This window comes from Serratia sp. TSA_130.1, from assembly GCF_052691795.1.
The window spans coordinates 957,784-1,011,555 of record NZ_JBQZFS010000002.1; the positions used below are offsets into that span (position 1 = coordinate 957,784).

General features: G+C 58.2%; 64 protein-coding genes, 1 tRNA gene and 3 pseudogenes (1 of these 68 only partly in view). 43 read left to right on the forward strand and 25 right to left on the reverse strand.

Annotation, left to right across the window (positions count from 1 at the left end):
* Positions 1-261: 261 nt before the first annotated feature.
* From lysC to ACUTQY_RS11455, 13 genes and pseudogenes are all read right to left on the reverse strand, one after another.
* Positions 262-531: an Rz1-like lysis system protein LysC gene (gene lysC / locus ACUTQY_RS11395; RefSeq protein ID WP_443003812.1), complete on the reverse strand. Its 270-nt coding sequence runs from the start codon at positions 529-531 to the stop codon at positions 262-264.
* Positions 419-802, reverse strand: a complete 384-nt coding sequence (locus ACUTQY_RS11400; RefSeq protein WP_197815119.1) for a DUF2570 family protein — start codon at positions 800-802, stop codon at positions 419-421. Before ACUTQY_RS11400 ends, lysC begins: the two co-directional genes overlap by 113 nt.
* Complete coding sequence (locus tag ACUTQY_RS11405; RefSeq protein WP_197827787.1) at positions 799-1,233, reverse strand: glycoside hydrolase family protein; 435 nt, start codon at positions 1,231-1,233, stop codon at positions 799-801. Before ACUTQY_RS11405 ends, ACUTQY_RS11400 begins: the two co-directional genes overlap by 4 nt.
* Positions 1,220-1,537 (reverse strand): phage holin family protein, encoded by a 318-nt coding sequence (locus ACUTQY_RS11410; RefSeq protein WP_060441685.1) that lies wholly within the window; start codon positions 1,535-1,537, stop codon positions 1,220-1,222. Before ACUTQY_RS11410 ends, ACUTQY_RS11405 begins: the two co-directional genes overlap by 14 nt.
* A 156-nt stretch (positions 1,538-1,693) precedes the next feature.
* Positions 1,694-1,818: pseudogene (locus ACUTQY_RS11415) on the reverse strand.
* 266 nt (positions 1,819-2,084) lie between these two features.
* Positions 2,085-2,897, reverse strand: coding sequence for an antitermination protein Q (locus ACUTQY_RS11420; protein ID WP_445583287.1), 813 nt, complete (start codon positions 2,895-2,897; stop codon positions 2,085-2,087).
* Positions 2,894-3,250, reverse strand: coding sequence for a RusA family crossover junction endodeoxyribonuclease (locus tag ACUTQY_RS11425; RefSeq protein WP_445583286.1), 357 nt, complete (start codon positions 3,248-3,250; stop codon positions 2,894-2,896). Before ACUTQY_RS11425 ends, ACUTQY_RS11420 begins: the two co-directional genes overlap by 4 nt.
* Positions 3,247-4,221 (reverse strand): DUF968 domain-containing protein, encoded by a 975-nt coding sequence (locus tag ACUTQY_RS11430; protein ID WP_445583285.1) that lies wholly within the window; start codon positions 4,219-4,221, stop codon positions 3,247-3,249. Before ACUTQY_RS11430 ends, ACUTQY_RS11425 begins: the two co-directional genes overlap by 4 nt.
* A complete protein-coding gene (locus ACUTQY_RS11435; RefSeq protein ID WP_445583284.1) occupies positions 4,218-4,937 on the reverse strand; it encodes a replication protein P in 720 nt (239 codons plus the stop codon). The genes ACUTQY_RS11430 and ACUTQY_RS11435 overlap by 4 nt, the downstream gene beginning before the upstream one ends.
* On the reverse strand, positions 4,934-5,848 hold the full coding sequence (locus ACUTQY_RS11440; RefSeq protein WP_445583283.1) for a helix-turn-helix domain-containing protein: 915 nt from the start codon (positions 5,846-5,848) through the stop codon (positions 4,934-4,936). The genes ACUTQY_RS11435 and ACUTQY_RS11440 overlap by 4 nt, the downstream gene beginning before the upstream one ends.
* On the reverse strand, positions 5,845-6,027 hold the full coding sequence (locus ACUTQY_RS11445; protein WP_445583282.1) for a DUF4222 domain-containing protein: 183 nt from the start codon (positions 6,025-6,027) through the stop codon (positions 5,845-5,847). Before ACUTQY_RS11445 ends, ACUTQY_RS11440 begins: the two co-directional genes overlap by 4 nt.
* Positions 6,028-6,160: 133 nt before the next feature.
* On the reverse strand, positions 6,161-6,454 hold the full coding sequence (locus tag ACUTQY_RS11450; protein ID WP_060387652.1) for a CII family transcriptional regulator: 294 nt from the start codon (positions 6,452-6,454) through the stop codon (positions 6,161-6,163).
* A 17-nt stretch (positions 6,455-6,471) separates the two neighbouring features.
* The gene (locus tag ACUTQY_RS11455; RefSeq protein ID WP_072010281.1) at positions 6,472-6,720 is read right to left on the reverse strand and encodes a helix-turn-helix domain-containing protein; all 249 of its coding nucleotides are present in this window, start codon (positions 6,718-6,720) and stop codon (positions 6,472-6,474) included.
* Between the two features lie 98 nt (positions 6,721-6,818).
* Between ACUTQY_RS11455 and ACUTQY_RS11460 the strand changes: the two genes are divergently transcribed.
* The 22 genes and pseudogenes from ACUTQY_RS11460 to ACUTQY_RS11565 all read left to right on the forward strand — a co-directional run bounded on the left by ACUTQY_RS11460 (position 6,819) and on the right by ACUTQY_RS11565 (position 18,038).
* Positions 6,819-7,559 (forward strand): XRE family transcriptional regulator, encoded by a 741-nt coding sequence (locus ACUTQY_RS11460; RefSeq protein WP_046688405.1) that lies wholly within the window; start codon positions 6,819-6,821, stop codon positions 7,557-7,559.
* Between the two features lie 422 nt (positions 7,560-7,981).
* Positions 7,982-8,131, forward strand: coding sequence for a hypothetical protein (locus ACUTQY_RS11465; RefSeq protein WP_197827796.1), 150 nt, complete (start codon positions 7,982-7,984; stop codon positions 8,129-8,131).
* 70 nt (positions 8,132-8,201) lie between these two features.
* Positions 8,202-8,684, forward strand: a complete 483-nt coding sequence (locus tag ACUTQY_RS11470; protein WP_445583281.1) for a hypothetical protein — start codon at positions 8,202-8,204, stop codon at positions 8,682-8,684.
* 485 nt (positions 8,685-9,169) lie between these two features.
* Positions 9,170-9,382 carry a hypothetical protein gene (locus ACUTQY_RS11475; RefSeq protein ID WP_208093560.1) on the forward strand — a complete coding sequence of 71 codons (213 nt, stop codon included), beginning with the start codon at positions 9,170-9,172 and terminating at the stop codon, positions 9,380-9,382.
* On the forward strand, positions 9,376-9,519 hold the full coding sequence (locus ACUTQY_RS11480; protein ID WP_154582428.1) for a hypothetical protein: 144 nt from the start codon (positions 9,376-9,378) through the stop codon (positions 9,517-9,519). Before ACUTQY_RS11475 ends, ACUTQY_RS11480 begins: the two co-directional genes overlap by 7 nt.
* A 2-nt stretch (positions 9,520-9,521) precedes the next feature.
* On the forward strand, positions 9,522-10,307 hold the full coding sequence (locus tag ACUTQY_RS11485; RefSeq protein WP_445583280.1) for a ParB/RepB/Spo0J family partition protein: 786 nt from the start codon (positions 9,522-9,524) through the stop codon (positions 10,305-10,307).
* Positions 10,304-11,119: a hypothetical protein gene (locus ACUTQY_RS11490; protein WP_445583279.1), complete on the forward strand. Its 816-nt coding sequence runs from the start codon at positions 10,304-10,306 to the stop codon at positions 11,117-11,119. Before ACUTQY_RS11485 ends, ACUTQY_RS11490 begins: the two co-directional genes overlap by 4 nt.
* On the forward strand, positions 11,116-11,649 hold the full coding sequence (locus ACUTQY_RS11495; RefSeq protein WP_445583278.1) for a hypothetical protein: 534 nt from the start codon (positions 11,116-11,118) through the stop codon (positions 11,647-11,649). Before ACUTQY_RS11490 ends, ACUTQY_RS11495 begins: the two co-directional genes overlap by 4 nt.
* On the forward strand, positions 11,646-12,152 hold the full coding sequence (locus ACUTQY_RS11500; RefSeq protein WP_445583277.1) for an HNH endonuclease signature motif containing protein: 507 nt from the start codon (positions 11,646-11,648) through the stop codon (positions 12,150-12,152). The genes ACUTQY_RS11495 and ACUTQY_RS11500 overlap by 4 nt, the downstream gene beginning before the upstream one ends.
* Positions 12,149-12,772, forward strand: coding sequence for a hypothetical protein (locus tag ACUTQY_RS11505; protein WP_445583276.1), 624 nt, complete (start codon positions 12,149-12,151; stop codon positions 12,770-12,772). Before ACUTQY_RS11500 ends, ACUTQY_RS11505 begins: the two co-directional genes overlap by 4 nt.
* A gap of 309 nt (positions 12,773-13,081) precedes the next feature.
* A complete protein-coding gene (locus tag ACUTQY_RS11510) occupies positions 13,082-13,297 on the forward strand; it encodes a hypothetical protein (RefSeq protein WP_445583275.1) in 216 nt (71 codons plus the stop codon).
* A complete protein-coding gene (locus tag ACUTQY_RS11515) occupies positions 13,287-13,754 on the forward strand; it encodes a hypothetical protein (RefSeq protein WP_445583274.1) in 468 nt (155 codons plus the stop codon). Before ACUTQY_RS11510 ends, ACUTQY_RS11515 begins: the two co-directional genes overlap by 11 nt.
* The gene (locus ACUTQY_RS11520) at positions 13,751-14,098 is read left to right on the forward strand and encodes a DUF551 domain-containing protein (RefSeq protein ID WP_445583273.1); all 348 of its coding nucleotides are present in this window, start codon (positions 13,751-13,753) and stop codon (positions 14,096-14,098) included. Before ACUTQY_RS11515 ends, ACUTQY_RS11520 begins: the two co-directional genes overlap by 4 nt.
* A complete protein-coding gene (locus tag ACUTQY_RS11525; RefSeq protein WP_445583272.1) occupies positions 14,095-14,277 on the forward strand; it encodes a hypothetical protein in 183 nt (60 codons plus the stop codon). The genes ACUTQY_RS11520 and ACUTQY_RS11525 overlap by 4 nt, the downstream gene beginning before the upstream one ends.
* Positions 14,274-14,882, forward strand: a complete 609-nt coding sequence (locus tag ACUTQY_RS11530; RefSeq protein ID WP_445583271.1) for a hypothetical protein — start codon at positions 14,274-14,276, stop codon at positions 14,880-14,882. The genes ACUTQY_RS11525 and ACUTQY_RS11530 overlap by 4 nt, the downstream gene beginning before the upstream one ends.
* The gene (locus ACUTQY_RS11535; RefSeq protein ID WP_419686116.1) at positions 14,860-15,078 is read left to right on the forward strand and encodes a hypothetical protein; all 219 of its coding nucleotides are present in this window, start codon (positions 14,860-14,862) and stop codon (positions 15,076-15,078) included. Before ACUTQY_RS11530 ends, ACUTQY_RS11535 begins: the two co-directional genes overlap by 23 nt.
* A 13-nt stretch (positions 15,079-15,091) precedes the next feature.
* Positions 15,092-15,301 (forward strand): ParE family toxin-like protein, encoded by a 210-nt coding sequence (locus ACUTQY_RS11540; protein ID WP_072265808.1) that lies wholly within the window; start codon positions 15,092-15,094, stop codon positions 15,299-15,301.
* A gap of 2 nt (positions 15,302-15,303) precedes the next feature.
* Positions 15,304-15,681 carry a hypothetical protein gene (locus tag ACUTQY_RS11545; protein ID WP_197804080.1) on the forward strand — a complete coding sequence of 126 codons (378 nt, stop codon included), beginning with the start codon at positions 15,304-15,306 and terminating at the stop codon, positions 15,679-15,681.
* 14 nt (positions 15,682-15,695) lie between these two features.
* Positions 15,696-15,884, forward strand: coding sequence for an ANR family transcriptional regulator (locus ACUTQY_RS11550; RefSeq protein ID WP_445583270.1), 189 nt, complete (start codon positions 15,696-15,698; stop codon positions 15,882-15,884).
* A complete protein-coding gene (locus ACUTQY_RS11555) occupies positions 15,881-16,426 on the forward strand; it encodes a phage N-6-adenine-methyltransferase (RefSeq protein ID WP_445583269.1) in 546 nt (181 codons plus the stop codon). The genes ACUTQY_RS11550 and ACUTQY_RS11555 overlap by 4 nt, the downstream gene beginning before the upstream one ends.
* A gap of 209 nt (positions 16,427-16,635) precedes the next feature.
* A pseudogene (locus ACUTQY_RS11560) lies at positions 16,636-16,800 on the forward strand (helix-turn-helix domain-containing protein); the annotation flags it as partial.
* 77 nt (positions 16,801-16,877) lie between these two features.
* Positions 16,878-18,038 (forward strand): tyrosine-type recombinase/integrase, encoded by a 1,161-nt coding sequence (locus tag ACUTQY_RS11565; RefSeq protein ID WP_445583268.1) that lies wholly within the window; start codon positions 16,878-16,880, stop codon positions 18,036-18,038.
* A gap of 21 nt (positions 18,039-18,059) precedes the next feature.
* On the opposite strand, the gene ACUTQY_RS11570 is transcribed toward ACUTQY_RS11565, so the two are convergent.
* The 3 genes from ACUTQY_RS11570 to ACUTQY_RS11580 form a co-directional block, all read right to left on the reverse strand.
* Positions 18,060-18,136: transfer RNA gene (locus tag ACUTQY_RS11570), tRNA-Arg, on the reverse strand.
* 96 nt (positions 18,137-18,232) lie between these two features.
* Complete coding sequence (locus ACUTQY_RS11575; RefSeq protein ID WP_046688391.1) at positions 18,233-18,541, reverse strand: hypothetical protein; 309 nt, start codon at positions 18,539-18,541, stop codon at positions 18,233-18,235.
* The gene (locus ACUTQY_RS11580; protein WP_046688390.1) at positions 18,538-18,747 is read right to left on the reverse strand and encodes a hypothetical protein; all 210 of its coding nucleotides are present in this window, start codon (positions 18,745-18,747) and stop codon (positions 18,538-18,540) included. The genes ACUTQY_RS11575 and ACUTQY_RS11580 overlap by 4 nt, the downstream gene beginning before the upstream one ends.
* 205 nt (positions 18,748-18,952) lie before the next feature.
* Here ACUTQY_RS11580 and folD point away from each other — a divergent pair, with 205 nt between their 5' ends.
* Positions 18,953-19,819 carry a bifunctional methylenetetrahydrofolate dehydrogenase/methenyltetrahydrofolate cyclohydrolase FolD gene (gene folD / locus ACUTQY_RS11585; RefSeq protein ID WP_004940177.1) on the forward strand — a complete coding sequence of 289 codons (867 nt, stop codon included), beginning with the start codon at positions 18,953-18,955 and terminating at the stop codon, positions 19,817-19,819.
* 10 nt (positions 19,820-19,829) lie between these two features.
* Positions 19,830-20,042: a ribosome-associated protein YbcJ gene (ybcJ, locus tag ACUTQY_RS11590; protein WP_033642141.1), complete on the forward strand. Its 213-nt coding sequence runs from the start codon at positions 19,830-19,832 to the stop codon at positions 20,040-20,042.
* A 58-nt stretch (positions 20,043-20,100) separates the two neighbouring features.
* Here ybcJ and cysS read toward each other — a convergent pair whose 3' ends face one another.
* Positions 20,101-21,486, reverse strand: coding sequence for a cysteine--tRNA ligase (gene cysS / locus ACUTQY_RS11595; protein ID WP_033642140.1), 1,386 nt, complete (start codon positions 21,484-21,486; stop codon positions 20,101-20,103).
* Between the two features lie 309 nt (positions 21,487-21,795).
* On the opposite strand from cysS, the gene ppiB reads away from it, so the two are divergent.
* The 4 genes from ppiB (at position 21,796) to purK (ending at position 24,761) form a co-directional block, all read left to right on the forward strand.
* Positions 21,796-22,290: a peptidylprolyl isomerase B gene (gene ppiB, locus ACUTQY_RS11600; RefSeq protein WP_016928800.1), complete on the forward strand. Its 495-nt coding sequence runs from the start codon at positions 21,796-21,798 to the stop codon at positions 22,288-22,290.
* Between the two features lie 10 nt (positions 22,291-22,300).
* The gene (locus ACUTQY_RS11605) at positions 22,301-23,023 is read left to right on the forward strand and encodes a UDP-2,3-diacylglucosamine diphosphatase (RefSeq protein ID WP_033642139.1); all 723 of its coding nucleotides are present in this window, start codon (positions 22,301-22,303) and stop codon (positions 23,021-23,023) included.
* Between the two features lie 149 nt (positions 23,024-23,172).
* Positions 23,173-23,697 carry a 5-(carboxyamino)imidazole ribonucleotide mutase gene (gene purE, locus ACUTQY_RS11610; protein WP_046688389.1) on the forward strand — a complete coding sequence of 175 codons (525 nt, stop codon included), beginning with the start codon at positions 23,173-23,175 and terminating at the stop codon, positions 23,695-23,697.
* Complete coding sequence (gene purK / locus ACUTQY_RS11615; RefSeq protein WP_016928803.1) at positions 23,694-24,761, forward strand: 5-(carboxyamino)imidazole ribonucleotide synthase; 1,068 nt, start codon at positions 23,694-23,696, stop codon at positions 24,759-24,761. Before purE ends, purK begins: the two co-directional genes overlap by 4 nt.
* A gap of 64 nt (positions 24,762-24,825) precedes the next feature.
* On the opposite strand, the gene ACUTQY_RS11620 is transcribed toward purK, so the two are convergent.
* From ACUTQY_RS11620 to ybbA, 3 genes and pseudogenes are all read right to left on the reverse strand, one after another.
* Positions 24,826-26,232, reverse strand: a complete 1,407-nt coding sequence (locus tag ACUTQY_RS11620; RefSeq protein WP_033642138.1) for a sugar porter family MFS transporter — start codon at positions 26,230-26,232, stop codon at positions 24,826-24,828.
* Between the two features lie 375 nt (positions 26,233-26,607).
* Positions 26,608-28,881 (reverse strand): annotated as a pseudogene (ybbP, locus tag ACUTQY_RS11625) (putative ABC transporter permease subunit YbbP); the annotation flags it as partial.
* Entirely contained in the window at positions 28,878-29,564 is a 687-nt protein-coding gene (gene ybbA, locus ACUTQY_RS11630; RefSeq protein WP_004940192.1) for a putative ABC transporter ATP-binding protein YbbA, read from the reverse strand. The gene ybbA and the pseudogene ybbP, both read right to left, overlap by 4 nt.
* On the opposite strand from ybbA, the gene tesA reads away from it, so the two are divergent.
* The 3 genes from tesA (at position 29,535) to ACUTQY_RS11645 (ending at position 31,908) form a co-directional block, all read left to right on the forward strand.
* Positions 29,535-30,173 (forward strand): multifunctional acyl-CoA thioesterase I/protease I/lysophospholipase L1, encoded by a 639-nt coding sequence (gene tesA / locus ACUTQY_RS11635; RefSeq protein ID WP_167337859.1) that lies wholly within the window; start codon positions 29,535-29,537, stop codon positions 30,171-30,173. The two genes, ybbA and tesA, sit on opposite strands and share 30 nt — an antisense overlap.
* A gap of 26 nt (positions 30,174-30,199) precedes the next feature.
* Positions 30,200-30,976 (forward strand): SDR family oxidoreductase, encoded by a 777-nt coding sequence (locus ACUTQY_RS11640; RefSeq protein ID WP_016928808.1) that lies wholly within the window; start codon positions 30,200-30,202, stop codon positions 30,974-30,976.
* 77 nt (positions 30,977-31,053) lie between these two features.
* Positions 31,054-31,908 carry a co-chaperone YbbN gene (locus tag ACUTQY_RS11645; protein WP_033642135.1) on the forward strand — a complete coding sequence of 285 codons (855 nt, stop codon included), beginning with the start codon at positions 31,054-31,056 and terminating at the stop codon, positions 31,906-31,908.
* A 112-nt stretch (positions 31,909-32,020) separates the two neighbouring features.
* Here ACUTQY_RS11645 and cfa read toward each other — a convergent pair whose 3' ends face one another.
* Positions 32,021-33,172, reverse strand: coding sequence for a cyclopropane fatty acyl phospholipid synthase (gene cfa, locus ACUTQY_RS11650; protein WP_033642134.1), 1,152 nt, complete (start codon positions 33,170-33,172; stop codon positions 32,021-32,023).
* Positions 33,173-33,491: 319 nt separating this feature from the next.
* Here cfa and ACUTQY_RS11655 point away from each other — a divergent pair, with 319 nt between their 5' ends.
* Positions 33,492-34,397 carry an SPFH domain-containing protein gene (locus ACUTQY_RS11655; RefSeq protein ID WP_004940203.1) on the forward strand — a complete coding sequence of 302 codons (906 nt, stop codon included), beginning with the start codon at positions 33,492-33,494 and terminating at the stop codon, positions 34,395-34,397.
* Positions 34,398-34,399: 2 nt separating this feature from the next.
* Complete coding sequence (locus ACUTQY_RS11660) at positions 34,400-34,861, forward strand: NfeD family protein (protein WP_033642133.1); 462 nt, start codon at positions 34,400-34,402, stop codon at positions 34,859-34,861.
* On the opposite strand, the gene cueR is transcribed toward ACUTQY_RS11660, so the two are convergent.
* Complete coding sequence (cueR, locus tag ACUTQY_RS11665; protein WP_025301807.1) at positions 34,858-35,259, reverse strand: Cu(I)-responsive transcriptional regulator; 402 nt, start codon at positions 35,257-35,259, stop codon at positions 34,858-34,860. The two genes, ACUTQY_RS11660 and cueR, sit on opposite strands and share 4 nt — an antisense overlap.
* 107 nt (positions 35,260-35,366) lie before the next feature.
* Between cueR and copA the strand changes: the two genes are divergently transcribed.
* The 3 genes from copA (at position 35,367) to ybaK (ending at position 39,726) form a co-directional block, all read left to right on the forward strand.
* Positions 35,367-38,078, forward strand: a complete 2,712-nt coding sequence (gene copA, locus ACUTQY_RS11670) for a copper-exporting P-type ATPase CopA (RefSeq protein ID WP_342188265.1) — start codon at positions 35,367-35,369, stop codon at positions 38,076-38,078.
* Positions 38,079-38,211: 133 nt separating this feature from the next.
* A complete protein-coding gene (locus ACUTQY_RS11675; protein ID WP_033641125.1) occupies positions 38,212-39,018 on the forward strand; it encodes a TraB/GumN family protein in 807 nt (268 codons plus the stop codon).
* 228 nt (positions 39,019-39,246) lie between these two features.
* Positions 39,247-39,726 carry a Cys-tRNA(Pro)/Cys-tRNA(Cys) deacylase YbaK gene (gene ybaK, locus ACUTQY_RS11680; RefSeq protein ID WP_004940240.1) on the forward strand — a complete coding sequence of 160 codons (480 nt, stop codon included), beginning with the start codon at positions 39,247-39,249 and terminating at the stop codon, positions 39,724-39,726.
* A 10-nt stretch (positions 39,727-39,736) separates the two neighbouring features.
* Here the strand turns inward: ybaK and dacB are convergent, their stop codons facing one another.
* Positions 39,737-41,203, reverse strand: coding sequence for a D-alanyl-D-alanine carboxypeptidase/D-alanyl-D-alanine endopeptidase (gene dacB, locus ACUTQY_RS11685; RefSeq protein ID WP_046688386.1), 1,467 nt, complete (start codon positions 41,201-41,203; stop codon positions 39,737-39,739).
* Positions 41,204-41,557: 354 nt separating this feature from the next.
* Here dacB and ACUTQY_RS11690 point away from each other — a divergent pair, with 354 nt between their 5' ends.
* From ACUTQY_RS11690 to ACUTQY_RS11715, 6 genes are all read left to right on the forward strand, one after another.
* Positions 41,558-41,842 (forward strand): 2Fe-2S iron-sulfur cluster-binding protein, encoded by a 285-nt coding sequence (locus ACUTQY_RS11690; RefSeq protein ID WP_071845084.1) that lies wholly within the window; start codon positions 41,558-41,560, stop codon positions 41,840-41,842.
* Between the two features lie 13 nt (positions 41,843-41,855).
* Positions 41,856-42,791 carry a diiron oxygenase gene (locus ACUTQY_RS11695; RefSeq protein WP_033651120.1) on the forward strand — a complete coding sequence of 312 codons (936 nt, stop codon included), beginning with the start codon at positions 41,856-41,858 and terminating at the stop codon, positions 42,789-42,791.
* 68 nt (positions 42,792-42,859) lie between these two features.
* Positions 42,860-48,568 (forward strand): amino acid adenylation domain-containing protein, encoded by a 5,709-nt coding sequence (locus ACUTQY_RS11700; protein ID WP_342188267.1) that lies wholly within the window; start codon positions 42,860-42,862, stop codon positions 48,566-48,568.
* Positions 48,555-49,367, forward strand: coding sequence for a cyclase family protein (locus tag ACUTQY_RS11705; protein ID WP_046688383.1), 813 nt, complete (start codon positions 48,555-48,557; stop codon positions 49,365-49,367). Before ACUTQY_RS11700 ends, ACUTQY_RS11705 begins: the two co-directional genes overlap by 14 nt.
* The gene (locus ACUTQY_RS11710; RefSeq protein ID WP_046688382.1) at positions 49,364-50,101 is read left to right on the forward strand and encodes a tryptophan 2,3-dioxygenase family protein; all 738 of its coding nucleotides are present in this window, start codon (positions 49,364-49,366) and stop codon (positions 50,099-50,101) included. Before ACUTQY_RS11705 ends, ACUTQY_RS11710 begins: the two co-directional genes overlap by 4 nt.
* Before the next feature lie 63 nt (positions 50,102-50,164).
* Positions 50,165-50,932 (forward strand): thioesterase II family protein, encoded by a 768-nt coding sequence (locus ACUTQY_RS11715; RefSeq protein ID WP_046688381.1) that lies wholly within the window; start codon positions 50,165-50,167, stop codon positions 50,930-50,932.
* A 3-nt stretch (positions 50,933-50,935) separates the two neighbouring features.
* On the opposite strand, the gene ACUTQY_RS11720 is transcribed toward ACUTQY_RS11715, so the two are convergent.
* The gene (locus tag ACUTQY_RS11720; RefSeq protein WP_033642123.1) at positions 50,936-52,099 is read right to left on the reverse strand and encodes a multidrug effflux MFS transporter; all 1,164 of its coding nucleotides are present in this window, start codon (positions 52,097-52,099) and stop codon (positions 50,936-50,938) included.
* Positions 52,100-52,198: 99 nt separating this feature from the next.
* Here ACUTQY_RS11720 and ACUTQY_RS11725 point away from each other — a divergent pair, with 99 nt between their 5' ends.
* Positions 52,199-52,966, forward strand: a complete 768-nt coding sequence (locus ACUTQY_RS11725) for an AraC family transcriptional regulator (protein ID WP_047572418.1) — start codon at positions 52,199-52,201, stop codon at positions 52,964-52,966.
* 108 nt (positions 52,967-53,074) lie between these two features.
* Here the strand turns inward: ACUTQY_RS11725 and ushA are convergent, their stop codons facing one another.
* Positions 53,075-53,772: the 3' end of a bifunctional UDP-sugar hydrolase/5'-nucleotidase UshA gene (ushA, locus tag ACUTQY_RS11730; protein ID WP_033651116.1), read on the reverse strand. Its footprint extends 955 nt past the window's final position; 698 of the gene's 1,653 nt are visible here — the last part of the coding sequence; the start codon falls outside the window, past its right edge; it ends in the stop codon at positions 53,075-53,077.

The window sequence follows — 53,772 nt, forward strand, 5'->3', positions numbered from 1 at the left end:
TTATCCTTGGATACAGCAGAAGAACCGCATTTAGGGCAACACTTCATAATTCCTCCTACCATTGAAAGTATGAGGATTATAACTCAGCATTATCGGTGACACTCAGTGAATGCCACCTGTAATGCTATGCCTCAGTCGGGACAGTTTTAATCTTCATGCTGATGCATTTCATCAGCAGCCAATCCCATTTTGTTAGACACGCGATGACCAGCACCGGGGTGATCCAACGACGAATTTTGATTTCACAGACCAAATTGCATGTCATTTTTCTCTCCCAATGCTTTCCCGCCATTGGTTCATCGTGGCCACCTGACCGGCGCAGATTGATAACGCTGTTTGCAGCGCCAGCGCATGACTGCCAATGTCGCCCCAAGTGTCGCCTTGTAACGCTGGCACCTCGCAAGGCTTGAATACGGACTCAGGGGGAAACAGAACGAGCGGCGCCGGTGGCGGCGGTGTCCGTTCCGCGCAGGAGGTCAAGAACAGCACCAGGAGCAGTGTGGCGGGCGCACTCATCATTTTTAATGGCATCCTGATATTTCCTCTGGTAGTTTTCGCCCTGCTGGCGCAGCTGCTGCTCTCTCCGTTGCTGTTCGGCCATCATTGCGCGATTACGGGCGTCATCCGCGCGCAGTGTGGTGATCAGTCCTGCCTGTTGCGCCAGCGTCTTTTCCTGCTGCTTAACCTGCTCACCGGCCCGCACTGCGTTACTGTGGAAGTAAAACGCCAGCCTGCCGGCAACAATTAGCGCCACCAGTAACAGGCCGATCGCCATCATGCGGAAGCTGAATGAGGTGTTCATGACAAAAACATCTCGCGCTCTGCCGCACGACGCTTCACCAGTCCAGGCATAACCTCACCTGCCGCCTTGCGCCATTTTGGGAACTCATCCGCTGCGCCTTGCACGTCGCCGATGTTGAATTTCTTCACCAGCGTGGATTGCGCGAAGTTCGGGCCGCCGATGTTGAACGCCAGCGAGACCATCGCGTCAAACTGTTTCTGCGTCATCGGGCGTTTAATCGCGCCGTTGACCGTGAGCTCAAACACGGCCAAATCCTCGGAGAAGAACGCTTCTGCCTGTTCCTGGGTAATTCGGTCGCCTTGCATAACGCCTTTTGTGTGGCCCCAGCCAATCGTCCATGGTTTGCCGCCTGTGCCTGGGTCTGGGTATGCCTTCAGGCGAAGCTGCTCAAAACCCTTGATGAAATTGCGTCCGTTGTTACTGGTTTTCATAGCCATCACCTGCTTTGTTCAAGAATCGACGCTCCAGCGCCTTAATCAGCGACGCACCTGACCAACCGGCCATGCCACACACGCCACCCATCACTTCTGACGGCCAGTCGTAATGCAGGGCAATCATCACCATGGTTAACCCGGCGAAGATAGAAACGAAGAGCTGCAGAAACAGCGTGCGCCAACTGAAGGCCTCGCCGTTCAGCACCTTGAATGAGTAGCTCGCAATAGCACCCAGTAGGGTCATACCGAACGCAATCAGCATTGATAGGATGTTGGGTTCGTTCTTCCAGGGCATTTTCATAACCTCCCCCTTCCGGGGCTCTTTCCCGGCTTCGGGTTATGGGTAGGGTTCAGCCACCAGCCGTAAACGCTGCCGGTAAGAGGGTATGCCGTGTGTGTCGTCCGTTGGCTGGGGCTGAAATGCAAAAGCCCCGCACGATGGCGAGGCTTGAATGTTGTGTGGTGGCGGGAATCGAACCCGCACTCAGGTTCAGCATTAGCATCATGCCTGCCCTGCCGGCGAACCGGTTGATGCCTTACTCTACCCATCTAACCCGCAAGCGGGAATTGAGTTACACCACAACGGTAAGAGCACTGCATTATTCAACAGCTATCAGGCAAATTAGGTTTCTCAGGCCCGCCCGATACTGCTCACGCTCCCGCGCTGTCTATGACCCAGCGCTTGCAATCCTCTTACCTGTTGTGATCAAAAAGCCCGCACAGAGGCGGGCCTTAATTGATTGGTCATGTGACAAGCGGAAATATCACATCATGGGAATTAAACTAGTCCATTTTCGCCAAAATGTCAACACTTTGCTTTTAACGTGACGCTATTTTTCTTGATTTAGTTAAACCGTGACCGCCGCCAGCATAGAATCCGCAATGCTTTCCTCTTTGTGACACTGCGTGACAAGCTGCTCATAGAACGGCTTGTAGTCCCGGCGCCAGGTGGTTTCCGCTATCTCTAAGCCCTCCAGCGCCAGCGCCTTTCTAACCTGCTCAGCGGGCAGGCGCGCATACCCTCTACCGCTGCACTTGTCGCAGTCCTTCATCACCGGGATCCCTGTCTTATCGCTCAGCTTCTTGTCCAACACCTTGCCGCGTCCGTTACATCTGCAGGCGTTGCTGATCACCTTCTTTCCCTTGCAGGTCGGGCAAAGCACCTTCACAACCTCCCTCACCGATTTCACTTCCTCCCAGTACGACGGAAATACACCCTTAGTGATTTTCGCCCACTTCGGCGGCTTACCGTCTGGATACTGGACTTTGTTGGTGAACACCTCAGCGTCAATAAATCCCTCCCCCTTGCAGCATTCGCACATCCTTACGCTGGCCGCGCTGCGGGAGTAATCCTGGAATGCGAACGCCACCATGACGCCGATCGCTCTGTGCTGAATCTCTTCACTGTGTTTGCGGATGGCCTTGTGTGCGCTGGCGGCTTTTATCGCGTATTCCTTCAACCGTTCCAGCGCACGCTCAGGTGAGCTGATGCCCTGTTTTGCCAAAAACAAATCCAGACCGAACTCTGCCTGCGCCTGGCACATCCCGAATGCCGCCATCACGTCAGTACCGGTCAAGGAGTCCGAAGCCGTCGCGCGCGGTGAGTCGCTAAAGGTCGGTGATTTCGGTGCAAAGTATTTCGGAATCGACTCTAATCTCATGCTATTTCCCCTATAATTATTTGGCCTACTTCGCCCCAAATCTTTGTTACTCGACCATCCCAAATGCGGCAGTCGTCTTCAAAAATGGCATCCAGCAACGCCTTCTCCAGATTGTCCTTGTCCGGCTTCTGCTGATGCGGTTTTCCGGCCATCTCTGCGCGTTTCTTCTTGCTCCAGCCATCTGGCATGGGTAAAACAAACGTCACGTGATAGCCGCTCTCAGGCAGCGAGATTCGATTCAATTTCACCTCGTCGCAGAATGCCCGGTAGCGCAGAACTGGCGGGCGCTTGGCCCACCGGTCTCTTTGTGTCATTCGTGGTTTAGGGATTGGTGTGATCTGGTAAATCTTCATGCGATCGCCCCGATGCCAATGGAGTAATCCAGGAACTGCGCCAGCAAATCGGTTTGGCTACCATGTTCCGCTTCCCAGGCCGCTGGGTCGTCATGCAGTTTGCGGTGACAGGTACGGCACAGCGGGATTGTCAGGTAGTCGCTGGGCTTGGTTCCCATCCCTCCCAGGCCGTGGCCAATGATGTGATGAGGGTCATCTGCGCGGGCACCGCAGCCGCAGCAAGGCCGAGTCTTAACCCAGCGCGTATATTTGCTGTCCTCTACGCGAGTGAGCTTTGGCCGCAGCATGAAGGCCTTTTGTGGCGCTGGGTCTACGGTGAAACACTTAACCGCCTGCTTGGAAATAATCGCAGTGACCGCCGGCTGACAGTCCATGTCGGATTCTTTGCGGGTGCCGGTGATCACCTTTGGCTCCGGTAAGTCGGTGACGGTGCGAGCGACATCATCGGGGATCAGGTCGAACACGCCGGACAGCATGGCCCACAGCATCAGCTCTGGGATTGTCAGCTGCCCCTCAGACTTCAGGCGATGTTTGGCCGTGGCTACCACCCAGCGCGCCGTGTTGCGTGCAGCGATTTTTTCAATCTTCGGTGATACACCCAGGCTTTGTTTGTAGCACTGCGGGCAGATGCGAACAGCTGAATGCCCTACGCGCTCAGTGTCCAAAATAGTCGCCGGCCGATCGTGTTTGCTGTACTGGCATTTGGTGAACTGCGTCGCCCAGGCCTCAATCGCGTTAACGCCACCGCAGGCGTTCGTCACGCGCTCATGCTGGAAGAAATCCTGCAGGCGCGGGTCATTTGCGATCTCATGCTCAACCGCCGGCAGAATGCCTTCAGGCGAGCTCTTGAACTCGTCCGGCAACGTGGAAACCATCACGCGACCTGTCATGTACGGCACCAGCTTTTCGTCTACCGGGATCAGGGCAATTCCCAGATCGTGCTGCACAGCTGCTTTTACTATCGCTCTCATGTCGGTTGTCCCTGTTTTTTTGCGCGAATGCGAGCCAGCAGCTCTTCACCTTTGCGCTGAAATTTGCCGTCTTTGTCCATCAGCTCTGAAGGGGCTGGGATATGCTGCTTGTAGGCGATTTGTGGCGCTGGGGTAGGCACGCGCTCGCCCTTAGCCAGTCGTTTAGCCCAGCGGTTGAGGTGCTGTTGAATTGACTTGCGTATCTCACTTTCGGTGTGGTTGTACTGGAGCATCTGGTGACGAACGTCGATCACAATCCAGTACATGACCGGAGCCGACCAGTTGAAATCTTCTGGGCGGACGTGACCGCGATTAGCGCTGTAGCGTTTGAACTCCGCCTCAACCTCATCAACCGATGGCAGGCCGGCATTCAAAGCTGCGCCTGTCTTGCACCAGCCAATGAACTTCCCACAGCTCGGCCAGAAGTCGCTTTCCTGCTGCCGCGCCATGCGCATGCCTGCTTGCAACTGTTCGACTGAGGTGATCCCGTTTTCTGCGAATGCCAGGATCCACTGACGCTTTGCTGCAGCGACTTCTGCTGGCGTGCTCAACGCTGTCTGTTTTGCCGCAGGAAAGACTTGCATGAGGTTGGTGAACAGCAGATCAACCAATTTTTCCGCATTCCCATTGACTACCCGCGCCTGTGGCTCCGCTGGCATCATCCGCGCCAGGGCTCCACTATCGCGATTTTGAATGGCACTCATGAATTTATTCATAGCGTGTTACCCCAGGCTTCGGCAGTGTTCCAGTGTCCACCAGACGCGCCGGCAGGATTGGCGCTAAGCTTCAGCGTCAGATCATCCCACTTCTCGCGCAGCTTTGACGGGCTCAGGATGTTCTTGCACCAGAATGGATCCCGGTTTGCCTTCGCGAACAGCTCACAGATCTGCTTGTGTGTGCGTCCGTCCTGAGAGCACATCAGGCGGATTTCGTTTGCCCAGTCTGTCCAGTTAGGTTCCTTCGGTCTGGCGACTTCCCCATCGCTTTCGGCAGCTTGCTCATACAGCTTCACGATGCGAGATCGGATCCACTCCGCGCACTTCAGGTCTTCAGCACTACCCCAGATTTTTTTCTTGGCACTGAACACAGCAGCTTCAGGATGCCGAGATAAAAACTTTTCCTCGTCTGATTCGTCGGGTTGCGGAGCGACCTGACAAGAAGATTTATTGTCTTTAGGTTCTAGTGATAGGTTCTGGTGCCACGTGCTGCCACAGGGGGTGCCAGCAGGTGACACAGGGGCTGTGCTTTCTGACGCCACACCTGTGCTTTCTCCTGACCTACCTGTGTTTTTTGACGGCACAGGGGCTATGCTTTTTCCTGCCATAGGGGCTGTGTTTTCTGACGACACAGGGTTACCCAAGGTCAACTGGTAAATATTTGACGTGTTGCCCTTCCCGTTATTGCTACCAAGGCGGTTCTCTTTGGATAGCAACCCCATAGTTATCAATGCCGTGATATGTGCCTTTACCGCGCTCTTGCTGCACTCGCAATGATCGGCAATGTGTTGGTACGACGGCCAGCATTCGCCGTCATCGTTGGCGTTGTCAGCCATTTTGATGAGCACCAGCTTGCGCAGTGGGTTACCCACCTTAATTTTCATGGCCGTTGCCATCAGGATCATGCTCATACATCCACCCGCTTAAATTTCTCTTTGAACCTCTCAAGGGGCTGCATGCACTCATGCGGATAACCCTCTCGCGTGAAAATGACCTGGCGATCAACTCGATCCCAGCGGATGACGTGAACCTGCACGCCCCGCCAGTCCGTGTAATACCGGTCGAGCTCAGTGCTTTGCGAGCCGGACATTTTTCAACCCTTGACGAGATGCCGACATATCGATAACAATCAGGCTGTTCATTGCAGAACTCCCAGTTAGAAAAGTGATTGCCGACCAGCTGCAACTGCTCGGCTTTCTTCTTGCTCCAGGCCATAAAGCCCCCTATTCCGTCTTTGGTTCCCGGATGTGCTCCAGCATCGCCATTAGCCCGCGCGCCAGATCAGCGACTTCCTCGCCCCTGAACGTCAGCATGGTTTCCGAACGCTTAAAGCCAGTAGCGGCCAGCAGCAGGCTCGCTTTCTCCACCAGCCCCCCTTTGCTCTGCCAGCGGCTCACCTGCGATTTATCAACGCCGATCGCGCCGGCCAGGCTTGTCACCCCGATAGCTGCAATGCGGCTCATGATGTCACTCTGAATCGCTTGAGCTTCGTTGCGTGTTGTTGCGACTGATTCCATTTACAATTTCCGTTGTCTTACAGTGATTGGTTGATGATTGGCGGCTGGCTTTCGCTGGCTCGCGCATAACGTTTTGGGTAAAGAATTTGCAGTTCAGTGATCTCGCCGGAGTAGAATCGAGATAGCTTTTCAGCCAACTCAGGCGATGCTGTATGCACGCCACGTTCTACACGGCTCAGGTAACCAGGGTCACAATTGACCGCATGGGCTACGTCAGTGATCTTGAGCTCTTTCTTTACACGCATATTTCTAAGTGGTGTTTGCATAGCGGCCCCTTTTAATTGCGCTACACGCATATTAATGCGCATTTCATTTTTGCGCAAGACGCTTTGCGTGTGACGCACATGAATGAAAAAATGACGGCATGGAAACCGAAAAGAAGCTACCTAAAGAAATCGACCCTACTGTAGGTCGTAACATCCGGCACCTTCGCGTTAAGAAGGGGCTAAATCTTGCTGACCTTGCGAATGCTGTTGATAGCGACGTAGGGAACATCTCTCGCCTGGAGCGGGCTAAGCAGGGTTATAGTGACGAGATGATCAGGAAGATTGCTGACTTCTTTGAGCGCCCTGTTAGCGACCTTTTTAGGCCAGATTTGCCTTTCGAAAACTTATCTCCTGAGTCTGATGCTCAGCCAACCAGGCTTAAAGCCTCAGTGTGGGAGGATGGAGCTCAGGACAGCGAGGAATTTGTGGAAATCCCACTAATTGACGTTCATTTTGCTGCTGGCGATGGCAGTGTCGAAATTGTGGAAAAAGAAGAGTTTGCCTTAATCTTCAGGCGTTACTATCTACACAAGTTGGGGGTGTCTATTTCTGCGGCCAAACTTGTCCGGGTGATCGGCAACAGTATGGAGCCGAGATTGTCTGACGGTGATGTAGTAGGCATTAACACCGACGACACACGCATCCGGGATGGTAAGGCCTATGGCATCCGTCATGGTGACCTGCTTAGAGTAAAATATCTTATTGAGCAGCCAGACGGCGGTGTCGTAATCCGCTCAATGAACCGAGAAGAGTTTAAAGACGAAGTTCTTACCCTCCAACAAAGAAAAGAACAACTAGTTGTTCTTGGTAGGGTTTTTTGGTCTTCATCCACCTGGTAAACCACATATAAGCAATCAAACCGGCTCAGGCCGGTTTTTTTGTGCCTAAAAACCACTCCCTCACGCAAATTATTTAACCAGAAATTTCAATCATATGCGTAAAAACTCAATTTCATGCTTATTTTTGCGCTTGACGCATTTGCGTTATACGCATAAATTAAATCCATCGACAGCAACAACGTCACCCCAAACCACCGGGACGCTCTTTAACAATCAGAACCGCATGACAGGCTGAACGCAGCGCCCTGGCAAATTGAAATGGCGCCGGTACGGATACCAGGCAGGTAGGTGAAGCGCCCGCGGGCGATAGCTTACGCAGAGGATTACGCAGCGAGAGGCTGATAAGTCATGCACAGAAGTGGATTTACCCTGCCGCTGCCAGTGTGGGGCGGCAGGCATAAAACCACTGAAGGAGATAGCAAGTGATTGAAGTAGACGAGTTTGACTTAGCAACAGTTCGCGATTTTATCGGCCAGTCCTGGTCTGATTTTGTCGCCTTCAATGCAGAAAGAGCCGACGACGGCGAGGAAGAAGCTGACCGAATTTTCAAAGCAATCGGCGGCGAAGATTAAGGGAAGTGAACTTATCAAGCGTCCTTCGGGGCGCTTCATTAAGACCACTACAGCAGAGGGTTACACGACGATGGAAACAACCTGGAAGAAACCAACAGAGACGCCAGACATTAAGCGTGGCGATGACATTAAGGTGTGGGGGCTGGTTGATTTTTACCAGTATTCGCAAAAGTGGGGAGGCCTCGGTGCTGACGGTAAGGCCGAATGCAGCCTAACCCTTGAAAAAGTTGAACGCCGCGTTATCGAAATGCGGTATGCGCTTACCGCCGCTACAGAAGATGAGCTGGCTGAATTTCAAGAGAGCGGGGAATTTCCTGAAGGCGCTCCAGGCTGGCTTGATAATTGGGTCAGTGAAGACGGTGATTTCGTTGGCATAAACGGATTCTACCGCGATTACTTCGAAGATGGCGGTATGTACTACGACTATCTGAAGCCAGACGAAAGCGGCAGATTAGTGATTAAGCACGCCTACGGGCGGGACGAACCGAGCGCCGTTTTTCTAGCATGGGCCGACTTCATGCGCCCTTCCGTTCCCGACTCACTACCCGAGTAACACTCACCGCGCCCTACGGGGCGCACTGAGGCAATCATGACATTCAACGAAAAAGTCTGGCTGGGCGTGGTTGTCATCTGCGTCGCGTTTTGGTCGGCAGTCGGTTTTATCATCGCCGGTTGATGCCGGCGTATTAGGCTGACCACTCGCCCGATTCCTTAAATTCTGGAAGCGGTGAAGGATCCTACCTCATGAGTGGTCAGCCCAATACCTCACCTATCTGGTGGCGTATCGTTTCGGTTCCTAATTTATATCTACACAGTATAAATCCCCGGTTCGATGCGCCACCAGGTGCGTGAGAAATCACAAGCCTGCTCAGTACCACTTCCCTTGTCACATCCTTTGCCCCGCTCGCCGGGGCTCTTTTTTTCACATCACCAAAGGCGCTGCCCTGCTCCAGTGTGCTGGAACCGTAGGGAAACCGAGCGCGTGCATCAACTCAGGCAGCGCCTTTGCCCATGTGAATTTCATTGAGAGGACATGTTATGCAAACCACCACCCAACGCTGTGAACACTGCGGCCAGACGCGCGACGTAGCCAAACAGTCCGTAAGCATTCAGCGCTACGAAGACGGCAGATATAAGGCCGTGAGAATCCTCGTCTGTTCCGATACCTGCGCGCCGGTGTACGTCATTCGCCAGAACATCAGAACACTGCAGCGCCGCCTGCACACTCAGCAGCGGAGGCCAACATGGTAAGCCTCAACGCCCGTATTCAGCACAAGTACGACCTGACCGGGGGCGATTTCGCCCCTAAGCGCCACCACGGAAAACACCTCTTCTACCTTCTCATTTTTACCCTGTGCCTGCTGACTGCCGGCGCGGTCTGGAGCTAAGCATGGCTAAAAACTCAACGGAGGCCTACGGCGCCAGCGGTAAAACCAACGTGCTCAATTTTGAGCCCGAAAGGCTGCACCTGGTAACCGACACAGCACACCCGCTCTACGATGAGCGCATTCACTTGCCGCTGGATGAGTCGATGATCTTGAACATCATGGACCAAGGCGTTCTCGAGCCAATCATCGTTTGGAAAGACCCTGAAACCGGCCTGTCCTGCGTGGTAGATGGACGCCAGCGTGTTCGACACACCGTAGAAGCTAACAAGCGACTGGCAGCTGCAGGCAAGGATCTGCTGTTCGTTCCTGCCGTAACAAAACGCGGCTCAGCTGTTCGCATGGCGCAGGCAATGATCAGCGCTAACGAAATTCGGCGTTCCGATACCCCGCTGGGCCGAGCCAAGAAGATGGCCGATGCGTTGGAACGCGGCCACGATGAAGAAGATTTGTCACTGATGTTTGGCGTCGGCGTGCAGACGATCCGCGCCACACTGGCCCTGCTAGATGCCACTCAGGCCGTTAAAGATGCGATTGAATCTGGCGACATTACCGTTACCCAGGCGCGCCAGCTGGCGAACCTCACACCCGACGAACAGCGCGAAAAAGTGAAAGAGGTTGAAGCGGCAACGGCCGGCACCACCGGCCACGAAAAGGCACGGCGCCAGCGCCAGGTCATTGGCGATGCCAAACCCCGCATGAAGTCCAGAAAAGAAATCACGAAAGCCCTTGAGGATGCGAGCGGTGATTACGCTCAGGCGCTCCGCTGGGTGCTGGGAGACGAAGCATGACAACCATCAAGCGCTTTACCCCTGACTACAAAATGCATGCGGTTCGCTTTGAGGCTTTCGCACGTGAAGCGGAGCACGGCGAGCTTGTTCGGTTTGATGTCCACCAGCAGGTAGTGAGCGCCCTGAAGGCTGAGCGCGATGCGTTGGCAGATCGGGTTGAGCGCCTTAGCGGCATGCTCACCGAATCCAGAGTTGCGACAAAGTCGGCAGAAGAACGAGCCGATGCGCTGGCTGTGGAGAATGCGGCGCTGACGCGCGAGCGCTCTGAACTGAGTGCTATCGGCGAACTAATCCGCACTCAAGATAACCGCATAACGGACCAGCCATTTTTTGCAGTCATGGCTAAGCGGGAAATCGTCGGGTCTGAAGACCACGACTGCGACCGTATTTGCTGGGTTGAAAACCAGAGTGGCAATTATGTCGAAGCCACAGAGACACAGCATCGGCGCTTGGAGGCTATCTATCAGGCCAAATATGAAGTTAGAGATGGCTGGGGAAGATACGCCATGAAAGAGATTGATGTGTTTGTAACTGGCTGTTTTACCGAGCAAGGCTGCAAAGACTACATCAATAAAAATGGTCACAACCTCAATAAGCCATTCATTTATGCCTTTGGAAGCTATCGCAACGATGAATATCAGGCAGTGCGGAAATTCATCATGCAGATGCCAGAAACTCCAGCCACTGACGCAGCACTTGCAGCTATCCGGAATAAAGCTACCGTGCGAGCCCTTAATCATCTGCGTGACTGCCAGCTCATCAGCGCTACGGTCGCGGAACTTAAAGCTGACGAGCTGCGGGAGGTCAAATGAAGGTCACCGAAACCAAAGTTTTGAGCATCGAAATCACTGAGGTTGAACGCCTCGACCCTATCCGTGTTATGGCTGAGAACTACGAGCCAGGGAAAGGCCGTATCACTATCACCTGCTTCGGCAAGGCATGGACTTCTTTCTGGCCTGCAATGGGTGGGGATACTGTTCAGCAGTTTTTAATCCGCGTATCGAATGACTACCTGATCGGCTGCCTTTCGCCAATGATGCGCAGTGAAGTGGATGACGACAACGAAGCGAACCTGGAGTTTGTGAAGGCCGAAATCTGCAAGCTGCGCCGCTCTGGTGAAATCGACAACGCAAAAGCGCGGGACATGTGGGAATCAGCAGAGTGCAGTGATGACGTTAAGGCTGATTGCTGCTCCTGGAGTAATGGCTCCGTTCTTCTTGATCTGCTGGGTGATGACCCCTACTACGCCAAATGGCCAACCGTCCCTAACCACGAATACCAATACCTTGAGCGCATCCTGGATGCCGTGCGTGAAGCGTTGAAGCAATTGGAGGCCAAATGAAAGAGCGCCCAGTGATTTTCAACGGCGAGATGGTTAGCGCCATTCATCCAAAAATGCAGGATTGGAACGAATCTAGAAAAATACCCATCGATGATGAATTGGTGAAGAGAATGTTCCATTCAGGCATGACCGCAAAAGAAATAGCGCCACATTTCAACTGCAGTAAACATCCAATAAATCAGGCAATGAAAAGACTAGGCCTTCGTCGAGAGGCGAAGAGACGACCAGGGGTAGGAAGTGGTTCAGGAAACCCTGCGTGGAAAGGCGGAAGAAGAACCAGAAGTGATGGATACATAGCCATATGGACTGAAGATGGAGAGCGACTTGAGCATCAGGTCGTTATGGAAAAGCACATTGGAAGAAAGCTCGTCTCAGGTGAGGTAGTCCACCACCGAGATAGGAATAAGAAAAACAATGAGATAACCAATCTTGAGCTAATGACTCAATCAGAACACGCAAAGATTCACGCCATGGAAATGCATTCAGCGAGGTATGAGAAATGAAAGAAAGACCAGTAATCTTTAATTCCGAAATGGTGAGAGCGATTTTATCCGGCCGCAAGACCCAGACGCGGCGAGCAATCAGCGATCGGCACTTGCACCTGATCGACGTGGCTTCGCAGGTTGGCGAATGCTATCCGCTGGAGTCTGGAATCGACCATGCCAACAGCCAGAGCTATTACCGCGAGTATTGCCCTTTCGGCCAGGCAGGCGATCGGCTGTGGGTACGCGAGACGTTCGGCGATTGCGGTAATCGACTCGTATATCGCGCCGACACTGAAGATGGAGCGGCAAGCCAGGTTAAGTGCTGGGTTCCTTCAATTCATATGCCGCGCGAAGCCTGCCGCATCCTGCTGGAAATCACCGCAGTGCGCGTTGAGCGGCTGAACGATATTAGCGAAGAGGATGCAGAGGCGGAAGGAATCGACATGGAGGCACTTTATGACTCTCAGGACTGTTACGACTGCATTGCAGACCACAATATGACCGGAAGGCCAACGGTAAAAGGCGCATTCAAGTACCTATGGGAATCCATCTACGGCGTTGATAGCTGGAGCGCTAATCCCTGGGTGTGGGTTATCAAGTTCAAACAGGTCAGCGCTAGGGAGGTGGAGCGTGGCTAAGCGTAAGAGCAACAGAGCGGCGCGGAGATTGTTGTGCATGCCGGTATGGCTGAGCAACAGAAAGCAGATGTCAGGCTGGCCATCGACAATCCGCACAGTCTACTTCGCCGACAAAGGCAAGAGATCTGCACGCCAGAACAGAAAGGCCAAAGAGATTGCTGCATATAGAGCAGAACAAGCCAAGGCCCATGAGCCCGAAACGGCAAGATGCCCCGGATGCGGAAAACGTGGCGAGTCAAATCAGAAAGACGGCGGATTTTACTGCTACGGCAGTGACCGTTGCTGTCCATAGGCCCAGGAGAAAGCATTATGAATCTGACAATCCAACAAATTTGCGATATCTGCGACCTGATGGGCATCAACTACGAACAGCCTGATGCCGGTCAGTTGGAAACCGAGGTGTGGATCGGTGAGGGAACCATCGCTGGTGAAAATGGCGAGACTGACTATCACGGCCTGATTGCCCACGATGCCGAATACCCAGAAGAAGGCGCCATAGCCCTGGAGCGTGCAGATGGACAATAAGCTGAGCGAACTGAGCAAGCCGGTGGCGTGGATTCTTGGCACTCCTGCCTGCAAGCACTTAACGACCGATGAGGAGTACGCAAATTGGTACGTTGAGAAGATGAGCACCGCACTCCCCCTCTACTCGCAAGAGTACGTCTCCGCCCTGGATAAGGTGGCTAAATTTTGGATTGGAGAGTCTGCCGGATGGAAGAAACGTGCCGAGGATGCAGAGAAGCGCATCGCCGAGCTGGAAGCTGAAGGAAAGGTTTGGGAGTCGGCAGCGCTGAAGCATCTGGAGCGTGCAGAAGAAGCAGAAAAGCGGCTGGCTACGCCGGTGCGGTTGCCTGACGTGCGCCAATCATCTTCCGGCGACAGATATCAATGGTCTGATGGTGTACATAACTACCGCCTGGATGTTATCTCAATGCTTCTTGGTGCTGGTCTCACTGTAGCTGTAGAGGGGGATGAGCAGTGAGCAAGGTAACTTTCGTTGTTGAATATGAGGACGGAAAAGAGCCAATGGTCGGCTCTGGTACCCAGGTGCATGGCGGCAAGCTGGTATCCGTAGCCTGGCGGGATGCAGTAAACGAGCAGCTTAATTTGGCTCTGGATATCCTTCCCCCACCAAGCACCACTGTGCTGTTGTTTGATGCTAATGGTGAGGGCTGGATAATCGGCTGGCGGTCACTATGGCGCGGCATGGGAGGCGAAGAGACTGGCGCTTGGCAGTGGTCATTACAAATCGACGGACTGAACCATGAAGACGTAAATATTACCCACTGGTTAGCGATTCCAGACGAGCCGCGGGAGGATGCATGACACGCCTGATTAACTTCATCGGGAAATGGCTCCTCATTGCAGCTGTAATTCTCGGAATCAAGCAACTGCTAATTTTTTCTGGCTTGGCCCCTGTCGAGCCAAACTTGTCCGATTTAATGAAGCCAGAACCCGCGCCGATTGTGTTCACAATTCAGGGCTATAGGAGTAACCAGGAATGACACTAACGACCGAACGCCAGCAGTTTGAGCAATGGTGGGAAACCGCTATGCATAATGGCTATCCGCCAAGATTCGGCTGGGAACATTGGAGAGATGGCGACGGATACCGAGATGATGATGGCGAGTTCCAAGGATTGTGGCTGGCGTGGCTGGCCAGTCGCAAGTTGGCTAACCGGGAAGCGCAGCCGGTGCTGTACGCCAGCGAAGAAACCTTAGCATACGCAAAGGAAGGCGAAAAAAGCCTGGTTACTTGGTCTGAGCCGATGGGTGATGCGGTGATTCCACTGTTCACCATCCCGAAAGCGCAAACTTCTGGGGTGGTAAACCTACCAACGGAGTTCATCAGCGACGAGGGGGTTCTGGTGCGCCTGGAGCAGGTTATGGCTGCGCTTGCCTTGGTCGGCGTGAAATACGAGCGCAGGGGTGATGCCTGCCGCGCCGCAATGCTTAACCATGTCGGCGATGCCAACGAAAAGGCCGCAGAGAAATGCGAATGCTCTTCTATCGACTACTGCGAAAACTGCTTGCGCGCAATGCTGACTCAACCTGTAAGCCAGGGTTACACGTTACCGGAGGGTGGGAATGATCACAATACCCGACGATAACGAAATCATCTCGCGGCTCAGCATTGCCGGTTCCACACCGGATTCTGTCGCAAACCTCCTACGCTGTGCCGGCTACAACGGCATGACCGGGAAAGCCATCCGCCAGCGCTTGATCAAGCTGGAAAAAGAAAAAGCCGTTGAGAAAGTCCGTCGTCCTGGCATCCGATCCGCCTGCTGGGCGCCAATCACCAAATAACCCACCGGTAAAAATGAAACCACGAATTCCGCAACGAATCAGCGCCAAAGCTGAGGGGGTTCTATGCGCCTATAAGAGGGGTGAAAAGAAACCCAACCGAACCTACCAGCACAAGCATTTAACGCTGCCAGTGGCCCGCTGCTGGCGATTGCTGTCAAAAGACAACGGCAACTCATGGGAAGTCATGAGCCATGAGCGCTACAACAACCAAATCAGGATTTAAAAATGACCAATTTCGAAATCATTGAATGGCTGATTAAAGATGGCGGCCAGTACACCCGAGAGCAGCATATCACCCTGCTTCAACAAAACTTCCCAGAGCTGGATATTACCGAATCGAAAGTAACCTCTATCCGCCAATCAATGGCTACATCTCCATTTGTTAAAGCGGTGGTCGAGGATGTGAAGCCGCAAGGCAGAAAAATAAAAGTCCTTTCAGTCGATCCCGAGTACAAACGCTATTCGCGAGCTCGCGTTGATCGTCCAGAGGTAGTGGCTAATGCATGGCTGAATGAGGAACCACGCTCAGTTGTCGAGTGCATCAAGCGTGTTAAATGGTTTAACCAGCTGCTTGCTCCCGTAACCCACCAGCGCGCCTACTGATCCCGGAGATAGCCATGTCATTCAAATACAAATCATTGGCCCATCAGGCGGCAGAGGCAGAACGACGCGCCCATTTCGCAGACGCTGCAGAACTGTGGCGCCAGGCGTTCGATGCGGCGCGGGCTGTAGACGTCGTCTGGGTTAATGTCCGCATAGAGTTTTGCATCAACGCGGCCGCGCGCTGCTGGGGAGTTGAGAATTGAGCGCTGTTTTTGCCAGCAATACGCCCCCCGAACACAAAGACCGGTGGCAAACCCCAATCGAAGTTTTCAACGCACTGGATGTTGAGTTTGGCTTCTTCCTGGATGCAGCAGCGGACGATGGTAACGCGCTATGCGCTCACTACCAGACAGAGCAGGATAACGCGCTATCAATCGACTGGGTGAGTTACGGCGCCATCTGGTGCAATCCGCCATACAGCGACATCACCCCGTGGGTGATTAAGGCTGCGGAGCAATGTCACGTGCAGAATCAGCCGATCGTGATGCTGTTGCCGGCGGACACATCAACAGGCTGGTTTTCGTTGGCGCTGCAGTCAGTCGATGAAGTCCGCTTTATCACCGATGGCCGCCTGGCGTTTATTAATTCCGCGACGGGCAAGCCGGGGAAGAACGGCAACAGCAAAGGAAGCCTGCTATTCATCTGGCGACCATTTATCAAGCCGCGGTGCCAGTTCTCCACCATATCCAGAGACGAACTCCTGCGCATAGGAAAAGGCATAACGATGGAGGTAAGCGTTGCATGATATGGACTCCACCAGAAAAAACCTTCTCCGCAGTACAGCCAGAGAGCTTTTAAGAGATTTCGACTCCCCTTCCAACAATTTAACCCTCCGTCAGTTACTCGATAAGCACGCAGTGAAGATAGCCCCATATTGGCCGAATTCTCCGCCGGTGTGGCTGCGTCTTTGCTGTGAAGTTCATCGGGTACGGGAGGGGAAGTAACGAGGCCGATATGGCAGAGATAAACATAAACGATGTGCCGTTCACGCTCCCTGAAGCGGCTGCATTCATGAAGAAGTCACCGAGAACCCTTAGAGCACTGATTAAAGAGGGGTTGCTTCATGCCAACAAAAGCGGGAAGAAAGGCGGCGGCAGATGGGAGATTTTAAAGTCCGAGTGCCTTGCATATTACGCAAGAGAGACAGAGAATCGGGCCGTGAATGCAGACGGCCATCAACAGAAAGGTAACAACAGATGGCCCTCAAACAACGTTACGGAAATTGGTACTGCGATTTTGTCGAGCCGGGGAGTGGCAAAAGAATTAGACGCTGCCTTAACACGACGGACAAACTCCAGGCGCAAGAACTCTACGATCAGCTAAGGGCTGAGGCTTGGCGGGTAAACAAGCTTGGGGAGATAGCGGAGCATACTTTTGAAGAGGCGTGTCTCCGCTGGTTAACGGAGAAAGAAGAGAAAAGGTCATTGGACGACGACCGAACGAAGATAGAGTTTTTCCTTCAGCACTTCGCCGGAAAAACTCTCTCATCTATCACGGAAGATAGGATTATGGCCGCTGTCGCCAAAATGCCCAACAGGAAACATCGTCAAAGATGGGAACTGAAAAAGGCCGCGGCAGAGAGAAAAGGTAAACCGGTGCCTGCATACGAGCCTAAACCAGTATCAGCGGCAACTCGAAGCCAGCACCTCTCTTTCATGAGGGGGTTGATGAAAATTGCTGCCGATGAATGGAAGTGGCTACGTAAAGCGCCGGTGATTAAGGTAAGGAAGCCTGCAAGCAAGCGCGTCAGGTGGCTGACAAAGGAAGAGGCGGCCACATTGATCAAGTGCATGCCTGAACAGTTTAGGCCCGTTGTCGTTTTTGCTCTGGCAACTGGCCTACGCCGTTCAAATATCATCGATCTCGAATGGTCGCAGGTTGATATGCAAAGAAAGGTGGCATGGATTCACCCAGAGAACGCCAAAGCGGGCAAGGCTATTGGCGTTGCACTGAACGATACCGCATGCCGGACATTACGCGATCAGATCGGCAAACACTCACGGTACGTCTTTGTGCATAAGACAGCACGGAAACGACCTGGCGGCGGAGTGACCCCAGCAGTTAGGAAAATGCGGGTTGATGATAACTCAGCTTGGAACACCGGGAAACGGAGGGCGGGAATAACTGATTTCCGCTTTCACGATCTGCGGCATACGTGGGCGAGTTGGTTGGTTCAGGCAGGTGTGCCGCTTTCGGCACTGCAAGAAATGGGCGGCTGGGAGAGCATAGAAATGGTTCAGCGTTATGCTCACCTATCCCCAACCCATCTAACCGAACATGCGAGAAAAATTGACGAAGTCTTGGCGGGCAATGTCACTAATCTGGCACTTTTGGAAAATCTTGCAGTGGGGGAATGAGCGTAACTCATTGATACTTAATGGCACGCCCTATAGGATTCGAACCTATGACCTACGGCTTAGAAGGCCGTTGCTCTATCCAACTGAGCTAAGGGCGCATTGAGATGCGGCAACCTGTGGTTGCGGGTTGCGATTATACGGTCAGAGGTTAGCGAGTCAATGCCTTTTCATGACGTTACGGCGGCGACGGTGCTTTATGGCGTTTTTTCCGCCAGCGCCCGTGCGGCGGCCCGCGCTATGCTGCGTTGCGCCAGGCCGACAGCGGTATCGCCTGGCGTGCGTTCGGCCCCTTGCCGCCCATCGCCCCGCCGCAGGCAAAGGCGCGCGGACTGAACGACCGCCGTAATGTCGCCCCAATCGGCATGCTCAACCACCTGCATGTTGCAGGTCGCCTCCCCTCTTTTCCCCAGAGCGGAGTCAGGGCGTGCGCTGTTTAAAGAAGCCTGGCTCCACGGCGCCCAAGCCAGCAATAGCGCGCACCCTATCCATGCGCTGCCGTTCATGCGCACAGCTTCCGCCACAGGGCGCTCAGGCGCGCCCGCCACGACGGCGTCGCCTGGTGCTGACAAAGCTGATGCAGCGCGGTGAGTTGCTCACTGTCCGCCGGATGCAGCGAAGAATCGAACACCGTCTCGCCAACGTGCTTAGGCTGCGCCAGTTGCCGATCAGGCTGATGATGCAACGGATAAAGCCGGGTTATCGCTCTCATGATCCTGCCCTCTTTCGCCCTGTGTATGGCCCCAGCGTATGCAAATGCCGGTAAAAATGGCGTAGAGGTTCCTGAAGCCGGCATAAAAAAAGCGTAAATCGGTCTCGCCGACGGCGGCGAGGGTGATTCTGCGCCTGACAGCGCGCTCAGCTTCTGCCAGAATAGCGGCATCCCCGCTTTTCTTAATTGATGGATTTCCACACTGATGTCAGCAAAGATTATTGATGGTAAAACGATTGCGCAGCAGGTTAGAAACGAAGTGGCTGAGCAAGTGAAACAACGTCTGGCGGCCGGCAAGCGCGCGCCAGGGCTGGCGGTTGTGCTGGTCGGCGAGAATCCGGCTTCGCAAATTTACGTCGCCAGCAAGCGCCGCGCCTGCGATGAAGTCGGCTTCCTCTCCCGCTCCTACGACCTGCCCGCTGCCACCAGTGAAGCCGAGCTGCTGGCGTTGATCGACCAGCTGAACGCCGATGAGGAAATCGACGGCATTCTGGTGCAGCTGCCGTTGCCGGCCGGCATCGATAACGTCAAGGTGCTGGAACGCATCCATCCGGACAAAGACGTCGACGGCTTCCACCCGTACAACGTCGGCCGCCTGTGCCAGCGCGCGCCCAAGCTGCGCCCATGCACGCCGCGCGGCATCGTCACCCTGCTGGAGCGTTATAACATCGATACCTACGGCCTGAACGCCGTGGTGGTCGGCGCGTCCAACATCGTCGGCCGCCCGATGAGCATGGAGCTGCTGCTGGCCGGCTGCACCACCACCGTCACCCACCGCTTCACCAAGAATCTGCGTCATCACGTCGAGAACGCCGATCTGCTGGTGGTAGCGGTCGGCAAACCGGGTTTCATCCCGGGCGACTGGATCAAACCGGGCGCCATCGTGGTTGACGTCGGCATCAACCGCCTGGAAAGCGGTAAAGTGGTGGGCGACGTCGATTTCGACGCCGCCAGCGAGCGCGCCGCCTACATCACCCCGGTGCCGGGTGGCGTTGGCCCGATGACCGTGGCTACACTGATCCAAAATACCTTGCAGGCCTGCGAGGAATATCACGACGTTCAACCTAAATAAGTAAGGCAGTATGGAAATTTTCAATCTGGACAATCATCCCCATGTCGAACTGTGCGATCTGCTGAAGTTCCAGGGCTGGTGTGAAAGCGGCGGCGCCGCCAAAGAAGTCATCGCCGAAGGGCAGGTGAAAGTCGACGGTAAGGTCGAAACCCGCAAGCGCTGCAAGATCGTCGCCGATCAGGTGGTGGAGTTCGGCGGCGGCAAGGTCATGGTTAAACCCTAACCCGCAGCCATAGAAAAAGGCGCTGAATTCAGCGCCTTTTTTGTTTCCTTCTGCCGGATTACTTACGGCGCCAGGTGGTGCCCTGCGGGCCGTCTTCCAGCACGATGTTCATCTCGTTCAAGCGATCACGCGCGGCATCCGCCAGCGCCCAGTCCTTGGCGGCGCGCGCTTCGTTACGCTGTTTGATCAGCGCTTCGATCTCCGCCACTTCACCGTCGTCAACCTGTGCGCCCCCTTGCAGGAACTGCTCCGGCTCCTGCTGCAGCAGGCCAAGCACGTTCGCCAGCTTGCGCAGTTCCGCCGCCATGCCGCTGGCCGCCGCCATGTCTTCCCCCTTCAGGCGGTTAACCTCGCGCGCCAGATCGAACAGCGCCGAGTAGGCTTCCGGGGTGTTGAAGTCGTCGTCCATCGCTTCGCGGAAGCGGGCTTCGAACGCCTCGCCGCCGGCCGGCGCGGCATTGGCGTCGGTGCCGCGCAGCGCGGTATAGAGGCGCTCCAGCGCGGTGCGCGCCTGCTTGAGATTCTCTTCACTGTAGTTCAGCTGGCTGCGATAGTGGCCGGACATCAGGAAGTAACGCACCGTCTCCGCATCGTAATGGCCGAGCACGTCGCGAATGGTGAAGAAGTTATCCAGCGATTTGGACATCTTCTCTTTGTCGATCATCACCATGCCGGAGTGCATCCAATAATTGACGTACGGGCCGTCGTGGGCGCAGCTCGACTGCGCGATCTCGTTCTCGTGGTGCGGGAACATCAGATCGGAACCGCCGCCGTGGATGTCGAAGTGGGTACCCAGCTGTTTGCAGTTCATGGCGGAGCATTCGATGTGCCAGCCCGGACGGCCCGGCCCCCACGGCGACTGCCAGCTCGGCTCGCCCGGCTTGGACATTTTCCACAGCACGAAGTCCATCGGGTTGCGCTTAACGTCGTCGATCTCCACGCGCGCGCCGGCCTGCAGCTGCTCCAGATCCTGGCGCGACAGCAGCCCGTACTGCGGATCGCTGTCGATGGAGAACATCACGTCGCCGTTGCTGGCCACATAGGCGTGATCGCGATCGATCAGGCGCTGGGTGATCTCAATGATCTCGGCGATGTGTTGGGTCGCGCGCGGTTCGCTGTCCGGGCGATCGATCAGCAACGCGTCGAAGTCGGCATGCATTTCCGCCAGCATGCGTTCGGTCAGCTGGTCGCAGGTCTCATGATTTTCCGCCGCGCGGCGAATGATTTTGTCGTCCACGTCGGTGACGTTGCGCACGTAGTTCAGCGAATAGCCGAGATAGCGCAGGTAACGCGCCACCACGTCGAAAGCGACAAAGGTACGACCGTGGCCGATGTGACACAGGTCATAGATGGTTACCCCGCACACGTACATGCCCACTTTCCCGGCATGAATGGGTTTGAATTCCTCTTTTTGACGACTCAGGGTATTAAAAATCTTTAGCATCGGGAGATTCCGTGGTGTGCGTGATAACAAAAAAGATAACCGGGCTTCAGATTTAACGCCCGGTAGCGTATTGAAACCTGAAGCCTGATCTATTGCAAGGTTAAGGCCATGCTTTGCTGACTTCACGCGAAGAAAAAGCGCAAAATTCGCCGGCTGGCGCAATTGTTATAATATAACACAAATACAATTACCACAGACAGTGCGCGGTTGAGCCGCTGCTGACTCGCTGGGGCGGATATGTTATAAGGGCGGTCTGAATGTTCACTCGCTTTACGTGACGTCTCACTTCACCTTGTTAGGATTAAAACTATGGTTACTTTCCACACCAATCACGGCGATATCGTTATCAAGACCTTTGCTGACAAAGCGCCGGTTACCGTTGAAAACTTCCTGAACTACTGCCGCGCCGGTTTCTACGACAACACCATCTTCCACCGTGTGATCAACGGCTTCATGATCCAGGGCGGCGGTTTCGAGCCGGGCATGAACCAGAAAGCGACCAACGCGGCCATCAAGAACGAAGCCAACAACGGTTTGAAAAACACCATCGGCACCCTGGCAATGGCGCGCACCAACGATCCGCACTCCGCCACCGCACAGTTCTTCATCAACGTGGCTGACAACGACTTCCTGAACTTCCGCGGCGAAAACGTGCAGGGCTGGGGCTACTGCGTGTTTGCTGAAGTGGTTGAAGGCATGGACGTGGTCAACAAGATCAAAGGCGTGAAAACCGGCCGCAGCGGCATGCACCAGGACGTACCGGTAGAAGACGTGGTGATCAACAGCGTGACCGTCAGCGAGTAATCGCGGCTGCATGAGTACGCTGTTCATCGCAGATCTGCACTTGTGCGCACAGGAACCGGCAATCACTGCCGGTTTTCTGCGTTTTTTACGGCGCGAAGCGGTGCACGCCGACGCGCTGTACATCCTCGGCGACCTGTTTGAAGCCTGGATCGGCGACGACGATCCCGAGCCGCTGCACGCGGAGATCGCCGCGGCGCTGAAAGCGCTGCAACAGGCCGGCGTGCCCTGCTATTTCATCCACGGCAACCGCGATTTTCTGCTCGGCAAGCGCTTCGCCCGCGCCAGCGGCATGCAGCTGCTGCCGGAAGAAAAAGTGCTGGAGCTGTACGGCCGCAGGATCCTGATCCTGCACGGCGACACCCTGTGCACCGACGATCAAGCCTATCAGCAATTCCGCCGTAAAGTGCACAACCCGCTGATTCAAAAACTGTTCCTCGCGCTGCCGCTGCGCTGGCGACTGAAGATCGCCGCCAAGATGCGCGCCCGCAGCCAGCAATCCAACCAGTACAAGTCGGACGCCATCATGGACGTCAACCCGCAGGCGGTCGAGCAAACGATGCTGCGCCACGACGTGCACTGGATGATCCACGGCCATACCCATCGCCCGGCGGTGCATCGGCTGGCGTTGAGCAACGGCGAAGCCCATCGCGCGGTGCTGGGCGCCTGGCACGTCGAAGGATCGATGATCAAAGTCAGCGCCGACGCCGTCGAGCTGATCCAATTCCCGTTCTGAGTTCCGCACTGGCGCGCGGGTGAAAATTCGCGCTTTCGCCGGTGAAAACCGGCGACGCAACCGTTTTCCTTACCGTGCGCTCATGGTATGCTCTACGCCCTCATTCGGCCCTCAGCCGACGCCAGACAAATCACAGGAGCCTTACACCCATGGGAGCCAACGCCGCTTCAGCCGCCAATGCCGGGGCTAAAATCGCAATTGTAATGGGATCGAAAAGTGACTGGGCCACCATGCAGTTCGCCGCCGAAGTCCTGACCCAGCTCGATGTCCTCTTCCATGTCGAAGTCGTTTCCGCTCACCGCACGCCGGACAAGCTGTTCAGCTTCGCCGAGCAGGCTGCCGCCAACGGCTTTGACGTGATCATCGCCGGCGCCGGCGGTGCCGCGCATCTGCCGGGCATGCTGGCGGCGAAAACGCTGGTGCCGGTGCTGGGTGTGCCGGTGCAAAGCGCCGCGCTGAGCGGCGTGGACAGCCTCTACTCCATCGTGCAGATGCCGCGCGGCATTCCGGTGGGGACGCTGGCGATCGGCAAAGCCGGCGCCGCCAACGCCGGGCTGCTGGCGATGCAGATCCTGGCGCTGCACGATGCCGCCCTGGCGCAGCGTTTGGCGGACTGGCGTCAGGCGCAGACTGAAGACGTTTTGAACCACCCCGATCCGCGGGAGGACGCATGAAGCCGGTTTGCGTATTGGGCAACGGTCAGCTGGGGCGCATGCTGCGCCAGGCCGGCGAACCGCTAGGCATCGCCGTCTACCCTGTCGGCATCGATGCCGAACCCGAGGCGGTGCCGTATCAGAACAGCGTCATTACCGCCGAGATTGAACGCTGGCCGGAAACCGCGCTGACGCGCGAACTGGCGACTCACAGCGCCTTCGTCAACCGCGACATCTTCCCGCGTTTGGCGGATCGCCTGACGCAAAAGCAGCTGCTCGATCAGCTCGGCCTGGCGACCGCGCCGTGGCAGCTGCTGGCGAGCGCCGCCGAATGGCCGCAGGTGTTCGCTGCACTGGGCGAGCTGGCGATCGTCAAACGCCGGGTCGGCGGCTATGACGGCCGCGGCCAGTGGCGCTTGCGTCCGGGGCAGGAAGCCGAACTGCCGGCCGATGCCTATGGCGAGTGCATCGTCGAGCAAGGCATCAATTTCTCCGGCGAAGTGTCGCTGGTGGGCGCGCGCGGCCACGACGGCCGTTCGGTCTTCTACCCGCTGACCCACAACCTGCATGAAGACGGCATCCTGCGCGCCAGCGTGGCGCTGCCGCAGCCCAATCCGGCGCTGCAGCAACAGGCCGAGCAGATGCTGGCGGCGATCCTGAACGAGCTGAACTACGTCGGCGTGATGGCGATGGAGTGCTTTATCGTCGGCGATCGGCTGTTGATCAACGAACTGGCGCCGCGCGTGCACAACAGCGGCCACTGGACGCAAAACGGCGCATCCATCAGCCAGTTCGAGCTGCACCTGCGCGCCATCCTCGGCCTGCCGCTGCCGCAGCCGGTGGTGAGCACGCCGTCGGTGATGGTCAACCTGATCGGCACCGCCGTCAACGAACAGTGGCTGTCGCTGCCGCTGGTGCATCTGCACTGGTATGAGAAAGAGGTGCGCCCGGGCCGCAAGGTCGGCCACCTCAATCTGAACGACCCGAGCGCCGCCGATCTGCGTCAGGCGCTGCAGGCGCTGGCGCCGCTGCTGCCGGGCGAATACCAAAGCGGGCTGGCCTGGGCACAGCAGAAGCTGGCTTAACGGTTTACACCGCCGAAAAGAAGAAGGTTCAGCCCAGGCTGAACCTTTTTTATTGCCGCAAAGATCAACGCGAGCCGATATTACGCAACGGTTTGCCGGCCATCAGATTGCGCTCAATGTGTTCCAGTGAAATATTTTTTGTTTCCGGGATCAGCGCCAGCGTGATGAAAACAAACAGCACGTTAAGCCCCGCGTAAACCCAAAAGGTGTGAGCGCTGCCCAACGAATTCAGCATGGTCAGGAACGTCGCCCCCACGATCATATTGGCTATCCAGTTAGTGGCGGTGGAACAGGTGATGCCGAAATCGCGGCCTTTCAATGGCTGGATCTCTGAGCACAGCACCCAAATCAGCGGGCCGGCGCTCATGGCAAAACCGACGATAAACATCAGCAGCATGACGATGGCGAAATATTGCTCCGCCGCCGAGTTCATGCCGATGTTCATCATGGTGCCCAGCGCCCCCATGCCGACGGCCATCACGATAAACCCAAGGATCAAAGTGGGCTTGCGGCCCCAGCGGTCAACCAGCCCAATAGCGATAAAGGTGGCCAGCACGTTGACCAGACCGACGATCACCGTGCCCCACATCTGCTGTTCCGTACTGGCGAAGCCCGCCAGACCGAAAATCTTCGGCGCGTAATACATGGTGACGTTCATCCCGGTAAACTGCTGCATCACCTGAAGAAGAATGCCAAGGAAAACCGCGCGGCGGAAATTTTTATTGCCTTTGAACAACGCCCAACCGCTTTGCTTCAGTTTGAGGCTTTCACGAATTTCATTCAGCTCATACTGCGCCTGGGCACTGCTGTCGCGCAGCTTCTCCAACACCTGACGCGCTTGCTCATGGCGATTACGCGAGGCCAACCACCGCGGGCTGTCAGGCAAAAAGAACACGCCGACCAACAACAGCCCGGCCGGGATGGTGATGACGCCCAACATCCAGCGCCAGGCGCCGGTATAGCTGAATGCCGTATCAGACAGGTAAGCGGCCAGAATGCCGATGGTGATCATCAATTGATACATCGAGATCATGCTGCCGCGGATTTTCTCCGGCGCGATTTCAGAAAGATAAATCGGCGCGGTATAAGAAGCGATCCCCACCGCCAATCCCAGCAGAATACGTGAAACGATCAACACCTCCACGTTGGGAGCGAACGCAGAACACAGCGATCCCGCCACGAAGAGGATTGCGCCGATCATCAAACTGTATTTGCGCCCCAGCCGGAAGTTCATCCAGCCGCTACCGATGGCGCCGACGGCGGCGCCAAACATCATTGAGCTGACCACCCACTCCTGCTGAGAGCTGGTGATCTGAAAAGTATCGGTAATAAACGGCAGGGCGCCGGCGATCACGCCGATATCAAGACCGAACAGCAGGCCGGCCAAGGCGGCTAAAAAACAGACGAAAAAAGTCATGCCGACATGAGTCGGGCTTTTCTCCGCCGGTGTCACTTTGACGGTATCGCTCATACAGCCTCCAGGAGAAAACGGTCATCAGTGTGCGACATGATAGGAGGCAATGCGTCGGAGATAAGTGAGTGCGATCACATTAGTGAAAACGGTTACATTCCATTAAATCTTTTTAGGCCGTTTTTTATGACGGATGAATTCACTTAATACATGCGTAACCCTCTAAATCAATGCGTAAAACAGGCGAAGTCAGCCAACTATCCGCTACACCGATGACCAATGGCAAACGTATCGATATGACATAAATGTAATCGATTTCACAATGAATGGGCATGAAGAGGAATTGCGCCAGTGACGCGCGAAAGAAAATCGGCAGGCCCGGCCACGCTTGGCGGCAACGGGCCTGCGATCGCCAGATCAGCCATCATAACTGCGGAACAGCGCCGCCTCGGCCCCCACCGCCGCCGCGATGCCCGCCACCAGCCCCAGCAGGGCAAACTCGCACCACAGCGTGCGGCGCAGCAGCCGTTTACCGGCGCCCAGCGTGCGATAGACCACCAGCTCCTGCCGCCGCTGACGCATGCCGACCTGCACCTGCGCCAGCAGCAGCAGGCCGCCGCACAGCACCACCTGCACCACCATCACCTCCAGCGCGCGGCTGACCTGTTGCAGCACGCCGCCGACCTGTTTCAGGATCGCGCCGATGTCCAGCAGGCTGAGCGTTGGGAACTGGCGGTTGAGCTGGGTCAACATCCGGCCATCGCCGTCGTAGCGGAAGCTGGTGAGCCAGGTCTGCGGCTGGCCGTCCAGCGCGCCCGGCGGGAAGATAAAGTAAAAGTTCGGCTTCAGGCTTTCCCAATCCACCTGGCGCAGGCTGGTGACTTTGGCGCTGAACGCCTGGGTATCGCCGCTGAAGGTCAGCGTGTCGCCCAGCTTGATCTTCAGCCGCCCGGCGATGCCTTCATCTATCGAGACTTCGCCGCTTTTCGGCGGCCAATTGCCCGCCACCAACGGATTGTGATCCGGCAGCTCGGCCAGCCAGGTCAGGTTCAGCTCACGGTTCACCGCCTCGCCGCCCGGATCGTCCTCATGCACCCGTTCGGTCGCCACCTGCTGGTTTATCTCGGTCAGGCGCACCCGGACGATCGGGTAATAGGTTTCCGGTTTGATCTGGTGCTGCTGCAGGAAGGTTTTCACCTGCGGCACCTGCGCCTCGGTCATGTTGAGCAGGAAATAGTTCGGGCTGTCCGGCGGCAGCTGTTGCTGCCAGCGTTCGAGCAGATCGCCGCGCAGCACCAACAGCAGCGCCAACAGCATGAACGACAGCGAGAACGCCGCCAACTGGCTGATGGTCACCCACGGCTGATGCAGCAGGCGGTTGACCGCCAGCCGCAGCGCCAGACTCTTGAGCGTGATGCGGCGCAACAGCAGCAGGCTGCCCCACCCTATACCGCCCAGCAGCAGCGCCAGCACCGCCATGCCCGCCAGGATCGCCCACAGCAACGTGCTGGCTCCCATCAGCAACACCAACAACGCGACCACGATCGCGGCCGTCACCGGCAGGAAGTAGCGCAGCGGCCAGACGTTGGCCGCCACATCGCGACGCAGCACCCGCAGCGGCTGGGTGGCCAGCAACTGGCGATACGGCCGCAACCCGACCAGCAGCGAAATCAGCACCAGCGCACCGAGCGCCCACAGCCACGGCCAGACGCCGGCGGCGGGCAACGCGGCCGGCAACACCGGCTTCAGCAGGCGAATCAACAGCGCCTCGAACGCCAGCCCGATCGCCCCGCCGCACACCGCCGCCAGCGCCATCACCGCCAGCCACTGGCCGACGATCAATTTGCGCAGCGCGCCGCGCCCGGCGCCAAGGGTTTTCAGCACCGCGATCAGATCGTAGCGGCTGCGGCAATAGTGGCTCATCGCCACCGCCACGGCGGCGATCGACAACAGCAGCGTCAGCAGGGCCGACAACAGCAGGAACTGTTGGGAGCGCTGCAGCGACTTGCCGAGCGCGCTGCCGGACTCCTGCAGCCCGAACCAGCGCTGATCCGGCGTCAACTGCGGCGTCAGCCGTTCTTCGTAACGCTGAATATCCGGCTCGGCGCCGGCGAACATGTAGCGGTAGGTCAGGCGGCTGCCCGGCTGCACCGCGCCGGTCTTATCGACGTCCGCCAGGTTGATCATGATGCGCGGCGCGGTCTGGAATGGATTGAAACCGGCGTCCGGCTCCTGAATGATTTCACCGGCGATGCGCAGCGTGGTGTCGCCCACCTCCAGCGAATCCCCCACTTTCACGTTCAGCAGCGCCAGCAAACGCGGCGCCACCAGCACGCTGCCCGGTTCGGGCTGGATGTTGGCCGGGCGCGTTTCCAGCTTGCCGTACAGCGGATAGGCCAAATCGGTGGCTTTCACGTCCGCCAGCTGCGGCCGATCGCCGGCATAGGTCATGGTGGTGAACGACAGCTGACGGCTCACCTTCAGCCCTTGTTGCTGCGCGTCCAGCAGCCAGCCTTCCGGCACCGGATGCGCGCTGCGCAGCACCCGATCGCCGGCGATAAAATCGCGGCTCTGCTGGCTGAGCCCTTTGTCCATGCGATCGCTGATGCTGCCCAGCGCCAGCACGCAGGCGACGGAGAGCGTCAGCGCCAGCCACACGATCAGCAGCGACGGCGAGCGCCATTCGCGCCAGAACCAGCGCCAGATCATGCTTCCTCCCACAGCTTGCCTTCGCGCAGCCGCAGCCGCCGCTGGCAGCGCGCCGCCAGGGTTTCGTCATGGGTCACCAGGATCAGGGTGGTGTCAAAATCGCGGTTGAGGGAAAACAGCAGGTCGGCGATGCGATCGCCGGTCTGACGATCGAGGTTGCCGGTCGGTTCATCGGCGAACAGCACCCGCGGTCGGCCGCTGAAGGCGCGCGCCAGCGCCACGCGCTGCTGCTCGCCGCCGGACAGCTGCGCCGGCAGGTGATCGAGCCGTTTCCCCAGCCCCAACTGCTCGAGCAACTGCACCGCCTGCTCGCGGCTCTGTCTGTCGCTCTCGCCGCGCAACAGCGCCGGCAGTTGCACGTTCTCCAGCGCGTTCAACGTCGGCACCAGCATGAACGACTGAAACACGAAGCCGACATTCCTGGCGCGCAGCGCGGCGCGCCCCTCTTCGTCAAGCGCGGTCAGCGACTCGCCGAGCAGGCGCACCTCGCCCTCGCTGCCGTCATCCAGCCCGGCCAAAATGCCCAGCAGGGTCGATTTCCCCGATCCGGATTCACCGATCAGGGCGATCGTCTGCGCGGGTTTGACAAGCAGCTCGACTCCGGTAAGGATGGTGAGCTGATGCTCACCCTGACCAACGTGTTTACTAAGATGATGAACTTCAAGAACGTTTTCCGCTGGCATCTTCCCTTCCTTTTGCTGTTGGGATTATTCAGTTTACGCGCTGTCGCCGCCGATACCTTGTTGATTTTGGGCGACAGTTTAAGCGCCGGCTACCGCCTGCCGATCGAGCGGGCCTGGCCGACGCTATTGGCCGAACAGTGGCAGAAAAAACCGGGCGCGCCACAGCTGGTCAACGCCAGCATCAGCGGCGACACCGCCGCGCAGGGGCTGGCGCGTCTGCCCGCGCTGCTGAAACAGCATCAGCCGCGCTGGGTGCTGATTGAGCTGGGCGCCAACGACGGCCTGCGCGGCTTCCCGGCGCAGGACGTACAGCACGATCTCGGCCAGATCATCACGCAGGTGCAGCAGGCCGGCGCACAGCCGCTGCTGATGCAAATTCGCATCCCGCCGAACTACGGCCGCCGCTATACCGAGGCGTTCAGCGCCGTCTATCCGGCGCTGGCCAAACAGTTCAACATTCCGCTGCTGCCGTTCTATATGGAACAGGTGGTGGTGAAGCCGGAATGGATGCAGGATGACGGATTGCACCCCAATGGGGACGCCCAGCCGTTTATCGCCACCTGGATGGCGGAGCGCCTGGAACCCCTAGTAAAACATGAGTCTCACTAAATTAGGGTCGTACACTAGGTAAAGTTATGCAAAAAGCGGTATTGATAACCGGCTGTTCCAGCGGGATTGGACTGATTGCGGCGCAGGATCTGCGCAACCGCGGCTACCGGGTGCTGGCCGCCTGCCGCAAGCCGCAGGACGTGGAAAACATGCGCCAGCTCGGGCTGGAAGGCATCGAGCTGGATCTGGACGACAGCGCCAGCGTCGAGCGCGCCGCCGCCGAGGTGATCGCGCTGACCGACGGCCGACTGTACGGTCTGTTCAATAACGGCGGTTTCGGCGTTTACGGCCCGCTCAGCCGCATTTCGCGCAGCCAGCTGGAACGGCAGTTTGCCACCAACCTGTTCGGCACCCACCAACTGACCCAGCTGCTGTTGCCGGCGATGTTGCCGCACGGCGAAGGGCGGATCATTCAGACCAGTTCGGTGATGGGCCTGGTCTCCAGTGCCGGACGCGGCGCCTACGCCGCCAGCAAGTTCGCGCTGGAAGCCTGGTCGGACGCGCTGCGCATGGAGCTGCACGGCAGCGGCATTCAGGTCAGCCTGATCGAACCGGGGCCGATCGCCACCCACTTTAGCCAGAACGTCAACCAGGCGCAGAGCGACAAACCGGTGCACAATCCCGGCATCGCCAAGCGCCTGACGCTGCCGCCGGAGGCCATTCTGCCCAAACTGCGCCACGCGCTGGAAAGCCCGCGCGCCAAACTGCGCTATCCGGTCACCCTGCTGGCGCACGCGATGAGCGTGCTGCGCCGCATTTTGCCGGGCCGCTGTCTGGATTGGCTGCTGCGCAGCAACGCTTAATTCGCCCGACGGGGTTGAAGAATGGCGGCGCGCCCCCATCTACACCCCATGGCTCCGCACGATCAGAGAGAAAAAAGATGCTAGCTCAAGCTGTTGTTGATATTAACGAAACTAACCTGCACCAGACGCTGGAACAATCGATGTCCACACCGGTGCTGTTCTACTTCTGGTCCGAGCGCAGCCAACACTGCCTGCAGCTCACGCCGGTGCTGGACAAGCTGGCGGCGGAATACGCCGGTCAGTTCATTCTGGCCAAGGTGGACTGCGACGCCGAACAGATGATCGCCTCGCAATTCGGGCTGCGTTCCATTCCGACGGTCTACCTGTTCAAAGACGGTCAGCCGGTCGACGGCTTCCAGGGCCCGCAGCCGGAAGAAGCGATCCGCGATTTGCTGCAGCGTTTCCTGCCGAAGGAAGAAGATCTGAAACTGGCACAGGCGCAGGAGCTGCTGGCCGCCGGCAACGCCGCCGAAGCGCTGCCGCTGCTGAAAGACGCCTGGCAGAGCAGCCAACAGCGCAGCGACATCGGCCTGACGCTGGCCGAAACTCAGATCGCGCTCAGCCGCAGCGAAGACGCTGAAGCGGTGCTGGCGACCATCCCGCTGCAGGATCGCGATACCCGCTATCAAGGTCTGGTGGCGCAGATTGAATTGTTGAAGCAGGCGGCGGACACGCCGGAAATCCAACAGCTGCAACAGCAGGTGCAGCAGCAGCCGGACAACGTCGAACTGGCGGTGCAGCTGGCGCTGCAACTGCATCAGGTCGGGCGTAACGAAGAAGCGCTGGAACTGCTGATGGGGCATCTGAAGAAAGATCTGGCCGCCGCCAACGGCAGCGCGCGCAAAACCCTGATGGACATTCTGGCCGCGCTCGGCACCGGAGACGCGCTGGCCGCTAAATATCGCCGCCAGCTGTACTCCCTGCTGTACTGATATCCGTCATACTTGAAGCTGCATCCAGGCGGCAAATGTGAGAAGCCCTGGGCGCTTAGATAACTAAGTGACCAGGGCTCGAACGTGCAGCCAGCTTGAAATATGACGGGGATTAGCGATAGACCCGCACCCCGCCCTCCACGCCCGCCGGGCTGAACAACACCTGCCACAGCTGAATGTTGCGCGAACGGAACGCGCCGGCGCAGGCGTTCAGGTAATAGGTGAACATGCGTTCGAAGCGCTCGGAATAACCGCCCATCAGATCCGGCCACGCCCGTTTGAAATTCTCCAGCCAGGCCATCAGCGTGCGATCGTAATCGGCGCCAAAGTTGTGCCAATCCTCCATCACGAAACGCCCTTCGCTGGCCTCGGCGATATGCCGCACCGAAGGCAGGCAGCCGTTGGGGAAGATGTATTTGTCTATCCAGGCATCGACGTTGAGATCGGTCTGATTGGAACCGATAGTGTGCAGCAGGAACAGCCCGTCGGGCTTCAGGTTGCGCGCCGCGACGCTGAAGTAGGTCTCATAGTTTTTCGGCCCGACGTGCTCGAACATGCCGACCGACACGATGCGATCGAACTGCCGATCCAGATCGCGGTAATCCTGCAGCAAGATCTCGACGTCCAGCCCGGCGCAGCGTTCCTGCGCCAGCTTCTGCTGCTCGGCCGAAATGGTCACGCCGTGCACCGAGACGCCGTAGTTTTGCGCCGCAAACTGCGCCAATCCGCCCCAGCCGCAGCCGATATCCAGCAGCGTCATGCCCGGTTTCAACTGCAGTTTTTCGCAGATCATCCGCAGCTTGGCCTGCTGCGCCTGCTCCAGCGTCTGCGCCTCTTTCCAGTAGCCGCAGGAGTATTGCATATAAGGATCGAGCATCGCCCGGAACAGGTCGTTGCCGATGTCGTAGTGCTCTTTGCCCACCTGCCAGGCACGCTTGCGCGATTGGCGATTGAACAGCCGGGCATAGGCGATGCGCGCGATGTCGCTCAGGCTTTTCGGCAGCCGTTCATCGACGCCGGCCTGCAGAATGCGGGTGAACAGCATGTCCAGCCGTTCGCACTCCCACCAGCCGTCCATATAGCTTTCGCCGAAGCCGAGCGAGCCTTCCTGCAAAATGCGTTTGAACAGCGCCGGGTTATGCACCCGGATATCCCAGGCGCGCGGGCCGTTGATGGCGACGCCGGCTTCCGCCAACATCTCCTCCACTATGCGATACCAGCGATCGTTCTTCTGGGCGAGTTCATCAACACTGAGCGAATCCATAACAATCCTTGGCCGAAATGTCATTTCAAAAAGCATAGTCGCAAATGAAAATGACAAATTTTTGACGGTAAACACGGGGGGGTTTTTACTCTAGCCAAGGCGAGCAACATCATGAAATGAATAAAAATTATTGAAATCATGCCATTTAGGCATACTTATTTTTCAGCTGTGCCACACTTGTCGTGACAACACTCTGTTCCAGACGCGGGATCCACCGCTCGCGGGTTGCGTCAGCGCCCTGGATTAAGTCGCGGTATCAGTAGGCATTTTTCCGGCGCTGTCGTAATATCTGTTTACATATGTCTGACAGGAGGTTTGCATGCTTACTTTTATTCCCATCGTGATCGTCGTCGCGCTGATTGTGGTGTTCGCCGGCGTCAAAATTGTGCCGCAGGGGTTCCAATGGACGGTAGAACGCTTCGGCCGCTACACCAAAACGCTGATGCCGGGCCTGAACCTGGTGGTGCCGTTCATGGACCGCATCGGCCGCAAAATCAACATGATGGAGCAGGTGCTGGACATCCCTTCCCAAGAGGTGATTTCCCGCGATAACGCCAACGTCGCCATCGACGCGGTGTGCTTTATCCAGGTGGTCGATCCGGCGCGCGCCGCCTACGAGGTCAGCAACCTCGAACAGGCGATCGTCAACCTGACCATGACCAACTTCCGCACCGTGCTCGGCTCGATGGAGCTGGACGAAATGCTGTCGCAGCGCGACAGCATCAACAGCCGCCTGTTGCACATCGTCGATGAAGCGACCAACCCTTGGGGGGTGAAAATCACCCGTATCGAGATCCGCGACGTGCGGCCGCCGGCGGAACTGATCGCCTCGATGAACGCCCAGATGAAGGCCGAGCGCACTAAGCGCGCCGACATCCTGGAGGCGGAAGGGGTGCGTCAGGCGGCCATTCTGCGCGCCGAAGGGGAGAAACAATCGCAGATCCTGAAGGCCGAGGGCGAACGCCAGTCGGCGTTCCTGCAGGCGGAAGCGCGTGAACGCGCCGCCGAGGCCGAGGCGCGCGCCACCCAGCTGGTGTCCGACGCCATCGCCAGCGGCAACATTCAGGCGGTGAACTACTTCGTGGCGCAGAAATACACCGACGCGCTGCAGAAGATCGGTTCCTCCAACAACAGCAAGGTGGTGATGATGCCGCTGGACGCCAGCAGCCTGCTCGGCTCGATCGGCGGCATTACCGAACTGCTGAAAGAAAGCAAAGGCAAATAATCATGCTCGAACTGATCGCGGCGAATCCGCTGTGGTTCTGGCTCTCTCTCGGGGGCGTGTTGCTGGCGGCGGAAATGCTCGGCGCCGGCGGCTACCTGCTGTGGAGCGGCGTGGCGGCGCTGTTGGTCGGCGCCTTGATCTGGCTGCTGCCACCGCTTTCCTGGGAATGGCAAGGCGTGATCTTCGCCGTCCTGACCGTCGTCGTCGCCTATCTGTGGTGGTACTGGCTGCGTCGCCGCCCGGCGGCCGCATCCGGCGGTTCGCCGGTGCTCAACCAGCGTAACCGCCAGCTGATCGGCACCCGCGCCACGCTGACGGAGCCGATGCACAACGGCATGGGGCGCATCAATATCGGCGACAGCAGCTGGCGCGCGCAGGCGGCGGAAGATCTGCCCGCCGGCACCGAAGTGGAAGTGGTGGCGGTGGAAGGGGTCACGCTGGTGATCCGTGCCATCAGCCGTTAATTAGAACGACAACACCCCGCCAGGTTATTGATGATGGGGCACTCCGCCCCCTCGTCGCCCGGGCATTGTTCCGCCAGCGTCAACAGGCGCTGGCGCATGTTCCCCAGCTCGCTGATGTGCTTTTCGATCTCCGCCACCTTCTGCAGCGTGCGCGCCTTCACGTCGGCGCTGTGGCGGGCCGGATCGTTGAACAACGCTACCAGCTCGCGGCACTCGTCCAGGTTGAAGCCCACCTGCCGCGCCTGACGCAGCAGCGTCAGCTCTTCGACATGCTTGGCGGAATAGTGGCGGTAACCGTTGTCGCTGCGGATCGGGGCGGTAATCAACGCTTTCTCTTCGTAAAAACGAATCGTCTTGCTGGTTAAACCGGTTTTTTTCGCGACGTCGCTAATATTCATTTTCCCTCCTTGACCTTACCCTTGCTGGAAGGTTTAAGCTCCATTCTTAGTGAAAACAGGTCAGGCGGTCAACCTTTAAACACCGCCTCTACGCAAGGAGTTCAATCATGTCACACACCACTATGCTGGCATTGCAGGGGTTGTCCTGCATGAACTGCGCGCAGCGGGTGAAAAAAGCCCTGGAAAGCCGCAGCGATGTCGAACAGGCGGAGGTTAACGTCCATTACGCCAAAGTGACCGGCGAAGCGCCGGACAGCGCATTGATCGACAGCGTGATCGCCGCCGGCTATCAGGCAGAAGTCGCGCCGCGCGCCGACACCGAATTACAGCTGAGCGGCCTGAGCTGCATGCACTGCGTCGGCAGCACCCGCAAGGCGCTGGAAGCGGTGCCGGGGGTGTTCGCCGCCGACGTCGAGATCGACAACGCGAAAGTGTACGGCGATGCCGATCCGCAGGCGCTGATCGCCGCGGTGGAACATGCCGGTTATCACGCCAGCGTGGCGGGCGCCGTCGTCCCAAAAACTGAGCCGTTGACTGACGCAACACCTTCGTTGCCGGACGTTCAGCCAGCGGCGCAGCCTTCTCTTCCGGCAACCGACAGCGCGGACGACAGCGTACAGCTGCTGCTCAGCGGCATGACCTGCGCCAGCTGCGTCAATAAGGTGCAGCAGGCGCTGCAAAGCGTTCCCGGCGTGGAGCATGCGCGCGTCAACCTGGCGGAGCGCAGCGCGCTGGTGACCGGCGCCGCCGATGCGCAGGCGCTGGTGGCGGCGGTGGAAAAAGCCGGCTACGGCGCCGAGATGATTCAGGACGAAACCGAACGCCGCGAACGTCAGCAACAGACCGCACGCGCCAACATGAAGCGCTTTAGCTGGCAGGCGGCGCTGGGGCTGGCGTTGGGTATCCCACTGATGGCCTGGGGGCTGTTCGGCGGCAGCATGACGCTGACGCCGGAAACCCAGCGCCCCTGGCTGCTGGTCGGCGTCATTACCCTGGCGGTGATGGTGTTCGCCGGCGGGCACTTCTACCGCAACGCCTGGCGCGCATTGATGAACGGCAGCGCCACCATGGATACCCTGGTGGCGCTCGGCACCGGCGCCGCCTGGCTCTATTCGATCGCCGTCAACATTTGGCCCGATTTCTTCCCGATGGAGGCGCGTCACCTCTATTACGAGGCCAGCGCGATGATCATCGGTTTGATCAACCTCGGCCATGCGCTGGAACAGCGCGCCCGCCAGCGTTCTTCGCAGGCGCTGGAGCGGCTGCTCGATCTGACGCCGCCCACCGCGCGGCTGGTGACTGACGACGGCGAGCGCGATATTCCGCTGGCGGAGGTGCAGCTCGGCATGACGCTGCGGCTGACCACCGGCGATCGCGTGCCGGTCGACGGTGAAATCGTGCAGGGCGAAGTCTGGCTCGATGAAGCGATGCTGATCGGCGAAGCGGTGCCGCAGCAAAAAGGCCCCGGCGACACGGTGCATGCCGGGACGGTAGTCGACGACGGCAGCGTGCTGTTCCGCGCCGCCGCCATCGGCAGCCAAACCACGCTGGCGCGCATCATCAAACTGGTGCGTCAAGCGCAGAGCAGTAAGCCGGCGATTGGCCAGTTGGCCGACCGCGTCTCGGCGGTGTTCGTGCCGGCGGTGGTGGCGATCGCCCTGTTCAGCGCGGCGGTGTGGTACTTCTTTGGCCCGCAGCCGCAGCTGGTCTATACGCTGGTGATCGCCACCACGGTGCTGATCATCGCCTGCCCATGTGCGTTGGGATTGGCGACGCCGATGTCGATCATCTCCGGCGTGGGCCGCGCGGCGGAATTCGGCGTGCTGGTGCGCGACGCCGACGCCCTGCAGCAGGCCAGCCAGTTGGACACCCTGGTGTTCGATAAAACCGGCACCCTGACGGAAGGGAAACCGCAGGTGGTGGAGATCCTGACCTTCAATCAGGTCAGCGAACAGCAGGCGCTCGGCTGGGCCGCCGCGCTGGAACAAGGCTCCAACCACCCGCTGGCGCGCGCCATCATGGAACGCGCCGCCGGGCAAACGCTGCCGCAGGTGGCGCAGTTCCGCACCCTGCGCGGCGCCGGCGTCAGCGGGGAGATCGACGGCGTGCAGGTGCTGCTGGGCAACGCCGCGCTGCTGAAACAACATCAGGTCGCGGCCGACGAACTGGAGGCGCCGATGCGCGCCCAGGCCGAACGCGGCGTGACGCCGGTGCTGCTGGCCGTTGACGGTAAACCGGCTGCGCTGTTCGCCATTCGCGATCCGCTGCGCGAGGACAGCGTAGCGGCGCTGCAGCGCCTGCACCAGCAGGGATATCAGCTGGTGATGCTGACCGGCGACAACCCGGTGACCGCCAACGCCATCGCCAAAGAGGCCGGTATCGATCGGGTGATTGCCGGCGTGCTGCCGGACGGCAAAGCGGCGGCGATCAAACAGCTGCAGGCGCAGGGCCAACGCGTGGCGATGGTCGGCGACGGCATCAACGACGCCCCGGCGCTGGCGCAGGCCGACGTGGGCATCGCGATGGGCGGCGGCAGCGACATCGCCATCGAGACCGCCGCCATCACCCTGATGCGTCACAGCCTGCACGGGGTGGCGGATGCGGTGGAACTGTCGAAGGCCACGCTGCGCAACATGAAGCAAAACCTGTTTGGCGCCTTTATTTACAATACGCTGGGCATTCCGATCGCCGCCGGCGTGCTCTACCCGCTGACCGGCACGCTGCTCAGCCCGGTGGTGGCGGGCGCGGCGATGGCGCTGTCGTCCATTACCGTGGTCAGCAACGCCAACCGGCTGCTGCGTTTTAAACCCAGGAAGTAAGCTCCGGGGCGCCATCAAGGCGCCCCGCTGTTTTCCGGGCTTCCCTGCGCGGCGGATAGCGTTTAGCATGAATGACGATTTTCCCTCGCCTTGCACGCGAAAACGCGCACCCGTTATTCAGGAGCCACGCCGTATGGGTCAACTGTTACGCCGCCTCGCCGCCTTTCTCGGCCTGATCTCGCCCAAAAGTTACGCTTATCCGGCGCTGGACATCACTCTGCCGGGCGAGCGTCGGCTCCATCTGGTGGGCAGCATCCATATGGGCACCGTCGATATGTCGCCGCTGCCGCCCCGGCTGGCCGCCCGGCTGCAACAGGCCGACGCGCTGATCGTCGAAGCCGATATCACCGGCGCCGCCTCCCCTTTCGACCACGCAGAGCAACAGCCGGAGCTGGAACAGCGCCTGTCCGCCGAAGAATATCAACAGCTGCTGGCGCTGTGCCACGAACTGGGCGCCGATCCGCACGCCTTCGCCACCCTGCCCGGCTGGCAGGTGGCGCTGATGATGCAGGCGCGGCAGGCTCAGCGTCTGGGGCTGCGCGCAGAGTACGGCGTAGATTATCAGCTGCTGCAGGCCGCCAGAGCGCAGGACAAACCGGTGATCGAACTCGAGGGGGCGCAGCAGCAGTTGGCGCTGCTGGAACAGCTGCCGGAAGGCGGCATCGCGCTGCTGCGCGATACGCTGGAGCATTGGCATACCAACGCGCGGCTGCTGCAAACCATGGTGAGCTGGTGGCTGGACGCCAAACCGCGCGGCACGCTGGACACGCTGCCGGCCACCTTCAGCGCCGGGCTTTACGACGTGCTGATGCATCAACGCAATCGCGACTGGCGGCGTCAGCTGGAGGCGCTGCCGGCCGGAGACTATGTGGTGGCGGTTGGCGCATTGCACCTGTATGGCGAGGATAACCTGCCGGCGATGCTGCAGCCGCAGGGGTAAAAAAGTGGCCAATATCGCTATTGGCCAGTCAAAGAGGAATTTCTTGTATTCTAGTTATACGCATAGCAACCGTGTTAACGGTTACAGTAAACAGGGTAGCAACCCGGTGAATATCTTGGCAACCCGCTTTATGTAACAGCCGCTCAGGTTGCCGGGCTGGTTGGATTTTTGTATTTTTAAGGCTGGTTATCACCCTTTCCCCACCGGGGACATTTTGGACAACACATCATGACGCCCGCAGTCGTTCTGCTTGAGAAACAAAAGGTCGCCTTCACCCTCCATCCTTATCACCACGACAGCGACGAAACCAACTTCGGCGATGAGGCGGTGAGAAAGCTGGGGCTGGATGCCGATCGGGTTTACAAAACCTTGCTGGTGGCGCTGAACGGCGACGCCAAACACCTGGCGGTGGCGGTCACGCCGGTCGCAACCCAGTTGGATCTGAAAAAGGTTGCCCGCGCCCTCGGCGCCAAAAAGGCCGAGATGGCCGATCCGCAGCTGGCGCAGCGCGTCACCGGGTATCTGGTGGGCGGCATCAGCCCGCTGGGGCAGAAAAAACGGCTGCCGACGGTGATCGACAGCCCGGCGCAAGCGTTCGCTACCATTTACGTTTCCGGCGGCAAACGCGGGCTGGATATCGAGCTGGCCGCCGCCGATCTGTGCCGCCTGCTGGCCGGCAGCTTCGCCGACATCGCCAAACGCGACTGACGCCGCGTACTCAGCGGCACACCACCGTGGCGTCACAGGCCGCCAGCGTTTCCACCAGGCGGTCCTCCAGTGCCTTCACCTGCGCGCCGGGCACCAGATAGTTATTGCTGATGATGGCGAACGCCAGCGGCCGCCCGGTCGCCGAATCGACATAGCCGCTGAGCGACGATACGCCGGTCATGGAACCGCTCTTGGCGTGAGCGCGCCCCGCCGCCGCGCTTTTCACCATGCGGTTACGCAGCGTGCCGCCCACCAGCAACCCCGGCTCGCCCGCAACGGGCAAGGCGCGATACCAGTCGGCGAACCACGGCTGTTTTCTGGCCGCCAGCAGCAGCGTCGTCAGCTGTTGCGGCGTGATCTGGTTCATGCGCGACAGCCCTGAACCGTCCACCTGGCGATACGCGTCGGCCGCGATGCCCTGGCTTTGCACAAATCCGTTTATCGCCTGAAGGCCGGCGGCCCAATCCCCTTTGTCCTGCGTCTTGCGGCCCATCGCCTTGGTCAATATCTCGCCGTAGCCGTTATTGGACACTTTCAGGAAGGTAACGACCAGGCGGGAGAGCGGCGGCGAGGTTTTTTTCGCCAGCAGCTGTGCGCCGGCCGGCGTCACGCCCTCTTCAGCGTTGCCGCGCAGGGTGATGCCGTGCGCGCGCAGAGCATGTTGCAATAAAGCGCCGACGACGAGGGCCGGTTGATCGACGGTAATCAATCGCGAGCTGGCCTCCGCCTGCGCGGCGATGGTGCCGCTGACCACGATCCGGTTGCTGCCCGGCCGGCGCTCGTACGTCAGCGCGGTGTCACTGCCGGTGGTGGTGCGATTGACCAGCGTCACCGCGTCATTGGCGGGATAGAAGCTCGCCCGTCCCGGCGCGCCGGCGCGAGCGCCCGGCCGCACATCCACCTGCACCACGTTGATATCGCCGCCGGGGGTAAAGGCGTAGTTCAGCGCCGAGATCGGCGCAGCGAAGGCGAAGGGTTCATCGTCCCAGCTCCAGCCGGCGCCGAATGGCGTTTGATCGAAGGCGCCGGCGTCCAGCAACAACCGCCCCTGTATATGACGGATGCCGCGCTGCGCCAGCGCCGCGGCGAAGGTGTCGAGATCGTCCGGATGCAGCGTCGGATCGCCGCTGCCCTGCAGATAGAGATCTCCCCGCAACGTGTCGCCGCGCTGCTCGCCGGCGGTCAGCAGCCGGGTTTCAAACCGGTAATCCGCCCCCAGCACGCCGAACGCCGCCAAAGAAGTGAAGATCTTCATGTTGGAAGCCGGCGCCAAACGCTGCTCCGCGTGCGCCTGATACAGCACTTTGCCGCTGTCGGCATCGCGCACCATCACGCCGTTCGACGCCCCGGCCAACGCCTTGTCCTGGCCGAGGGCCGCCAGCGCCTGGCTGAGGGTTTGTCCATGACGTTCGCCGGATGACGAACACCCCGCCAGCGCCACGATGGCGGGCAGCAGCCAGCCTGCGGTTTTCAACATGTCATCTTCCTGTTTGCGTTATCAAAACCAAATTGTCGCTCAGGCTATCATTGGAAGGCGGCGACGTCCTGTTTTCCATTCACTGAACAACGATTTTTGCCTATTGATATTATAAAACAAGCAATAATAAGAATTGCTAAACAATCCAGGCAATAAAGTTTGAATATGAACTATATTATGTGAAACAACCTTTAATATAATGTTAATGTTTTTAATGTGTCGTGTTGACAATAAACAAAGCCAAAGCTATCGTTACTCCCCATTAAAACTCACAACCTATTATTAATAACAATTTACTTATATGAATTTTAAAATGTGATCTCACTCACTGACTTCCATAGGGAATAACACGCCATGTCTGCAAATACAGGGCCCGATGGTCATCAAGTTATTTTTGATGGCGCGGGCATCGGTGACTTTTGTCCTGAAACGTCGCTGCTTGAAAACTTTGAAAGATTAAATATCGACATTCCCAACCTATGCCGAAAGGGGAGGTGCGGCTGTTGCAAATTACTTCTAATCAGCGGAAATATACGCCATGAAAAACAGAGTGCCTTATGCGAAGAGGAGTTGGAAGAGAATATTATTCTGGCCTGCTGCGCCTATTCACAATCGGATATTGAAATAGAACTCTATTAATAAGGATTAACCGATGAGCCTCATTGAAACCACGTTGAAAAAATGGGATCGCGCCGCGATTGTCCGCTCTCGCCCGCGTCGCCTTCTCAACGAACAGGACAGCCAATCAACCCTTTTCTTCCCCCTCGAACGTCTGCCGCTGTGCCTCCATCCGCGCGTTGCCGCGCTCGGTGAACAAGCCTTGCGCTATATTCAGGTACAAACCCTCTACCATTACCTGAATGGCATCGCCAACATCGAGTTGGATATCATCAATGATTCCAGTTACAAGCTCTACAAAAACGCGGTCGGCGTAGACTTTCCGCTTGAAATGCGCTTAGACGCGCTGACCGTGGTCGTGGATGAGTCCTATCACGCCCTGGTGGCGCTGGATCTGATCAATCAGGTAGAGCAGATGACGTCCATTGCGCCGCTGCCGATGCCAAAAGATACCGAGGCCTCCTATGCCCTGGCGCAATCGTTGGCAATGGGCGACGAACGGCTGCGCGAGCTGCTGCGACTGGTTTGCGTGTCCCTGTCGGAGCAGGCGCTGACGACCGATCTGATCGATGTGATCAACAACGAAGATATCTTCCCGACCTTCTATCTGGTGATGAAAGATCACGTTGCGGATGAAGGCCGCCATGCCCGCTTCTCACAGCAGGTGCTGAGCCATATCTGGCGCCACAGCGACGCGGCCACCAAGCAAGCGTTGCAACAACCGATTTTGGCTTTCCTGGAAGGCTACGCAACCGACGCTATCGCCAAAGATTTCAGCGCCTGCATGTTGCGCCAACTCGGACTGACAGAAGCGGAAATTATCGACATCATCGCAGACACTTATCCAGCAACGCATGTTAAACCGTGGGAAACCAATAATATCGTCACGGAGCAAATGTTGGTGGCGCTGAATAAATCGGGCATTCTGGCTGATTTGCCTATCGCCGATGCGCTGCATGCAAAAATCTAATTAACCGGTATAAAAATCCAGCACCTTTGATATTCCGCAAGGGAAACCATTATTCTCAGGAAGCAAAAATGGAATTACTTCATATTGGCTATTTCGGCGACAGCGCCTGCGGTAAATTATTAACCGACGAAATCCAGGAATACGGCCATCAGGTTAGCTTTATCAGTCTCGAACACCGCCCAACCGAAAAGCTCGACCTTATTATCACCACTGAAAATAACGCTGAAACAATACGACGACTGCAACAGCAGGGAAAAAATCTGCTGACGCTCGCAACCAATAAAAAAAATATTAACGACATTGACACCCTGCAAAACCAAGAACACTTCTCTCTGTACTTTAGCTCCGCCGGCCAGGCCGCTTATCTGTGCGATGCGCTGTCGGATATGGCCGCTGACGCCCAACTTCCCCTGCTGCAGGAAAGGCTTGTCGACATTGTGGTCGAGCTGTCGCGTGGCGGTATACCGCCGGTACAAGAACTTCCCTACCGCTTGGCGCGTAAATACTATGCCGAATCACCGACGCGCATGCGCGAATTGACCGCATTGCTGATGGAACGTCTTGGCGATCAGATGCAGGGACGTTGCGGCAGCGATCTCTGCCATCTCACCTGGCAACCCGGCGCCGACTTCCATACGGTGCCGGTAGCGGACATCACGTCCCCCGCACAGCTGCAACATTTCTTCTTTAATGAAACCGGCGCGCTCAAACAGGGACGCTATGCCCAGCCACGAGTGATGGTCGACGTAGCGGCTTGCGGTGACGGCACTCAGCTTACCCTGTATGGCGACGACATGCGTTTCAACGCGTTCACCGACTATCTTGACGCGCTATTGGCAGATCCGGCCGATCCCATCGCCGCGCCCATTGTTACTCAACCTCACACGTTACATCGCCTGAGCCAATTCAACGCAACCGACGATGCCGAGCTCCTGGCGCACGACGTCATCGCTTTGTTCCGCCACGCCGCCGCCGCTCATCCGCAACAGGCCGCGCTGCATGCCGATGGCCAGACATACAGCTATGGAGAAATCGATCGCGCCTCGGATCAGTTTGCCTGTTGGCTGCTTGAACACAGCGGCGCCGCCAGTTCGGTCGTCGCCGTCTCGATGGACAAGTCAGCGACGCTGCTGATCGTGCTGTTGGGGATACTGAAAAGCAATAAAACCTATGTACTGCTCGACCCGCAGGCGCCAGCGGCGCGCAATCAAAGCATTCTTGACGACGTACAGCCCGCGCTGATTTTGGCCGACTCGCCGTTGCACTCCGGCGACGCGCCATGCATTGCGCCATCAAGCATTGATTACCGTTCGCTGAACATCCATGCGGAGCAACTCCCTCAATCGCGAGACGCTCTGGCCTACGTCTGCTATACCTCCGGGACGACAGGCAAGCCCAAAGGCGTCATGATCGGGCGTGAAGGCCTGAGCAACGTGGCGCAAAACCACCGCGATTTCATTGGACTGGCGCAAGGCAGCCGCGTGCTGGCCATCGCCTCGCTGGGTTTCGACGCCTTCGGCTGGGACGTCTATGGCGCGTTAGTCAGCGGCGCGACGCTTTATCTTGCGCCCTCGGAGCTGCATACCGATGTCGGCGCGCTGCACGACTATCTGACTCAACACGATATCGGCCATATCACTATTACGCCGGCAATTCTGGAATTGTTGCCCCGCGAAATGTGGCCGGGACTGCGGACGATGATCGTCATGGGAGATGCCCCGCCTGCGGACGTCGTTGCCTGGTGGGCCGAACGCACCCGATTGTGCAACGGTTACGGGCCGACCGAGGCTTCCATTGCCACTTCGCTGTGCGAGTATCGTCCCGGCGTTCCCTGGAACTGCATTGGCAAACCGCTGAAAAACTACCGTTGCCACATCCTTGATCCCCACCATAATCCACTGCCGGTCGGTTTTGAGGGCGAACTGTGCATCGCCGGCAGCGGCCTGGCGCACGGTTACCTGCATCAAGAGGCGCTGAGCGCAGAGAAGTTCATTACCTGTCGGCTACCGTATATGGCGGCCGAAGAGCGTCTTTATCGAACCGGCGACATCGCCAAATGGGACGAACAGGGCAACATTATTTTCGTCGGCCGCCGCGATCACCAGGTGAAGATACGCGGAGTGCGCATCGAGATGGGAGAAGTGGAAAGCGCCGTCCGCAGTCACCCACTGGTTGAAAGCGCCTGCGTGGTCGCTCGCAGCCAGCCCTCGGGCAAAATTCTCGCCGCCTTCGTGCAACCCGTTTCGCCTGAGCTGACGATCGACGCGCTGCGTCACGCGTTGGTCACACAGCTCCACCCCGCCGCGATCCCCAGCGTTTTTATTTTCTTGCCGGCGCTGCCGCTGACCATCAATGGCAAGATCGCCCGTCAACAGTTGGAAAACTGGCCGTTGGATGAGCGCAATGAGCGCTTGACGCCGCCGGAAACCGAAACGGAGGCTATTCTCGAGCGCATCGTGGCCAACGCCATCGGCTGTCCGCAAGCCGACGTCACACAGGAGTTCATCAACCTGGGTGCGCACTCGCTGACTATGAGCAAAATCGTCGCGCTCGTCGCACGCGATCTTTGCTGCCACCTGAGCATCGCCGATCTGTTCCGCCACAATACGGTGCGCAAATTGGCCGAATATATCGAGAATAAGGCCGTTGCCGCGGAGCGCGCCATCGCGATCTGCGACGAACGCCGCGCGCCGCTCAGCCCGCAGCAGAACCTGCTCTGGTACCTGAGCGCATTGAATCCTGACGACTGCAGTTACAACCTGCCGCTGGCGGTAGACATCCAGGGCCCGCTTGATCTGGGGCGCTTTGAGCAGGCGATCAATTTTATTTATGAAAAACATGAAAGCCTGCGCACTCGTTTCACCGAAACCGACGGTGTCGCCTATCAGTTGGCAGAACCACATACCCCGATTCGCCTTGCCGATCACTGGGTGGAAGGCCAAACGCTGTCGGCAGAAAAGTGGGTGCGCCAACTGTGTGCCACGCCTTTCGACATCACCGCTCGCCCGCCGCTGGTGCTTCGGCTGGTCCAGTATCATCAGCAGCACCATGTTTTGATTTGGGTAAAACACAACATTATTACCGATGCCTGGAGCGAACAACTGATCCTTAACGATCTGTGGCAGCGCTATAACGAGCTCGACAATCACAACGGCTTCGACGCACCGCAACCGCAGATTCAAACTATCGACATCGTCAATAGCGGCATCGCGTCACCCGCGCCGGCGGATGTTGCTTATTGGCAACAGCAACTGCAAGGCTGCCGCGAACTGGACTTCCCGCTGGATAAACCGCGCCCGCTAATGCCGACGCACGCCGGAGAGCGCATCCATTATCAGCTGCAGCCCGACGTCGCCGATCTGCTGGCGTCACGGGGCAAAGCGCTGGGCGCCACGCCTTTCGCCTTGCTCTGCACGGCATTAAGTTTGCTGCTCAGCCGTTATACTCAGCAGCAGGATATCGTCATCGGCACCGCCATCGCAGCGCGGGACAACCTGGATCAGGCGCAAGTCAGCGGCTTCCATGTCAATACCGTTCCGCTGCGTATCCAACTGGGCGAACAGGACACCCTCGCCGGGCTGATCGGTAACATGATGGAAACCTGCATCGGCGCCTATCAGCATCAGCAGCTCTCGTTCGACCGGATCTTGCACCAGATCGAATACGAGCGGATGTCGAACAAAAATCCGTTATTCCAAATCATGGCGATCCTGCAGAACGCCGGCGACGTATGCCAACAAAACCTGCGCGATTGCACGCTGCATCGCTTGCCGCTTTCATCGGGCTTCTCGATGTTCGATATGACCTGGAACTTCAGTGTGGAACAAGGCGCCGTCGCCATCGAACTCGATTACGCCAGCGAACTGTTTTATCCCGCCAGCATGCAGATGCTGTTGGACAACTATCAGCAAACGCTGCAACAACTGCTCACCCTGCCGGCCAATACGGCGCAGCATGCCCTTAACCCGCTATGCGAACGGGAACAAGATTGGCTGCAACAGTTGGCCGTCAACGCGGACGCAGGCTCACGTGACTCGCTGCTGGTGCAAATTGGCCGGTTGGCACATACCCAGCCTGACAGCCTCGCCGTCAGCTGCGAACGGCATCAGTACAGCTACCGTCAGCTGTGGGCGCAGTCTGAACGCGTCGCGCATGCCTTGCTGCGCATCGACAGCCGGCCTTTCTCGGTCGGCGTCATGATGGAGAAAAGTTGCCACGTCGCCGTGCTCCTGCTCGGCGTGCTGAGAGCCGGCAAACACTACGTGCCGATTGACGTACACTACCCGGCCGACCGCGTGAGCTACATGATCGAGAACGCGCAAGCCCGGTTGCTGGTGACCGATGGTGAGCCAGAGCAAGGTTGGGCCAGTCCCGCCGTCGGTTTCGACTCGCTGGTTTCTCATCCTGCAGCGGCCGACGCGTTGCCGATCCCAGCCGACGATACGCTGGCCTATATCATGTACACCTCAGGCTCAACCGGTAACCCCAAAGGGGTGATGATCACGCATGGCAACCTGAACAATTTCACCAACGACTTCGTCGGGCGGCTGGCGCTGAGCGCGCGCGATAAGGTGCTCAGCCTGACCAGCATCAGTTTCGATATTTTTGGGTTGGAACTGTTCTGCTCGCTGGCCGGCGGCGCACACGTCACGCTGTGTCCACGAGAAACCGCCATGGATCCGGTCAAGCTGTATCACTTTATCGAGCGACAGCAGCCCAGCGTGATTCAAGCGACACCTACCGTCTGGAGTACCATCGTCCACCACCTGCCGGCGGCGAGCCAACGCCCCCTGACCGTGCTATGCGGCGGCGAGAAAATGCCGGCGGCCCTGTTGACGCAATTGCGACGCATCGCGACACGGGTGCTGCAGGTGTATGGCCCGACGGAAACCACCATCTGGTCGACCTGCGCCGATCTGACTCACGAAGGCGCAAGCGACTGTATCGGCACGCCGATCCAGGCGACTGAGGTTCTGGTCATGGATCAGGCCGGCAACCCGCTGCCAAGCGGCGCATTTGGTGAGCTGTGGCTGGGCGGCGCAGGGGTATCGCCGGGGTATTGGCGCAACCCGACGCTGAGCGATAAGGTCTTTCTACGGCGTCAGGCGTTCGGCGCCGAGCGCTATATGTACCGCACCGGCGACATTGTGCGTTTTAATCGACAGGGGCAGCTGGAGTATCTCGGCCGGAACGATCACCAGGTCAAAATTCGCGGCCACCGTATTGAGTTGAGCGAAATCGATCTCAGTCTATCGTCCCTCGACAATATCGAGCGGTCACTCAGTTTAATTGTCGGTGAAGGCCAGCAGGCCCGCATCGTCAGCTACCTGCAGTTAACGTCGGGCGAAGAGCTGAATGAAAAAGCGGTACGCACGGCGCTGAAAGCCCGTTTGCCGAATATCATGATCCCGTCCGGTTTTGTGGTGCTGTCGGCCTTCCCGCTCACCAACAACAACAAAATCGACATCCGTCGGCTACCGGCGCCGGAAACCCGCTACTCGGCTTCCGAAGCGGACTACACGCCCGCGGCCAACGAGGCGGAAAGCGCCATGCAGCATATCTGGCAACAAGTATTGTCACAGACGCAGATCAGCGTCTGCGACAGCTTCTTCAGCCTGGGTGGAAATTCACTGCAGATCCCGCAGCTGCTGCACGCCATTCGTCAACAGATGGGCGTCTCGCTGACTATCCGCGAATTCATCATGCACAGCCAGATCCGCGAACTTACCGCGCTGGCCTTGAGCAAAACTGCCGAGGCCGCCGATGAAACGCATTGAGGTGTACCACCAAGGGCGTTGTCATCACCTTGACCACCGAGAGCCGCTGCGGCTCTCGGCCAGGCTGGACTTCGCCGATAACCCAACCAACCTTTATGGTGTGGCCCCCGCCGACTCGGCGCCGCTGAGTTACGGCGATACCGTCGCCAGCGTGCGTCATGGCGGGGTCTGCAACGCCGAGCGCATCAGCCTGGTGCCGCACTGCCATGGTACGCACACCGAATGCATCGGCCATATTCTTCCTGAAACGCGCAACGTGGCTGACTTGCCGCTTGAACCGTTCATTGCCGCCACCCTGATTCGCGTCAGGCCGCAGCGAGCGGACGCGACCGCGGAGAGCTATAACGCCAGCGCTGCCTGTGAAGATTGGCTGATTACCCGGGCGGCGCTCGAGGACGCGTTGGCGCCGTTGTCGGGCGACTACCTGCAGGCTTTGGTGATTGCGGTCGAGGCGCCGAGCGAATTCCGCGCCGCGTCCTGCGCGCCCTACTTCAGCCATCAAGCCTTGGCGCGCATCGTCGAACTCGGCGTCCAGCATCTGTTGGTGGACATTCCGTCGATCGACCGTCTATACGACGGCGGACGCATGGACAACCATCGCCGTTTTTGGGGGCTTGAGGCCCCCGACAGGCCGCAAGAAGGGCGCAAATACGCCTCCGTGACCGAGCTGATTCAGGTTCCCGCGCAGGCCACGGCGGGACACTATTTTCTGACCATTCAACTGCCGGATCTGAGCGGGGATGCCCTTCCCAGCCGGCCCATCTTATTTTCGTTTTCTACAGGGAAAGTGACATCATGAATTACGCCAGCTATCTGCAGCTAAACCAGCTGCTGTCGCTGCAACAGCCAGCCTCGCCGTCTGCGGAACACCGCAATGAAAACTTGTTTATCATCACTCATCAAACCTACGAGCTCTGGTTCAAGCAGCTGATCGATGAGCTTCATCTGGCGATCGCGCAGATCGAAGAAGGAGATATACCGGCGGCGATCGAAACGATGACGCGCGTCAATGCCATTACCCAAACCGTGGTGAATCAGATCGCCGTGATTTGCACGCTGAAGTTTCACGAATTCCAGCGTTTTCGCAGCTATCTCGGCACCGCCAGCGGTTTTCAATCCTACCAGTTCGCCGGTATAGAAGCGCTACTCGGCAAGGAAAATCCGAAGAAACTACAGCAGTATCAAGGTGATGAAGAGGTACAACGCCGACTGGCGGCTATCATCCAACCGGTTTCCCTATGGCAGGCAATACGCGGCCATCTGATGCGTCTCAATGACCAGCCCAATCAGGCGGCACAAGGCTTCGACGACATCATCAGGCAATCGCTGACACGTTCGAGCTGCGAGTCGCTGCTGCTCAATCAATTGCTGGATTTGGATTCACTGCTGCAGGAGTGGCGTTACCGCCATGTGAAACTGGTGGAACGTACTATCGGGCAGCGGAAAGGTACCGGCGGTTCATCGGGTTCGGATTATCTGAAATCTACGCTGTTCACGCCGATCTTCGATGAATTGTGGAACGCCATCAACTGAATGCGTTCCTTAACGCCAAGGAGGCTCAGGCTTCCTTGGCCCCCTGAAAATACGGATTTCGCCATGCATTGCACCCACTTCCCCAACGCCCCACGCAGCTTGAAACCGCTGACGCCGGGACGCCAGGGCAGCCTGCGGCTGATCGCTTTTCCCCACGCCGGCGCCGGCGCCACTGCCTTTCAGGGGTGGAGCCCCTCGTTGCATCAGGACATCGAACTCTATGCCGTGCAATACCCCGGTCGAGAGGAGCGGGCGAACGAAGCGCCGCTCTGCCACCCCCAATCACTCATCAATCAACTGATCCCAGCACTGCAGCCACTGCAGGATAAACCGCTGATCTTTTTCGGCCACAGTCTTGGCGGACGGGTTGCGCTGGCGTTAGCGACGGCGCTGCCTCAGCCGCCGCTGCAGTTGATCATTTCCGCCAGTTCATCGCCCTTCCTGGCGCGCCACAGTTCGTTGCTGAGAATGCCGCGTGCCGCTTTGTTGAACGCGCTATGTGCCGGTGAGGGTCTGGATGCGTCGCTCATCGGCGACAGCGCGCTGCTCGATTACTATCTGCCGCTGATCCGTGCCGATCTGATGCTGTCCAGCCAATTGCTTTTCCCTGCGCAACCGGGTTACCGCGCCCCGCTGGCGATGTTTTATGGTGAAAACGACGAGTTGATCGATCGGCAGGATTTGCTCGACTGGCGCCGGATCGCGCAAGGCGACTTTCAGCAGCGCACTTTTGCCGGCGGGCATATGTATATCACCACGCAGCGCGACGCCGTGATAGCCGGCATTCACCAGTTGCTGGCAGGCCACCTGAGTGAACCGGCCAGCATATAGCCGTCAGGCGTTTTCACTCTCAAGCATCGCCAAACGACGCTCGTTGTGCACCACCCGCCACGCCAACAGCAGCACGCAGAGGCTGCAGAGCGACAGCACGGCGCCCAGGTGCTGCGACAGCCCCGCCAACACCAAGCCACCGCCGAGCATCAGGTAATACATCAGGCCAAGGATGGCGCCGGCGGTGCCCATGCAGTCTTTATAATGGCGCAGCGCGCGCGCCAGAATATTGGGAATGGCGATACCGTACGCCATCACCACCAGCATCATCGGCAGAACGAACCACAAGCTCCCTTCCAGCAGCAGTACCAGCAGGCCGCCGGTCAGCGATAATCCGCAGGCCAGCATCAACAGCGCGGGGAACAGCCAGTGCTTGCCGATCAAAAACTTGTTGATCGCCGCGCCGATGCCCACCCCGGCCGCCAACACCAAACCGGTATAACCGAACCACTGTGCCGGCAGCGCCAACGCCGAGAAGTGGAATGGCGCCAGCTGGTAATAGCTGAACATGCAAATATTGAACAACGCCACCAACAGCGCGCTGAGCCAAATATCCCCGTCCTTGACCATCCGTCCCAGCGTGCCGAAAAATGAATTCTTCACCACCTGTTGCGGACGCGTCTCCGGCAGTTGCCAACCGGCATAGCCCAGCAACAGCGCCGCCAACAGCGCCAAACCGCCGAACACCCCCTGATAGCCCCAATAGTGAGTCAGCACTGCGCCGCTCAACACGCCAACCGCCGGGCTGATCGCCATGGCGATCCCCATCACCGAGAACACCCGCGCCAATTCATAACCGTCGAAGCGATCGCGAATCGCCGTTTGCGTCCCGACCGAACCGACCGCCGCGCCAAAGGCGGCCAGCACCCGCGCGGCCAGCAGTACGCTGAAGCTGCCGCTGAACAGCGCAACGAGAGAAGCCAGCAGATAGAGCGTCAGCCCGGCCAAAATGGTGGGACGGCGTCCGATGACGTCGCACATCCGTCCCCATACCACCACGCCCAGCGCAAAGGCGAAAAAGTAACAAGAGAGCGTTTGCGCCGCCATTTCCGCACTGACCCGGAAACCGTGCGCAATATGCGTCAATGCAGGGCTGTAGATGGTCTCCACCACCTGGGGAAACATCATCATCGACGTCGCCAACGTCAGCGTCAGTTTACGTTGCATAACAGATCCTGTAGCCAAGAATAGGCTGCACAAGGTAGCATCTGGTCCCAGCGCCGATTACAATATAAAAGACAATAAATTTACAAAATCGGACAGACTATGGCGTGGCTGCAGGCGCAGGACAGTTTTAATCCGGATACGCTCGACAACGGGGTGCTCGGGATCGCCGCCGAACTGGCGCAGCACGACTCGGGCACGCATTGGCATGACAGGGGGCAGTTGCTGTTCTGTCAGCAAGGCAGCATGCGCATCACGCTCAACCAAAGCATCTGCATGCTGCCGCCGGGCAGAGTCGCCTGGATCCCGCCGCAGGTGGCTCACCGCGTTCAGGTCAACGGCGTCGTCGGTTACCGTTCGCTTTATCTCGACGCCGATCGCTATGCCTGTCTGCCTGCGCAGCTTGCCGTACTGACAGCCTCGCCGCTGCTGCGCGAGGTGTTGGAACGCATCGCGTTCGCCGCCTTCGACACCGACTGGCAGTATGGGCCTTACGCCAATATTCTGGCGGTCTGCCTGGACGAGATCGCCGCCGCGCCGCGCGAACTGACGCTGCTGCCGCTGCCCAGCGACCGCCGCCTGCGCCATCTGGCCAATCTGGACATGCTTCCGCCGCTGCACGAGCTATCGCGCTATAGCGGCGCTTCCGAGAAAACCATCAGCCGGATTTTCCGCCGTGAAACCGGGCTCGGTTATCAACAATGGCGTCAGCAATGGCGCCTGATCAAAGCGATAGAGATGCTGGCCGCAGGGATGAGCCAATCCGACGTCGCCGGTCGGCTGGCGTTTTCCAGCGACAGCGCCTTCGCCACTTTTTTCAAGAATATGGCGGGCTGCCCGCCGAGGGCGTATATGGAGAGAAGGAAGTAAGACGCCGTTTAAAACGGCAACGCTGACAAAAGGCGTTGATGCAGAGGAGAAAAGCGAGGGGGGGAACGGCGCCCCCGCGACAAGCGAGAGCGCCGTTCCGCGGCGCCTCTAGCGATAGACGATTTCGCCCTTCGGCTCGTAGGCCGCCGCATCCAGCGGCGAGTGTTTCTCGATGTACTGCTTCAGCACTTCGGCATCGATAAAGCCGGTGTTGACGTAGCTCGGCAGCCCGTCCAGCTTCGGATAGCCGTCGCCGCCCAGCGCGTTGAAGTTCAGCGTCGCCATGCGGTAAGTTTTATCCGCCTGCAGCGGCTGGCCGTTGATCTTCACCTCGCTGACGCCCTTGCCGTCCGCCACCAGACTGACATTGGCGAACTGGGCATAGGCGCCGGAATCCGGCTTCATGTTGGCCACCACCGCCAGATACTGTTCAACCTCGCGCCCTTTCATATCGACATGCACCAGCGTGTTGCCGAACGGCTGCACCTTGAGCACGTTCTTGTAGGTGATATCGCCGCTTTCAATCGAATCGCGCACCCCGCCACCGCTCATCACGGCGAAGTCGGCGTCGGCGCGCTCCCTCTGCGCCGCCAGCATCACCCGCGCCAGGTTGGTCTGCACGAAGCGCACCTTGCTGCGATCGCCTTCAAGCTTGCCGTTGACGCTGCCGATCTTCACGCCCAGCTGCGCCTTGCCCTTATCCTGGAACGGCGTCAGCAGCTTCATCATGGTCGGATCTTCCGCAATCTGCTGGGTGTAGTACACGCGCTCGCTGGTGCCGTCGGCTTTCTCCACCTTCTTCTTCA

Coding starts and splice junctions, on each gene's coding strand:
- ACUTQY_RS11705 (WP_046688383.1), top strand. CDS start 48,555: ATGAAACGCATTGAGGTGTACCACCAAGGGCGTTGTCATCACCTTGAC.
- ACUTQY_RS11480 (WP_154582428.1), top strand. CDS start 9,376: ATGGTAAGCCTCAACGCCCGTATTCAGCACAAGTACGACCTGACCGGG.
- ACUTQY_RS11530 (WP_445583271.1), top strand. CDS start 14,274: ATGACACTAACGACCGAACGCCAGCAGTTTGAGCAATGGTGGGAAACC.
- purE (WP_046688389.1), top strand. CDS start 23,173: ATGGGAGCCAACGCCGCTTCAGCCGCCAATGCCGGGGCTAAAATCGCA.
- ybbA (WP_004940192.1), bottom strand. CDS start 29,564: ATGCCAGCGGAAAACGTTCTTGAAGTTCATCATCTTAGTAAACACGTT.
- copA (WP_342188265.1), top strand. CDS start 35,367: ATGTCACACACCACTATGCTGGCATTGCAGGGGTTGTCCTGCATGAAC.
- ACUTQY_RS11445 (WP_445583282.1), bottom strand. CDS start 6,027: ATGTCCGGCTCGCAAAGCACTGAGCTCGACCGGTATTACACGGACTGG.
- ACUTQY_RS11580 (WP_046688390.1), bottom strand. CDS start 18,747: ATGAGAGCGATAACCCGGCTTTATCCGTTGCATCATCAGCCTGATCGG.
- ACUTQY_RS11640 (WP_016928808.1), top strand. CDS start 30,200: ATGCAAAAAGCGGTATTGATAACCGGCTGTTCCAGCGGGATTGGACTG.
- ACUTQY_RS11620 (WP_033642138.1), bottom strand. CDS start 26,232: ATGAGCGATACCGTCAAAGTGACACCGGCGGAGAAAAGCCCGACTCAT.
- ACUTQY_RS11715 (WP_046688381.1), top strand. CDS start 50,165: ATGCATTGCACCCACTTCCCCAACGCCCCACGCAGCTTGAAACCGCTG.
- ACUTQY_RS11430 (WP_445583285.1), bottom strand. CDS start 4,221: ATGAGAGCGATAGTAAAAGCAGCTGTGCAGCACGATCTGGGAATTGCC.
- ACUTQY_RS11470 (WP_445583281.1), top strand. CDS start 8,202: ATGGAAACAACCTGGAAGAAACCAACAGAGACGCCAGACATTAAGCGT.
- ACUTQY_RS11645 (WP_033642135.1), top strand. CDS start 31,054: ATGCTAGCTCAAGCTGTTGTTGATATTAACGAAACTAACCTGCACCAG.
- ACUTQY_RS11535 (WP_419686116.1), top strand. CDS start 14,860: ATGATCACAATACCCGACGATAACGAAATCATCTCGCGGCTCAGCATT.
- ACUTQY_RS11450 (WP_060387652.1), bottom strand. CDS start 6,454: ATGGAATCAGTCGCAACAACACGCAACGAAGCTCAAGCGATTCAGAGT.
- cueR (WP_025301807.1), bottom strand. CDS start 35,259: ATGAATATTAGCGACGTCGCGAAAAAAACCGGTTTAACCAGCAAGACG.
- cysS (WP_033642140.1), bottom strand. CDS start 21,486: ATGCTAAAGATTTTTAATACCCTGAGTCGTCAAAAAGAGGAATTCAAA.
- tesA (WP_167337859.1), top strand. CDS start 29,535: ATGAACTTCAAGAACGTTTTCCGCTGGCATCTTCCCTTCCTTTTGCTG.
- ACUTQY_RS11485 (WP_445583280.1), top strand. CDS start 9,522: ATGGCTAAAAACTCAACGGAGGCCTACGGCGCCAGCGGTAAAACCAAC.
- ACUTQY_RS11440 (WP_445583283.1), bottom strand. CDS start 5,848: ATGAGCATGATCCTGATGGCAACGGCCATGAAAATTAAGGTGGGTAAC.
- ACUTQY_RS11400 (WP_197815119.1), bottom strand. CDS start 802: ATGAACACCTCATTCAGCTTCCGCATGATGGCGATCGGCCTGTTACTG.
- ACUTQY_RS11550 (WP_445583270.1), top strand. CDS start 15,696: ATGTCATTCAAATACAAATCATTGGCCCATCAGGCGGCAGAGGCAGAA.
- ACUTQY_RS11695 (WP_033651120.1), top strand. CDS start 41,856: ATGAGCCTCATTGAAACCACGTTGAAAAAATGGGATCGCGCCGCGATT.
- ybaK (WP_004940240.1), top strand. CDS start 39,247: ATGACGCCCGCAGTCGTTCTGCTTGAGAAACAAAAGGTCGCCTTCACC.
- ACUTQY_RS11655 (WP_004940203.1), top strand. CDS start 33,492: ATGCTTACTTTTATTCCCATCGTGATCGTCGTCGCGCTGATTGTGGTG.
- ACUTQY_RS11405 (WP_197827787.1), bottom strand. CDS start 1,233: ATGAAAACCAGTAACAACGGACGCAATTTCATCAAGGGTTTTGAGCAG.
- ACUTQY_RS11420 (WP_445583287.1), bottom strand. CDS start 2,897: ATGAGATTAGAGTCGATTCCGAAATACTTTGCACCGAAATCACCGACC.
- cfa (WP_033642134.1), bottom strand. CDS start 33,172: ATGGATTCGCTCAGTGTTGATGAACTCGCCCAGAAGAACGATCGCTGG.
- ACUTQY_RS11490 (WP_445583279.1), top strand. CDS start 10,304: ATGACAACCATCAAGCGCTTTACCCCTGACTACAAAATGCATGCGGTT.
- ACUTQY_RS11475 (WP_208093560.1), top strand. CDS start 9,170: ATGCAAACCACCACCCAACGCTGTGAACACTGCGGCCAGACGCGCGAC.
- ACUTQY_RS11425 (WP_445583286.1), bottom strand. CDS start 3,250: ATGAAGATTTACCAGATCACACCAATCCCTAAACCACGAATGACACAA.
- ACUTQY_RS11675 (WP_033641125.1), top strand. CDS start 38,212: ATGGGTCAACTGTTACGCCGCCTCGCCGCCTTTCTCGGCCTGATCTCG.
- ACUTQY_RS11690 (WP_071845084.1), top strand. CDS start 41,558: ATGTCTGCAAATACAGGGCCCGATGGTCATCAAGTTATTTTTGATGGC.
- ACUTQY_RS11565 (WP_445583268.1), top strand. CDS start 16,878: ATGGCCCTCAAACAACGTTACGGAAATTGGTACTGCGATTTTGTCGAG.
- ybcJ (WP_033642141.1), top strand. CDS start 19,830: ATGGAAATTTTCAATCTGGACAATCATCCCCATGTCGAACTGTGCGAT.
- ACUTQY_RS11660 (WP_033642133.1), top strand. CDS start 34,400: ATGCTCGAACTGATCGCGGCGAATCCGCTGTGGTTCTGGCTCTCTCTC.
- ACUTQY_RS11720 (WP_033642123.1), bottom strand. CDS start 52,099: ATGCAACGTAAACTGACGCTGACGTTGGCGACGTCGATGATGATGTTT.
- ACUTQY_RS11455 (WP_072010281.1), bottom strand. CDS start 6,720: ATGCAAACACCACTTAGAAATATGCGTGTAAAGAAAGAGCTCAAGATC.
- dacB (WP_046688386.1), bottom strand. CDS start 41,203: ATGTTGAAAACCGCAGGCTGGCTGCTGCCCGCCATCGTGGCGCTGGCG.
- ACUTQY_RS11435 (WP_445583284.1), bottom strand. CDS start 4,937: ATGAATAAATTCATGAGTGCCATTCAAAATCGCGATAGTGGAGCCCTG.
- ACUTQY_RS11410 (WP_060441685.1), bottom strand. CDS start 1,537: ATGAAAATGCCCTGGAAGAACGAACCCAACATCCTATCAATGCTGATT.
- ACUTQY_RS11700 (WP_342188267.1), top strand. CDS start 42,860: ATGGAATTACTTCATATTGGCTATTTCGGCGACAGCGCCTGCGGTAAA.
- ACUTQY_RS11510 (WP_445583275.1), top strand. CDS start 13,082: ATGAATCTGACAATCCAACAAATTTGCGATATCTGCGACCTGATGGGC.
- ppiB (WP_016928800.1), top strand. CDS start 21,796: ATGGTTACTTTCCACACCAATCACGGCGATATCGTTATCAAGACCTTT.
- ACUTQY_RS11495 (WP_445583278.1), top strand. CDS start 11,116: ATGAAGGTCACCGAAACCAAAGTTTTGAGCATCGAAATCACTGAGGTT.
- ACUTQY_RS11605 (WP_033642139.1), top strand. CDS start 22,301: ATGAGTACGCTGTTCATCGCAGATCTGCACTTGTGCGCACAGGAACCG.
- ACUTQY_RS11575 (WP_046688391.1), bottom strand. CDS start 18,541: ATGAACGGCAGCGCATGGATAGGGTGCGCGCTATTGCTGGCTTGGGCG.
- ACUTQY_RS11545 (WP_197804080.1), top strand. CDS start 15,304: ATGACCAATTTCGAAATCATTGAATGGCTGATTAAAGATGGCGGCCAG.
- ACUTQY_RS11710 (WP_046688382.1), top strand. CDS start 49,364: ATGAATTACGCCAGCTATCTGCAGCTAAACCAGCTGCTGTCGCTGCAA.
- ACUTQY_RS11725 (WP_047572418.1), top strand. CDS start 52,199: ATGGCGTGGCTGCAGGCGCAGGACAGTTTTAATCCGGATACGCTCGAC.
- ACUTQY_RS11540 (WP_072265808.1), top strand. CDS start 15,092: ATGAAACCACGAATTCCGCAACGAATCAGCGCCAAAGCTGAGGGGGTT.
- lysC (WP_443003812.1), bottom strand. CDS start 531: ATGCCATTAAAAATGATGAGTGCGCCCGCCACACTGCTCCTGGTGCTG.
- ACUTQY_RS11505 (WP_445583276.1), top strand. CDS start 12,149: ATGAAAGAAAGACCAGTAATCTTTAATTCCGAAATGGTGAGAGCGATT.
- ACUTQY_RS11460 (WP_046688405.1), top strand. CDS start 6,819: ATGGAAACCGAAAAGAAGCTACCTAAAGAAATCGACCCTACTGTAGGT.
- folD (WP_004940177.1), top strand. CDS start 18,953: ATGTCAGCAAAGATTATTGATGGTAAAACGATTGCGCAGCAGGTTAGA.
- purK (WP_016928803.1), top strand. CDS start 23,694: ATGAAGCCGGTTTGCGTATTGGGCAACGGTCAGCTGGGGCGCATGCTG.
- ACUTQY_RS11500 (WP_445583277.1), top strand. CDS start 11,646: ATGAAAGAGCGCCCAGTGATTTTCAACGGCGAGATGGTTAGCGCCATT.
- ACUTQY_RS11525 (WP_445583272.1), top strand. CDS start 14,095: ATGACACGCCTGATTAACTTCATCGGGAAATGGCTCCTCATTGCAGCT.
- ACUTQY_RS11515 (WP_445583274.1), top strand. CDS start 13,287: ATGGACAATAAGCTGAGCGAACTGAGCAAGCCGGTGGCGTGGATTCTT.